40 protein-coding genes (1 of these 40 cut by a window edge) are annotated in these 42263 nt (G+C 64.3%); 18 read left to right on the forward strand and 22 right to left on the reverse strand.

Features of this window, described 5'->3' with window-relative positions; all coding sequences use genetic code 11:
* Both QCE62_RS06530 and QCE62_RS06535 read left to right on the forward strand, forming a co-directional pair.
* Window positions 1-586: the 3' portion of a CysB family HTH-type transcriptional regulator gene (locus QCE62_RS06530; RefSeq protein WP_309808175.1), read on the forward strand. 341 nt of this gene lie to the left of the window's left edge; only the last 586 of its 927 coding nucleotides appear in the window; the start codon falls outside the window, past its left edge; the stop codon is at window positions 584-586.
* A gap of 42 nt (window positions 587-628) precedes the next feature.
* On the forward strand, window positions 629-1621 hold the full coding sequence (locus QCE62_RS06535; RefSeq protein WP_309915692.1) for an asparaginase: 993 nt from the start codon (window positions 629-631) through the stop codon (window positions 1619-1621).
* 48 nt (window positions 1622-1669) lie between these two features.
* Here QCE62_RS06535 and lysM read toward each other — a convergent pair whose 3' ends face one another.
* The 4 genes from lysM to gcl all read right to left on the reverse strand — a co-directional run bounded on the left by lysM (window position 1670) and on the right by gcl (window position 6085).
* The gene (gene lysM, locus QCE62_RS06540; RefSeq protein WP_309915695.1) at window positions 1670-2164 is read right to left on the reverse strand and encodes a peptidoglycan-binding protein LysM; all 495 of its coding nucleotides are present in this window, start codon (window positions 2162-2164) and stop codon (window positions 1670-1672) included.
* Window positions 2165-2479: 315 nt separating this feature from the next.
* On the reverse strand, window positions 2480-3388 hold the full coding sequence (locus tag QCE62_RS06545; protein WP_309915698.1) for a 2-hydroxy-3-oxopropionate reductase: 909 nt from the start codon (window positions 3386-3388) through the stop codon (window positions 2480-2482).
* A 44-nt stretch (window positions 3389-3432) separates the two neighbouring features.
* Entirely contained in the window at window positions 3433-4233 is an 801-nt protein-coding gene (gene hyi, locus QCE62_RS06550) for a hydroxypyruvate isomerase (RefSeq protein WP_309915701.1), read from the reverse strand.
* Window positions 4234-4309: 76 nt separating this feature from the next.
* The gene (gene gcl, locus QCE62_RS06555; RefSeq protein ID WP_309915704.1) at window positions 4310-6085 is read right to left on the reverse strand and encodes a glyoxylate carboligase; all 1776 of its coding nucleotides are present in this window, start codon (window positions 6083-6085) and stop codon (window positions 4310-4312) included.
* Window positions 6086-6275: 190 nt separating this feature from the next.
* Here gcl and QCE62_RS06560 point away from each other — a divergent pair, with 190 nt between their 5' ends.
* From QCE62_RS06560 to QCE62_RS06595, 8 genes are all read left to right on the forward strand, one after another.
* Window positions 6276-7259, forward strand: coding sequence for a LysR substrate-binding domain-containing protein (locus QCE62_RS06560; RefSeq protein ID WP_309915706.1), 984 nt, complete (start codon window positions 6276-6278; stop codon window positions 7257-7259).
* A gap of 139 nt (window positions 7260-7398) precedes the next feature.
* On the forward strand, window positions 7399-7770 hold the full coding sequence (gene rpsF, locus QCE62_RS06565; protein WP_309808182.1) for a 30S ribosomal protein S6: 372 nt from the start codon (window positions 7399-7401) through the stop codon (window positions 7768-7770).
* Window positions 7771-7804: 34 nt separating this feature from the next.
* Window positions 7805-8104, forward strand: coding sequence for a primosomal replication protein N (gene priB / locus QCE62_RS06570; protein ID WP_309915708.1), 300 nt, complete (start codon window positions 7805-7807; stop codon window positions 8102-8104).
* A gap of 2 nt (window positions 8105-8106) precedes the next feature.
* A complete protein-coding gene (rpsR, locus tag QCE62_RS06575) occupies window positions 8107-8382 on the forward strand; it encodes a 30S ribosomal protein S18 (RefSeq protein WP_309808183.1) in 276 nt (91 codons plus the stop codon).
* A 28-nt stretch (window positions 8383-8410) separates the two neighbouring features.
* Entirely contained in the window at window positions 8411-8866 is a 456-nt protein-coding gene (rplI, locus tag QCE62_RS06580) for a 50S ribosomal protein L9 (RefSeq protein ID WP_309808184.1), read from the forward strand.
* 111 nt (window positions 8867-8977) lie between these two features.
* Window positions 8978-10366 (forward strand): replicative DNA helicase, encoded by a 1389-nt coding sequence (locus QCE62_RS06585; RefSeq protein WP_309915711.1) that lies wholly within the window; start codon window positions 8978-8980, stop codon window positions 10364-10366.
* 223 nt (window positions 10367-10589) lie between these two features.
* The gene (locus tag QCE62_RS06590; protein WP_309808186.1) at window positions 10590-11216 is read left to right on the forward strand and encodes a DUF47 domain-containing protein; all 627 of its coding nucleotides are present in this window, start codon (window positions 10590-10592) and stop codon (window positions 11214-11216) included.
* Between the two features lie 40 nt (window positions 11217-11256).
* Window positions 11257-12267, forward strand: a complete 1011-nt coding sequence (locus QCE62_RS06595) for an anion permease (protein ID WP_309915714.1) — start codon at window positions 11257-11259, stop codon at window positions 12265-12267.
* Between the two features lie 46 nt (window positions 12268-12313).
* On the opposite strand, the gene QCE62_RS06600 is transcribed toward QCE62_RS06595, so the two are convergent.
* The 12 genes from QCE62_RS06600 to QCE62_RS06655 form a co-directional block, all read right to left on the reverse strand.
* A complete protein-coding gene (locus QCE62_RS06600) occupies window positions 12314-13120 on the reverse strand; it encodes an SDR family oxidoreductase (protein ID WP_309808189.1) in 807 nt (268 codons plus the stop codon).
* 59 nt (window positions 13121-13179) lie between these two features.
* Window positions 13180-14169 (reverse strand): NlpC/P60 family protein, encoded by a 990-nt coding sequence (locus QCE62_RS06605; protein WP_309915717.1) that lies wholly within the window; start codon window positions 14167-14169, stop codon window positions 13180-13182.
* Between the two features lie 206 nt (window positions 14170-14375).
* On the reverse strand, window positions 14376-16229 hold the full coding sequence (locus QCE62_RS06610; protein ID WP_309915719.1) for a PhoH family protein: 1854 nt from the start codon (window positions 16227-16229) through the stop codon (window positions 14376-14378).
* 397 nt (window positions 16230-16626) lie between these two features.
* The gene (locus QCE62_RS06615; protein ID WP_309915722.1) at window positions 16627-17088 is read right to left on the reverse strand and encodes a peroxiredoxin; all 462 of its coding nucleotides are present in this window, start codon (window positions 17086-17088) and stop codon (window positions 16627-16629) included.
* A gap of 81 nt (window positions 17089-17169) precedes the next feature.
* On the reverse strand, window positions 17170-18066 hold the full coding sequence (locus QCE62_RS06620) for a polysaccharide deacetylase family protein (protein WP_309915724.1): 897 nt from the start codon (window positions 18064-18066) through the stop codon (window positions 17170-17172).
* Window positions 18067-18081: 15 nt separating this feature from the next.
* A complete protein-coding gene (locus tag QCE62_RS06625) occupies window positions 18082-19128 on the reverse strand; it encodes a bifunctional UDP-4-keto-pentose/UDP-xylose synthase (protein WP_309915726.1) in 1047 nt (348 codons plus the stop codon).
* Complete coding sequence (locus tag QCE62_RS06630; protein ID WP_309915729.1) at window positions 19125-20123, reverse strand: formyltransferase; 999 nt, start codon at window positions 20121-20123, stop codon at window positions 19125-19127. Before QCE62_RS06630 ends, QCE62_RS06625 begins: the two co-directional genes overlap by 4 nt.
* Window positions 20120-21157 (reverse strand): glycosyltransferase, encoded by a 1038-nt coding sequence (locus tag QCE62_RS06635; protein WP_309808196.1) that lies wholly within the window; start codon window positions 21155-21157, stop codon window positions 20120-20122. The genes QCE62_RS06630 and QCE62_RS06635 overlap by 4 nt, the downstream gene beginning before the upstream one ends.
* 67 nt (window positions 21158-21224) lie before the next feature.
* Entirely contained in the window at window positions 21225-22376 is a 1152-nt protein-coding gene (locus QCE62_RS06640; protein ID WP_309915732.1) for a DegT/DnrJ/EryC1/StrS aminotransferase family protein, read from the reverse strand.
* A 72-nt stretch (window positions 22377-22448) separates the two neighbouring features.
* Complete coding sequence (locus QCE62_RS06645; protein WP_309915735.1) at window positions 22449-22820, reverse strand: SMR family transporter; 372 nt, start codon at window positions 22818-22820, stop codon at window positions 22449-22451.
* Between the two features lie 96 nt (window positions 22821-22916).
* Window positions 22917-24590, reverse strand: a complete 1674-nt coding sequence (locus QCE62_RS06650) for a glycosyltransferase family 39 protein (protein WP_309915736.1) — start codon at window positions 24588-24590, stop codon at window positions 22917-22919.
* 300 nt (window positions 24591-24890) lie between these two features.
* A complete protein-coding gene (locus tag QCE62_RS06655) occupies window positions 24891-25265 on the reverse strand; it encodes an Mth938-like domain-containing protein (RefSeq protein ID WP_309915738.1) in 375 nt (124 codons plus the stop codon).
* A 562-nt stretch (window positions 25266-25827) separates the two neighbouring features.
* Between QCE62_RS06655 and QCE62_RS06660 the strand changes: the two genes are divergently transcribed.
* From QCE62_RS06660 to QCE62_RS06675, 4 genes are all read left to right on the forward strand, one after another.
* The gene (locus QCE62_RS06660) at window positions 25828-27066 is read left to right on the forward strand and encodes a pyridoxal phosphate-dependent aminotransferase (protein ID WP_309808201.1); all 1239 of its coding nucleotides are present in this window, start codon (window positions 25828-25830) and stop codon (window positions 27064-27066) included.
* Window positions 27067-27091: 25 nt separating this feature from the next.
* Entirely contained in the window at window positions 27092-28414 is a 1323-nt protein-coding gene (locus QCE62_RS06665) for a homoserine dehydrogenase (RefSeq protein ID WP_309915740.1), read from the forward strand.
* Window positions 28415-28427: 13 nt separating this feature from the next.
* Entirely contained in the window at window positions 28428-29873 is a 1446-nt protein-coding gene (gene thrC / locus QCE62_RS06670; protein ID WP_309915743.1) for a threonine synthase, read from the forward strand.
* Window positions 29874-30071: 198 nt separating this feature from the next.
* On the forward strand, window positions 30072-31664 hold the full coding sequence (locus tag QCE62_RS06675; protein WP_309915744.1) for an ABC-F family ATPase: 1593 nt from the start codon (window positions 30072-30074) through the stop codon (window positions 31662-31664).
* A gap of 72 nt (window positions 31665-31736) precedes the next feature.
* Here the strand turns inward: QCE62_RS06675 and QCE62_RS06680 are convergent, their stop codons facing one another.
* The 3 genes from QCE62_RS06680 to QCE62_RS06690 form a co-directional block, all read right to left on the reverse strand.
* Window positions 31737-31940: a DUF1289 domain-containing protein gene (locus QCE62_RS06680; protein WP_309808206.1), complete on the reverse strand. Its 204-nt coding sequence runs from the start codon at window positions 31938-31940 to the stop codon at window positions 31737-31739.
* Window positions 31941-32011: 71 nt separating this feature from the next.
* A complete protein-coding gene (locus QCE62_RS06685) occupies window positions 32012-33259 on the reverse strand; it encodes a phospholipase A (protein WP_309915747.1) in 1248 nt (415 codons plus the stop codon).
* Between the two features lie 157 nt (window positions 33260-33416).
* Window positions 33417-34766, reverse strand: coding sequence for an Nramp family divalent metal transporter (locus tag QCE62_RS06690; RefSeq protein ID WP_309915750.1), 1350 nt, complete (start codon window positions 34764-34766; stop codon window positions 33417-33419).
* Between the two features lie 607 nt (window positions 34767-35373).
* Between QCE62_RS06690 and QCE62_RS06695 the strand changes: the two genes are divergently transcribed.
* The 4 genes from QCE62_RS06695 to QCE62_RS06710 all read left to right on the forward strand — a co-directional run bounded on the left by QCE62_RS06695 (window position 35374) and on the right by QCE62_RS06710 (window position 39578).
* A complete protein-coding gene (locus QCE62_RS06695; RefSeq protein WP_309915752.1) occupies window positions 35374-36489 on the forward strand; it encodes a polyamine ABC transporter substrate-binding protein in 1116 nt (371 codons plus the stop codon).
* A 160-nt stretch (window positions 36490-36649) separates the two neighbouring features.
* A complete protein-coding gene (locus tag QCE62_RS06700) occupies window positions 36650-37855 on the forward strand; it encodes a polyamine ABC transporter ATP-binding protein (protein WP_309915755.1) in 1206 nt (401 codons plus the stop codon).
* Window positions 37852-38760: an ABC transporter permease subunit gene (locus tag QCE62_RS06705; RefSeq protein ID WP_309808212.1), complete on the forward strand. Its 909-nt coding sequence runs from the start codon at window positions 37852-37854 to the stop codon at window positions 38758-38760. Before QCE62_RS06700 ends, QCE62_RS06705 begins: the two co-directional genes overlap by 4 nt.
* A complete protein-coding gene (locus QCE62_RS06710) occupies window positions 38760-39578 on the forward strand; it encodes an ABC transporter permease subunit (RefSeq protein ID WP_309919672.1) in 819 nt (272 codons plus the stop codon). The genes QCE62_RS06705 and QCE62_RS06710 overlap by 1 nt, the downstream gene beginning before the upstream one ends.
* A gap of 71 nt (window positions 39579-39649) precedes the next feature.
* Here QCE62_RS06710 and QCE62_RS06715 read toward each other — a convergent pair whose 3' ends face one another.
* The 3 genes from QCE62_RS06715 to QCE62_RS06725 all read right to left on the reverse strand — a co-directional run.
* Window positions 39650-40654 carry a threonine/serine dehydratase gene (locus tag QCE62_RS06715; protein WP_309915758.1) on the reverse strand — a complete coding sequence of 335 codons (1005 nt, stop codon included), beginning with the start codon at window positions 40652-40654 and terminating at the stop codon, window positions 39650-39652.
* A gap of 23 nt (window positions 40655-40677) precedes the next feature.
* On the reverse strand, window positions 40678-41913 hold the full coding sequence (argE, locus tag QCE62_RS06720) for an acetylornithine deacetylase (RefSeq protein WP_309915761.1): 1236 nt from the start codon (window positions 41911-41913) through the stop codon (window positions 40678-40680).
* Window positions 41914-42104: 191 nt separating this feature from the next.
* The coding region (locus QCE62_RS06725; protein WP_404987352.1) for an IS3 family transposase at window positions 42105-42263 on the reverse strand (159 nt) is incomplete at its 5' end.

Here is a 42263-nt window from a genome sequence, read left to right on the forward strand (position 1 = left end):
GTTCACGGAAGTGTTTCCGAAGGTCCATCTCGCGCTGCGCCAGGGCAGCCCGCAGCAGATCGCGCAGATGATCATCAACGGCGAGGCCGACATCGGCATCTCAACCGAAGCGCTGGACCGCTATCCGGACATCGTCACGTTCCCGTGCTATTCGTGGCATCACACGGTGGTGGTGCCGAAGGATCATCCGCTGGTCGGGCGCGAGAACCTCTCGCTGGAGCACATCGCCGAATATCCGATTGTCACCTATGACACGGACTTCACCGGCCGCTCGCACGTCGACCAGGCGTTCGCGAGCGTCGGCGCGATTCCCGACATCGTGCTCACCGCCATCGACGCCGACGTCATCAAGACCTATGTGGAACTCGGCATGGGCATCGGCATCGTCGCGGCGATGGCCTACGACGCGAAGCGCGATTCGGAACTTGTCGCGCTGGATACGCAGCATCTGTTCGAGGCGAGCACGACGCGCGTCGGCCTGCGCAAGGGCGCGTTCCTGCGCGCCTATGCGTATCGGCTGATCGAGATGTTCGCCCCGCAACTCGACGAAGCGCAGATCGCCGCGCAGCTGCGCGAAGCGGCGTGAGCCACGCGTGATGTCCTTGCCGGCTGATTTACAATCGCCGGCATGAAACCATCCTCTCTCCCTCGCATCGCCGTGCTGGCAACCGGCGGCACCATCGCCGGATCGGCCGGCGATGCCTCGAAAACAGCGGGCTACAAGGCGGGCGTCGTGGGTGTCGACAAGCTGCTCGACGCCGTGCCCGTACTCGGTTCGGTTGCGACCATCCACGCGGAACAGGTTGCGAGCATCGACAGCAAGGACATGAGCGCCGCGCTCTGGACGACGCTGTCGCGCCGCATCGACGCGCTGCTGGCGCAGGACGACATCGACGGCATCGTGGTCACGCACGGCACCGATACGCTCGAAGAAACCGCTTACCTGCTGCATCTGACGGTGAAGCACGCGAAGCCCGTCGTGCTGACGGCGGCGATGCGGCCGTCTACCGCGCTGTCCGCCGATGGTCCGCTCAATCTGCTCAATGCGGTGACGGTGGCGGCATCGCCGGACGCGGCGGGGAAGGGCGTACTGGTGGCGTTCAACAACCAGATCCACTGCGCCCGCGATGTCACCAAGACGAGCACCTATGCCGTCGATGCCTTCCGTTCTCCCGAAACCGGCGTGCTGGGCTTCGTGCAGGACGGACGCGTCGAGTTTCAGCGCACGGCCGTGCGGCCGCATACCGTGGCGAGCGAATTCGCCGTGACGGATCAATGGCCGATGGTGGAGATCGTCGCGAGTTATGCGGACGCGTCGCGCGTGAGCGTCGATGCACTCGTGGCGGCCGGCGTGAAGGGGATCGTCGTGGCGGGTACGGGCAACGGCTCGATGCACGCCACGCTGACGCAGGCGCTCGCCGATGCGGTGAAGCGGGGCGTGGCGGTGGTGCGTGCGTCGCGGGTGGGGTCGGGGCATGTGATGCGCAATGGCGCGGCCTCGGATGACGCGTTGGGCACGGTCAGCGCGGGCACGCTGAACCCGTACAAGGCGCGCGTGCTGCTGATGCTGGCGCTGGCCAGAGGCGATAATGACCTGCAACGCGTATTCGATACGTACTAAAAAAACGCGAGCTCACTGCTCGCGTTTTTCATGGTGTGCGCCTGAGGCTCAGGCAGCAGGAGGAATGCGCAGCACCTGTCCCGGATAGATCTTGTCGGGGCTCTTCAGCATCGGCTTGTTCGCTTCGAAGATCAGGTCGTTCTTCGCGCCGCTGCCGTAATACTTCTCGGCGATCTTCCAGAGATTGTCGCCCGACACGACGGTGTAATACTGCGACTCGGGTTCCGAGTTCGGCACGGTCAGCTGGTCGTCCACCTTGTCGACGTGCTGCACGTTGCCCGCGGCGACCAGAATCTTTTCCTTCGTCGCCTGATCCGGCGCCTGGCCCGACACGGTGACCGTGTGCGACGCGCCGTCGTATTTCACATCGAGGTTATCCGCGTTGAGGCCTTGCGAGCGGATATAGGTGGCGATGGCTTCGCCCGCTTTCTGGTTCAGCGCGGCGACATCCTGCGCCGCGGCGGGCGCCGCAGCCTGTGCGGCCGGCGTGGCTGCGCCAAAGAGTTTCTCGCCTGCTTCCTTGATAAAGCTGAGGATTCCCATTGTCTGGCTCCTTGGTTGAAGTGGTGAGACGGCCTGCGACTTTCACGCAGTTTAGTCGCGCGCACCACCAGATAGTTCTGAGTTTCAACCCAGGAGTTTCAACACAGGAGTTGCAGGCCCGCTCATGGACAAGCGGCAGGAATCGATGCATGACAATCCGACGCGGACACCCGACGACACTCCGTCTGACCGACCAAGGCTTACCCGGCGCAACGCCGGGTGCCGCTCTCGGACCCCACTTGCCGCCCTCAGCCCAGGACGGCATTTGTCCCGCGTGCCCATACGCGGGACGCCCCACGGTTCAGGTGCCGCGCGTTACGCGGCGGCTTTGGCTTGCGCCGGCTCGTCGGCCACCTGGAAGTTGGACATGATTTCGAGCGCGCGCACGAGCGCCGAGTGATCCCATGCCTTGCCGCCGTTCGCGGCGCATACGCTGAAGAGTTGCTGCGCGCTGGCCGTGTGGGGCAGGGCGAGGCCCATCTTGCGCGCGCCGTCTAGCGCGAGGTTCAAATCCTTTTGATGCAGTTCGATCCGGAAGCCCGGATTGAAGGTGCGCTTCGTCATGCGCTCGCCGTGCACTTCGAGGATGCGCGACGACGCGAAGCCGCCCATCAGCGCTTTGCGGACGCGCTCCGGATCGGCGCCCGAACGCGCGGCGAACAGCAGCGCTTCGGCGACCGCCTCGATGTTCAGCGCGACGATGATCTGGTTCGCCACCTTGCAGGTCTGGCCCGCGCCGTTGTCGCCGATCAGCGAGATGTTCTTGCCCATCAGCTCGAACAGCGGCTTCGCGATCTCGAAGGACTTTTCCGGGCCGCCGACCATGATGGTGAGCGTGGCTTCGCGGGCGCCGACTTCGCCGCCCGAGACCGGCGCATCGAGATAGTCGCAGCCGAGCGCGTTGATCTTCTTCGCGAATTCCTGCGTGTCGAGCGGCGCGATCGAGCTCATGTCGATCACGAGCTTGCCCTTCGAGAGGCCCTTGGCGACGCCGTCGTCGGCGAACAGCACATTGGCGACATCGGGCGTGTCGGGCACCATCGTGATGACGATCTCGCTGGCCTTCGCGACCGCGGCCGAGTCTTCCACGACCTTGGTCTGCGCGCGGATGTCGTCCGGCACCGGAAACTTGCCGTTCACGACGAGCGCGTGGCCGCCCTTGATGAGATTGCGCGCCATGTGCGCGCCCATGATGCCGAGGCCGATGAAACCGATCGTTGCCATACTGGATGCTCCTCCTTGTGTCCTTGAATGTCCGGATCCGTGGGTTATGCCGCGCTGCCCGCCGTCACGCCGCCGATGCGTTCGAGCCAGCCGAGGCCCGCTTCGGTGCCGTCGAGCGGCTTGTACTCGCAGCCGATCCAGCCTTGATAGCCGATCTCGTCGAGCAGCCGGAACAGGAACGCGTAGTTGATTTCGCCGGTGCCCGGTTCATTGCGGCCGGGGTTGTCGGCGAGCTGGATGTGCGCGATCTGCGGCAGATGCTTCCTGATGGTCGCCGCGAGTTCGCCTTCCATGCGCTGCATGTGATAGATGTCGTACTGCAGGAACAGGTTGTCCGAGCCGACCGCGCGGATCACGTCGAGCCCGTCCTTCGAGCGGTTCAGCGCGAAGCCGGGAATGTCGTACGCATTGCACGGCTCGACCAGCAGGCGGATGTTTTCCTTCTTGAGCGCAGCGGCAGCGAAGCGCAGGTTCTCGATGATGGTCGCGCGCGCCTGTTCCGTCGAAACGCCGGCCGTCGGAATGCCGACGAGGCAGTTCAGTTGCGGCACGTTCAGCGCCTTCGCGTATTCGATGGCGCGCGGCACGCCTTCACGGAATTCCGCCACGCGGTCCGGCAGGCAGGCGATGCCGCGCTCGCCCGCTTCCCAGTTTCCGGCGGGCAGGTTGTGCAGCACGATGCGCAGATCGTGGTCCTTCAGGCGTTGCTGGATATCGCTGATCGAAAACGCGTACGGGAACAGGAACTCGACCGCGCTGAAGCCCGCGTTCGCCGCGGCCGCGAAGCGGTCGAGGAACGGGACTTCGTTGAACAGCATGGTCAGGTTCGCAGCAAATTTCGGCATGGTTCGGTCCTGATGGTCGGTCAGTGATGAAGGCCGCGCGCTCGTTCAACGAACGCGCGGCGGCGAAGCAGGGGAATCAGTCCAGCGGCGTGACGGCAGTCGGCGCATCCGACTTGCTTTCCGCGAGTTGCTCGAACTCGTTGATCGCGTCGATCTCCGTGCCCATCGCGATGTTGGTCACGCGTTCGAGAATCATCTCGACGACGACCGGCACCTGATGTTGCGCGGCCAGCGCCTGCGCCTGCTTCAATGCGGGCGCGATCTCCTCCGGCTTGTGCACGCGCAGCGCCTTGCAGCCGAGCCCTTCGGCCACCGCCACGTGATCGACGCCATAGCCTTCGAGTTCGGGCGCATTGATGTTGTCGAACGCGAGCTGCACGCAGTAGTCCATGTCGAAGCCGCGCTGTGCCTGACGGATCAGCCCGAGATACGAGTTGTTCACGACCACGTGCACGTACGGCAGCTTGAATTGCGCGCCAACGGCGAGCTCTTCGATCATGAACTGGAAGTCATAGTCGCCCGACAGCGCGACGATCTTGCGTTGCGGATCGGCTGCCCGCACGCCGAGCGCCGCCGGAATGGTCCAGCCGAGCGGGCCGGCCTGGCCGCAGTTGATCCAGTTGCGCGCCTTGAACACATGCAGGAACTGGGCGCCGGCGATCTGCGACAGACCGATCGTCGTGACGAAGCAGGTATCGCGGTCGAAGGCGAGGTTCATTTCCTCGTAGACGCGCTGCGGCTTCATCGGCACATTGTCGAAGTGCGTCTTGCGCTGCATCGTGCGCTTGCGCTGCTGGCAGTCCGCCACCCACGCGCCGCGATCCTTCAGCTTGCCGGCGGCCTTCCACTCCTGCGCGATTTCGACGAACAGTTCCAGCGCCGCCTTCGCGTCCGACACGATGCCGAGATCCGGCCCGAACACGCGGCCGATCTGCGTCGGCTCGATATCGACGTGCACGAACTTGCGGCCCTTCGTGTACACCTCGACGCTGCCCGTATGGCGGTTCGCCCAGCGATTGCCGATGCCGAGCACGAAGTCGGAGGCGAGCATCGTCGCGTTGCCGTAGCGGTGCGAGGTTTGCAGGCCGACCATGCCGGCCATCAGCGGATGGTCGTCGGGGATCGCGCCCCAGGACATCAGCGTGGGGATCACCGGCACGCCGATGGTTTCCGCGAACTTCACGAGCAGGTCCTCAGCCGCCGCGTTGAGCACGCCGCCGCCGGAGACGATCAACGGCTTGTCGGCGTCGTTGAGCATCGTCAGCGCCTTCTCGATCTGCGCGCGGGTTGCCTTCGGCTTGTAGACCGGCAGCGGCTCATACGTATCGATGTCGAATTCGATCTCGGCCATCTGCACGTCGATCGGCAGATCGACCAGCACCGGACCCGGACGGCCCGAGCGCATCAGGTGGAACGCCTGCTGGAACACGCGCGGCACGAGCGCCGGCTCGCGCACGGTGACGGCCCATTTCGTCACGGGCTTGGCGATCGATTCGATATCGACGGCCTGGAAATCTTCCTTGTAGAGCCGCGCGCGCGGCGCCTGGCCGGTGATCGCGAGGATCGGAATGGAGTCGGCCTGGGCGGAATACAGGCCGGTGATCATGTCGGTGCCCGCAGGACCCGACGTGCCGATGCACACACCGATGTTGCCCGGCGCCGCACGGGTATAACCTTCGGCCATGTGCGAGGCGCCCTCGACGTGGCGCGCCAGCACGTGGCTGATGCCGCCCGACTTCTTCATCGCCGAGTAGAACGGGTTGATGGCCGCGCCCGGCACGCCGAACGCGGTATCGATTCCTTCTTTTTCCAGCACGAGGACGGCTGCATCGACGGCTCTCATCTTGGGCATGGTTGTCTCCTTCCTGGGGGCTCTAACTGAATTCGGGGAAATGGCTGTCTGCTTTCATGCAGGGTTCGATGCACTTTAAGTCTGTGAAAAAGGTTTGATAAGATCAGCGCGAGTCGCTTTTTACCAAACAAAAAGTATCGAATGACGACGTGGCGCGACTGAGCGGCGAGTGCCCGTCCGGAGACGACCGATGGACCGTTTCAAGCAGATCGAAACCTTCGTGCGCGTGGCCGAGGCCGGCAGCCTCGCGGCAGCGGCACTGGAGGAGGGCGTGTCGCCGGTGATTCTCGGGCGGCGCATCGACGCCCTGGAGAAGCGACTCGGCGTGAAGCTGATGTATCGCTCGACCCGTCGACTCGTGGTCAGCGAGGAAGGCGCCGCGTTTCTCGACCGCTGCCGGAATCTGCTGGCGGAATGGGATCAGGCGGAGAACGAACTTGCGGCCGGGCGGCGCGCGGTGGGCGGGCATCTGATCGTGTCCGCGCCGGCGGCGTTCGGGCGCATGCATGTCGCGCCGCACGCGCCGCGCTTCCTCGCCGACAAGCCCGAATTGCAGATGTCGTTCAATCTGACCGACCGCGTCGTGGATCTCGTGCGCGAGGGCTATGACCTGTCGATACGCATCGGCGGGGCCGTCGATCCGAACTTCGTCGCGGTGAAGCTGGCGGGCAACCGGCGCGTCGTGTGCGGGACGCCCGCGTACTTCAGGAAGCACGGCCGGCCGAAAACGCTTGAAGACCTGCCGAACCACAACTGCCTGGCGTTCAATCTGCAGGGCGGCCAGAACCGTGGCTGGTATTTCCGCCGCAACGGCAAGATCGTGACGGTGCGCGTGGCCGGCAATCTCGATTGCAACGACGGAGAACTGCTGCACCGCTGGGCATCGGAAGGGCTCGGGCTGGGCTGGCGATCGACGTGGGAAATCCAGCGGCAACTGGAATCCGGCGAGCTCGAGACCGTGCTGGACGATTTCGAACTGCCTGACTACGACATCCTTGCGGTCTACCCGCAGCAGCGCTACGTGCCGGCGCGTGTACGCTACTTCATTGATTATCTTAAGGAAATCTTCGCCCAACCGGGTTACTGGAGCCGTCCGCCCAGCTTGCCGGGCGAGCCGGTCCGCTTGCCGGGCGAGCCGGTCCATGCGGCGGCTGCGACGGTCAAGGACCGCTAACTGCCTGAAATCACTGCCGATTTCGGCCTGAAAAAGGCTATGCAGCTTGCGAAAAGCGCCATTCCACGCTATAGTCTCGGGCTTCTCACTTGCCGCACCGGTCCGACGCCCGGGTGGCTTATATCCACAAGGAGTGAATATGCGTCATTACGAAATCGTCTTCATCGTGCATCCCGATCAAAGCGAGCAAGTGCCCGCCATGATCGAGCGCTACAAGAGCACGATCACGTCGCACGGTGGCCAGATCCACCGCATCGAGGACTGGGGCCGCCGTCAACTGGCCTACATGATCGAGAAACTCGCCAAGGCTCACTACGTCTGCATGAACATCGAGTGCGACCAGCCCACGCTGGAAGAGCTGGAACACGCATTCAAGTTCAACGACGCCGTTCTGCGTCACCTCATCGTCAAGATGAAGAAGGCCGAAACCGGCCCGTCGCCGATGATGAAGGAAGTGCAGCGCGAAGAAGCCAAGAAGGCGGCCAGCCAGCCGTCCGAAGCGCAGGCTTAAGGCGAATCAGTTCGTCACAGCCACCAAGGTTCAAGTGAATCGGCTGCAACTGACAGCAAGCGTCGTGGAACGCGAACCGGTGCGGTACACGCCCGCCGGCATCCCGATCGCCAGCTGCACGTTGCAACACGCCGCAGAAGTCGTCGAAGCGGGCATCGCCCGGAAAATCGAACTGACACTGCAGGCGGTCGCCGCCGGAGAGGCGAGCGGCAGGCTGGAAAGCTGTCCGATGGGCGTCGAAACACGCTTCATCGGCTTCCTGGCCAAGAAGAGCCGTAACGCACGAACCCTGGTGTTTCACATCACAGAATTGCAGGACATTGGAAAGGACTAATCATGCCCCGCCCGACTGGTAAGAAATTCGACAAGCGTCGTCAGCAACAAAATCCGCTCTTCAAGCGCAAGAAGTTCTGCCGTTTCACGGCAGCCGGTGTCGAACAGATCGACTACAAGGACACGGAAACGCTGAAGGACTTCATCGGCGAAAACGGCAAGATCACGCCGGCTCGTCTGACCGGTACGAAGTCGCACTATCAGCGTCAGCTCGACACGGCCATCAAGCGCGCACGTTTCCTCGCGCTGCTGCCGTACACCGACCTGCACAAGGCCTAATCAGACGACGCAATAGGGAAAGCCAAAAATGCAAATCATTCTTTTGGAAAAGGTCGTCAATCTGGGCAACCTGGGCGACATCGTCAAGGTCAAGGACGGCTACGCACGTAACTTCCTGATCCCCGGCAAGAAGGCACGCCGCGCGACCAAGGACGCCATCGCTGAATTCGAAGTTCGCCGCGCCGAACTCGAAAAGAACGCCGCTGAAAAGCTGGCAGCAGCTCAGGCCCAAGGCGAAAAGCTCAGCGGTTTCACCGTTCAGATCTCGCAAAAGGCCGGCGTCGACGGCCGTCTGTTCGGTTCGGTCACGAACGCGGACATCGCCGAAGCGCTGAAGTCGCAAGGCTTCGCCGAAGTCGAAAAGGCGCAAGTGCGCCTGCCGCAAGGCCCGATCAAGCTGGTCGGCGACCATCCGGTTCAAGTGGCGCTGCACACGGACGTGCTGGTCGACGTCACGGTGTCGGTGCTCGGCGAGCACGCCTAAGTCTGACGCGAGGCGCCACGCCTCGCGAATCGGATCAGAAATGGCAGGAGCTGAATGGCTCCTGCCATTTTTTATTGTCCATGCCCGGCCATTGTCCGATAATTCCACCCCATGAACGCTCCGTCCAAAGACCCGCAACTCGACGCGCTGAAGGTCCCGCCGCATTCGATCGAAGCTGAACAATCGGTCATCGGCGGCCTGCTGCTGGACAATGCCGCGTGGGACCGCATCGCCGACGTGATGACGCAAAGCGATTTCTATCGCTATGACCATCGCATCATCTACGAACACATCGGCAAGCTGATCGCAGCGACGCGTCCCGCGGACGTCATCACCGTCCACGAAGCGCTGACGATGGCCGGCAAGGCCGACGAAGTGGGCGGGCTCGCGTACCTGAATGCGCTGGCGCAGAACACGCCGAGCGCGGCGAATATCCGGCGTTATGCCGAGATCGTGCGGGATCGCGCGGTGTTGCGCCGTCTGGTGTCGGTCGCTGACGAAATCTCCGCCGACGCCTTCAATCCGCAGGGCAAGGAAGTCCGCCAGATTCTCGACGAAGCCGAATCGCGCGTGTTCTCGATCGCCGAAGACGGCGCGCGCGGCACGCAGGGCTTTCTCGAGATCGGACCGCTGCTGACGCAAGTGGTGGAGCGCATCGACACGCTGTACCACACCGCCAATCCCAGCGACGTGACCGGCACGCCCACCGGCTTCGTCGATCTCGACCGCATGACCTCGGGCATGCACGGCGGCGAACTGATCATCGTGGCGGGACGTCCGTCAATGGGCAAGACGGCGTTCTCGATGAACATCGGCGAATACGTGGCGGTGGAATATGGCCTGCCGGTCGCCGTGTTTTCGATGGAAATGCCCGGCACGCAGCTCACCATGCGTATGCTCGGCTCGGTGGGCCGGCTCGATCAACACCGCATGCGCACGGGCCGCCTCACCGACGAAGACTGGCCGAAGCTCACGCACGCCGTGCAGAAGATGAGCGAGGCGCAATTGTTCATCGACGAAACCGGCGGCCTCAACCCGATGGAACTGCGCTCGCGTGCGCGGCGTCTGTCGCGCCAGTGTGGCAAGCTGGGGCTCATCATCGTCGACTATTTGCAGCTGATGTCGGGCTCGGGCAGCGGCGAAAACCGCGCCACTGAAATCTCGGAAATATCGCGCTCGCTGAAGAGTCTCGCCAAGGAACTCGACGTGCCCGTGATCGCGTTGTCGCAGCTGAACCGCGGTCTGGAACAGCGTCCGAACAAGCGCCCGATCATGTCGGACCTGCGCGAATCGGGCGCAATCGAACAGGATGCGGACGTGATCCTGTTCATCTATCGCGACGAAGTCTATAACCCCGACAGTCCCGACAAGGGCACGGCGGAAATCATCATCGGCAAGCAGCGTAACGGTCCGATCGGACCGGTGCGTCTGACCTTCCACGGCCAGTTCACGAAATTTGACAATTTCGCGGGCTCGCAGACCTTCTACGGCAGCGAGTAAGACCACTGCCTCTCGGCATCGAATTAAAGCGGTCAAGTGCCGTGGCGCAAGCATTCTGCAAGGTGGGGAGCGTACACCAAGACATGACGACTGCTTTGCCGTGCCGGATGCGAGTCACGATTCGCGGCGCATGAGCGCGGGACGTCAGGGTGCGCGCACGGGTACAATATGTCAGTTTGATGTCTGTCTTTAAATTGACCCATTAATCGGGATCGGGATTTTCATGTTCGGTCGTTTCATGCCCACTGAGGGCAAATTCTTCGAAATCTTCAACGCGCATGCCAAGTGCATCGTCGAGGCCAGCCGCGAACTCGAGCTGCTGATCGACAACCTCGACGAAGCCGAGATGCACAAGCAGAAAGTGCAGGCGAACGAGAAGCGCGCCGACAAACTCACGCATGAAACCATCGACCTGCTGCACAAGACCTTCATCACGCCGCTCGACCGCGACGAGATCCACAAGCTGATCACCACGATGGACGACATCCTCGACCTGATGGAGGACGTCGCCACGGCCATTTCGCTGTATGACGTGCGTGCGGTGACCTCGGAGGCGAGCCAGCTCGCGCACATCAGCACGGCAACGTGCGAGCGCGTGCAGCAAGCGGTTGGGCTGCTGTCCGACATGAAGCGCGCGAGCGAAATCCTGAAGATCTGCGAGGAAATCGACCGGCTCGAGTCGGATGCGGACCGCGTGCTGCGCTCGGCGATGTCGAAACTGTTCCGCGAGGAAGACGACGTGAAGACGCTCATCAAGCTGAAGGCGATCTACGAGCTGCTCGAGACGATCACCGACAAGTGCGAAGACGTCGCGAACATCATCGAAGGCATCGTGCTGGAAAACGCCTGACCGGCGGCGCTTTGAACTCCAGTCACAACACCATTCACTGATGCATTCGATTCAACTCGCCATCTGGGCCGTCGCCTTGCTCGTCGTGGTCGCACTCGCGTTCGACTTCATGAACGGCTTCCACGACGCCGCCAATTCCATCGCCACGGTCGTCTCGACCGGCGTGCTCAAGCCGCAGCAAGCGGTCGCCTTCGCGGCGGCGTTCAACGTCATCGCGTATTTCATCTTTCATCTGAAGGTCGCCGCCACGGTCGGGAAGGGCACCATCGACCCCGAGATCGTCGATCACTACGTGATCTTCGGCGCGCTGGTCGGGGCGATCGGCTGGAACATCGTCACCTGGATCTACGGCATTCCGTCGAGTTCGTCGCATGCGCTGATCGGCGGGCTGGTCGGCGCGGCGCTCGCCAAGTCAGGCTGGGGCTCGCTCAACTGGGACGGCCTGCTGAAGACGGTCGCGTTCATCTTCATCTCGCCGCTGCTGGGCTTCGTGCTCGGCTCGTTCTTCATGCTGCTGGTGTCGTGGCTGTATTTCCGCACGCCGCCCTCGAAGGTCGACCGGCGCTTCCGCCGCATGCAGCTGGTTTCGGCGGGCTTGTACTCGCTGGGACACGGCGGCAATGATGCGCAGAAGACCATCGGCATCATCTGGATGCTGCTGATCGCCACCGGCTACGCGTCCGCCACCGCCGATGCGCCGCCGATCTGGGTCATCGGCCTGTGCTATCTCTCGATGGGCTTGGGCACGCTGTTCGGCGGCTGGCGCATCGTGCGGACGATGGGTCAGAAGATCACCAAGCTCAAGCCGGTCGGCGGTTTCTGCGCGGAGACGGGCGGGGCGATCACGCTGTTTCTCGCGTCGTTCCTCGGCATTCCGGTGTCCACCACGCACACGATCACCGGCGCCATTGTCGGCGTGGGCGCGACGCAGAAGTTCAGCGCGGTGCGCTGGGGCGTCGCGGGCAACATCGTGTGGGCGTGGATTCTCACCATTCCGGCCTCCGCTCTGCTTGCCGCAGCGGGCTGGTGGCTCGGACATCGCTTCCTGTAAGTGTCATGAGCGCGTCCACCCCGCGTGACGGCGGGGCAGAGCCGCTTCAGATGATCGGCGACGACACCCCGTCCATCGGAATCAGCGCGCCCGATACGTAACTCGCCCGGCGGCTCGCCAGGAAGAGCGCGACGTCGGCGATTTCCTCCGGCTTCGCATAGCGGCCGAACGGCACCTTGGCCTGACTGTCGGCGAGCACCTGATCGCGCGTCACACCTTGACGCTTCGCTTCGAGATCGAGCGCTTCCTCGACGCGTTCGGTGAGCGTCGAGCCCGGATTGATCGCATTGATGCGGATGCCGAGCTTCGCATAGTGATGCGCCAGCCCCACGGTATTGAGCATCAGCGCGGCATTGGCGGCGCCGCCCGCGATGTGGATGTCGCTGGCCATCTTCCCGCCCATCCCGATGATGTTGACGATGGCGCCCGGTTCCGCCTGCGGATCGGCGCGCAGGCGTTCGGCCATGCGCTTGAGCACCACTTGCTGCGGATACACGTAGGAGAAGTACTTGGCGTCCATCGCGGCCTTATACGCGGCGGCGTCGAGCGTGTCGGGATCGTAGCGTTTTGCGGCGCCCGCGCTGTTGATCAGGATGTCGATCGGGCCGAGCGCCGCACTCGCTTCCTCGACGACGTCGTCAGCGCTGTGCGCCTCGTGCAGGTCGGCACGCGCCAGATGCACGTGATAGCCGCTGCTCGCGAGCTGCTCGCGGGCGCGGGCGAGATTGGCGGCATCGCGCGAGACGATGGCCACTTTCGCGCCTTCCGCGGCGAACGCCTTGGCGCAGGCGAAACCGATACCCTTGCTGCCGCCCGTGATCAGCACGACCTTGCCCGCCAGTCCCAAGTCCATGGTGTTGCGCTCCGTGGTGAAGTCGATCGGAACACGATAGCAGACGCGCGCGGCGGGCGTCAGTTCGTTCCGGTGGCGAAGCGGGCGATGGGGTCGTCGTTCGGTGCGGGACGTGGCGCGGCAAGCGAGCCAGTCGAAGCGCGCATCACGCGCACGGGTGGATCGGCGGGCGAGGCGTTGTCGTAGGCCTGTTGCCGCGCGGCGCGCGAGCTGGGCGGCGGCGGCTCGAAGGCGTCGGCGGCGGCCTGGATCGGATCCGGCGCGGCGTTGATCGCGGCCGTGGCGGCAGCGGGCGCGATCGCGCCGGCCGCTTGCGATTGCCGCTGCGCCGCCCTCAGCGACGAAGGCGGCGGTTCGAAGGCGTCGGCGCTCGCGGTTATCGGGGCCACTGGAGTTGCCTGAGCCGCCTGAGCCGCTGGAGCCGGCGCGGCGGCTTGAACCGCAGGCGACGCAGCGGGTGCAGCAGGTGCAGGCGATGCCAGGTAAGTCGGGCCATCGAACGGCGTCGGTGCGGCCTTGGGCGCCGCGACGCGGCGTATGCCGTCGAAACGCTTGGCCCAGTACGGGTTGGTGAGGTAATCGAGACGCACCGTGCCGCCCGTCGATGGCGCGTTCACGAAGCGCAGCTTGCCGACATAGATGCCGACGTGCGAATGAGCCCGCCCGGTCGTGTTGAAGAAGATGAGGTCGCCGGCGGCGATTTCATCCGGTTCGACCGATTCGCCGCGCGAACTCATCTCGCCAGTGGTGCGCGGCAGATCGACGGACGCCGCGCGCCCAACCACATAGCGCACGAGGCCGCTGCAATCGAAGCCCGCATCGGGCGTGTTGCCGCCCCAGCGATACGGCACGCCAACGAGCGACATCGCCTGAATGGAGATTTCCTCGCGTCCGATGCTGTGATCGACGAACGTCGGGAAGCCGGGCGGCGGCTTGAAGGTGCGGGTGGCGGCGGTGCTGGACGCGGGCTTGCGCGTGGCCTGCTGCGGCGCGGAACCACACGCGGCGAGCAGCACGGACACGAGAAGCGGCAACCAGATTCGACGCATTGCAGAAGGCGAGCGCAGGCTCGCCAGTAAGGGCAGTGTGCCGATACTAGCCCGTCGCACGGGCGTGCGGCAAGCGCTGTTGAAGTTTTACATGAAGATTCGGCTGTAAGTGTTGCCCGTGCGGAACGGCGGAATGAGCGGAAACACCATGAAAAACGGCCCGGCGGATCGCTCCGCCGGGCCGTGCATGGCAGCCGTAAAGCCGCTTACAGAATGTCCGACGCGTAATCCGCGAGTCGCGAGCGTTCGCCGCGCGCCAGCGTCACGTGCCCGCTGTGCGTCCAGCCCTTGAAGCGGTCGACGACATACGTGAGCCCCGAACTGCCTTCCGTCAGATAAGGCGTGTCGATCTGCGCGATATTGCCGAGGCACACGATCTTCGTGCCCGGGCCCGCACGCGTGACGAGCGTCTTCATCTGCTTGGGCGTCAGGTTCTGCGCTTCGTCGATGATCACGTACTTGTCGACGAACGTCCGGCCGCGCATGAAGTTCATGCTCTTCACCTTCAGACGCGAGCGGATCAGCTCCTGCGTCGCGGCGCGGCCCCATTCACCGGCGGCGTCGTCGGTCTTCTGGAGCACTTCGAGGTTGTCGTCGAAGGCGCCCATCCACGGCTGCATCTTCTCTTCCTCGGTGCCCGGCAGGAAGCCGATGTCCTCGCCCACCGGCACGGTCGCGCGCGTCACGATGATCTCGTTGTAGCGCTTGTCGTCGAGCACCTGTGCCAAGCCGGCGGCGAGCGCCATCAGCGTCTTGCCGGTACCGGCCTGACCGAGCAGCGTGACGAAGTCGACTTCGGGGTTCATCAGCAGGTTGAGGGCGAAGTTCTGCTCGCGATTGCGCGCGGTGATGCCCCACACATTGTTCTTGTGATGGCCGTAGTCACGCAGCGTCTGCAGCAGCGCCGTCTTGCCGTTGAGTTCGCGCACCACGGCGTGGAACGACGGCTCGCCGTTCTGCGGTTCGAGATAGACGAACTCGTTGACGAGCATCGACGGACACAGCGGACCGGTCACGCGGTAATACGTGGTGCCGGTCTTGGTGTCCTGCCAGCTTTCCATGCCCTTGGCATGCCGCGTCCAGAAGTCCTGCGGCAGCGCGCGCACGCCGGAGTAGAGCAGGTCCTTGTCTTCCAGGACCTGATCGTTGAAGTAGTCTTCGGCGGGCAGCCCGAGCGCGTGCGCCTTGATGCGCATGTTGATGTCTTTCGACACCAGCACGACCTGGCTTTCCGGGCGCTCCTTCTGCAATGCGCGCACGACGCCGAGGATCTGGTTGTCGGCCTTGCCGACCGGCAGGCCCTCAACCGGCTCGATGTCGGTGAGCGTCGTCTGGAAGTAGAGGCGGCCGAGCGCGTCGCGGTTGCCCTGCGCGGCGAGCGGAATGCCTTCCGTCATCTTGCCTGCATGAGCGACGAGCGCGTCCAGCGTGCGGCTCACCTGACGCGCATTGCGCGCCACTTCGGACATGCCCTTCTTGTGGTTGTCGAGTTCTTCGAGCGTCATCATCGGCAGATAGACGTCGTGTTCCTCGAAGCGGAACAGCGAGCTCGGATCGTGCATCAGCACGTTGGTGTCGAGCACGAACAGCTTGCGCAATTCGGCTTCGGCGGCGGCGCCCTTGCGGCGTTTGCCGGACGCGCGCGTGTCCTTCGCGTTCGACGGGGCAACCGCGACAGGCGCATCGGCCTGCTCGACGCGTTCGGAGCGTACTTCGGTTTCGTCCTGCTTCGAGCGGACGGCGGGCGCCGGCTGCAACAGCGCCGCGGTCTGCCGCGATTTGCGGCCGCGTGTGGGAATGGTGCCGGGCGCGGGCGGCGGCACGGCCGCATCCACCTGCGCTTCGGCGGGAACCTGGGTCAGCACTTCGCTGGCGATGGCGCGCAGCGTGTGCGCCGCGTTCGCGGGACGTTCGGCGGTGGCCGTGGCGGCGCCGCCATGGACTTCGTCGTCGCTCGCCGCAGCGGGCTTCTTCGACGATTTCGAAGGCCGGGCTTTGGCCTTGTACTCGTCGGACGGAAGGAGATGGCCGAGCTTGGCCGGGGCGGTAGGCAAAGGCATGGTGTTCCCTCGAAAGGAATCGGGTCGTGTATCGTGCGCCGCCTGTCGCATCCTGCTCGTCCGCCCTCGCAGCGAGACGCGTGCCGCAGTTTGCGCCCGGCGGCGCGCTTCAATGTCGAAAACGCCGGTTCGCCTAGGTGTCGATCTGCTCCTCGGGATTGCGTCAGTGGATCATTGCGCGGTGCGTGGCTCCGCGCGATGCCCAATAAAAAAGCCGCCGTTCCGACTACCGGAACCAGCGGCTGACTTCTCTTTCAGAGCGCCTGCGCCGACCCGCTGCCTCACCGCCCGGATAACCCGGATCCATGCCGACCGCGCCGCAGGGCGCACGACGGCTCGTGCCGGGAAGGAGGAAAGTGAAGGGACAGGCGCTCATTGCGAACCAATATATCGTGCCTCAAATGGCTTGTACAGCCTCCACGATGGCCTCGACGTGCCCAGGCACGCGCACGCCGCGGAACTCCTGCCGCAACACGCCCTGGGCGTCGATCAGGAAGGTCGAGCGCTCGATGCCGCGCACTTCCTTGCCGTACATCTTCTTCATCTTGACGACATCGAACTGTGCGCAGATGGCTTCGTCGCTGTCCGACACCAGCGTGTAGGGCAGTTCCAGCTTGGCCTTGAAGTTGTCGTGCGACTTCACGCTGTCGCGCGAGATGCCGACCACTTCCGCGCCGGCCTTCCGGAACAGCTCGTAGTGGTCGCGGAACTGCAGGCTTTCGGTCGTGCAACCCGGCGTGTTGTCCTTCGGATAGAAAAACAGCACGACCTTCTTGCCGCGCAGGGAGGAGAGGGTGAACTCGCCACCAGTTGCGGGTGCGGTGAAATCGGGAACGGGCTGGTCGACAGCGACTGACACGAAGGCTTCTCCGTTGTTGTGGGTTGTTGGTGAGGGAGACGATCCGCACGCGCGCTGCCCGAACGAGACTCAGGCCCGGATTCAGCCCGGCTGGACGATCAGTTCGCCCGCGCGGCCCGGAATCTCGCCCCACGTGACAGGGTACGTGGGCAGCGTCGCGCGGTCCAGCGCCGCATGATAATCGCCCATCGTGGCGAAGACGTGTCCCTGCGCGCGCCAGCCGGCCAGCAGTTGCCCGAACACGGGCGCGAGCTTCTGGCCTTCGAGCTCCGCGTGCAGCGTGAACACCTGGTCGTGCGGGTTGTTCTCGGTGTGCTTCAGCAGATGCGCGGCGACGTTGCTTTCGTCGACACCCGCCACGCCGAGCACTTCGTCGAGCGTCGGCAGGGTGGTGGGCATCTGCACGTGGTTCAGCGTGCGGCCGTCGAGCACGGGAATGTAGGGCGTGTGGCCGCGGCCGTCGGAGGCGTAGCGCATGCCCCACGCGTCGATCTGCTCGAACGCGTGGCCGTTCATCTGCCAGCCGGCCGCGCCGTGCGTGACGGGCGGCGCGCCGAAGATCTCGATGAAGCGCGCATGGCTCTGCTGCATCTGCGCCACGGTCCAGTCGCGGTCACGCGCGCGCACGTTGTCCTGCCAGTACACGTGGTCCCACGTATGGATGCCGCATTCGAAGCCGGCTTCGTGGATGGCGCGCATCTCCGACACGGCTTCGCGGCCGATGTCCGGTCCCGGCAGCAGCACGCCGTACATCAGCGTCTTGAGCCCGTAGTGTTCCACCACCGAAGTCCGCGACACCTTCTTCAGGAAGCCCGGCCGGAACACGCGGCGCAAGGCCCAGCCGGTATGGTCCGGACCGAGGCTGAACAGGAAAGTGGCGCGCGCGGCGTACTGGTCGAGCAGACGCCCGAGATTGGGCACGCCTTCGCGCGTGCCGCGCAGGGTATCGACGTCGATCTTGAGGACAATGCGTGCCACGCGGCGTCCTCGCGCTTACGCCTGCTCGACGAGCTTGCGGGCTTCGCCCACGTGCCCGCGATACGCTTCGAAGATCTTGCGCAGCGCGTCGTCCATGCTGGCCTGCGGGGCCCAGCCGAGTTCCTGCATCGTGTTGTCGATCTTCGGCACGCGGTTCTGCACGTCCTGGTAGCCCTCGCCGTAGTACGCGCCCGACGAGGTCTCGACGAGCTGTACTTTCTTCGCCGTGTCCGCGTACTCGGCATATTCGTTGGCGAGCGCCAGCATCTTGCCCGCCAGCTCGCGCACCGAGAAGTTGTTCTTCGGGTTGCCGATGTTATAGATCTTGCCGCTGGCCACGCCGCCCTTGTTCTCGATGATCTTCATCAGCGCGCCGATGCCGTCGTCGATGTCGGTGAACGCGCGCTTCTGCGCGCCGCCGTCGACGAGGCTGATGTTCTCGCCGCGCACGATATGGCCGAGGAACTGCGTCACCACGCGCGACGACCCTTCCTTCGGCGTGTAGATGGAGTCGAGGCCCGGGCCGATCCAGTTGAACGGACGGAACAGCGTGAAGTTCAGGCCTTCCATGCCGTAGCCCCAGATCACGCGGTCCATCAGCTGCTTGGAGCACGCGTAGATCCAGCGCGGCTTGTTGATCGGGCCGTAGGAGAGCTGCGAGTTCTCCGGGTCGAACTGCTCGTCGGTGCACATGCCGTACACCTCGGACGTCGACGGAAACACCAGGTGCTTGCCGTACTTCACGGCCGATCGCACGATGGGCAGGTTCGCCTCGAAGTCGAGTTCGAACACGCGCAGCGGCTGCTTCACGTAGGTGGCGGGCGTGGCGATGGCGACCAGCGGCAGGATCACGTCGCACTTCTTGACGTGATACTCGACCCATTCCTTGTTGATCGTGATGTCGCCTTCGAAGAAGTGCATCCGCTCGTGATTCGCGAGGTCGCCCAGACGATCGGTTTGCATGTCCATCCCGAAGACTTCCCAGTCGGTGGTCTCGAGGATGCGCTTGGACAGGTGGTGGCCGATGAAGCCGTTGACACCCAGGATCAGAACTTTTTTCATGAATGACGAGAGGATTGAGTGAAGCGGCCGAACGCGGTGGCGAATTCGGCAGGGCTGATGGCGCGCTCGTCGCCCACGGGTTGACCGTCGGCGGACAGCGGCCGATGGCGCAATTCGTGGATGGCGATGACGCGGCCATCGCCGCACACGCCGAACAGCGCATTATCCGTCACGGCAAGGCCCGGGGGCAAACCGCGCAGCTCACCGAGCCTTTCCGGCGTGACGCCCGGTGCGCCGCTTTCCGGCACGAGCCGCGCCCGCGCGACGATGAAGCGGTCAGCGCCGAGATCCGTGAACGCGCCCGGATAAGGCGGCGCCACGGCGCGAACCAGGTTGTAGACGCGCGTGGCCGGCTGGGTCCAGTCGATGCGTCCGTCTTCCGGCTTGCGCCCGCCGTAGTAGCTGCCGGCGGCGAGATCGTTCGGCAGGCGTGGGGCGTCTCCGGCCAGCAGCGCGGGCAGCACGCGCCAGAGCGTCTGCTCGGCGGCGACCACGGTCTTGTCGAAGACCTGCGCGGCGGTATCGTCGGGCAGGATGGGCACCGGCGTCTGCGCGAGGATCGCGCCGGCGTCGGGCTTTGCGGCCATTTCATGCAGTGTCGCGCCGGACTCGGTTTCGCCGTTGAGCACGGCCCAGTTGGTCGGCACGCGGCCGCGGTACTTCGGCAGCAGCGAGCCGTGCATGTTGTACGCGCCGCGCCGCGCGAGCGACAGCAGCGCCACCGGCAGCATGTGGCGGTAGTAGAACGAGAAGATGAAGTCGGGCGCAAGCCGTTCGACGGCCTCGTGAAGCTCGGGCGACTTCGGATCGGCCGGGGTGAGGGTGGCGATGCCATGCTCCGCCGCGACCCGCGCGACGCTCTCGAACCAGATGTTCTCGCTCCCGCTGTCCTCGTGCGTGACCACCAGCGCGACCTCCACGCCGCGCGCGAGCAGCACCTGCAGGCAACGCACGCCGACGTCGTGATAGGCGAAGACGACTGCGCGCGGCTTCATGCGCCGTCTTCCTCGCGCGTGACCACGGCGACCTGCTGCACGGCGTCCTGCAGCGGCCGGGTGGCGGTGGGCAGGCCGTCGCGCTCTTCGAGGATGGTCTGCACCAGATAGCGGGGCCGCGCGCGCACTTGCTGGTAGATCCGGCCGATGTATTCGCCCAGCAGCCCGAGCGCGAAGATGATCACGCCGAGCATGAAGAAGGTGATGGCGAACAGGGTGAACACACCCTGGACTTCCGCGCCGAACATGAAGCGGCGGATCAGGAGCAGCAGGAACAGGCCCGCGGAACCCACCGAAAGAATCACGCCGATGAACGACAGCCATTGCAGCGGCACCACCGAGAAGCCGGTGACCAGGTCGAAGTTCAGGCGGATGAGGCTGTAGAGCGAATACTTGGATTCGCCCGCGAAGCGCTCCTCGTGGGCCACGTCCACTTCGATGGGGTTCTGCGCGAAGGTGTAGGCGAGGGCCGGAATGAAGGTATTGATTTCGCCGCAGCGGTTGATCGTGTCGATGATATGGCGGCTGTAGGCGCGCAGCATGCAGCCCTGGTCCGTCATGCGGATCTTGGTGATGCGCTCGCGCAGCCGGTTCATCGCGCGCGACGCCTTCTTGCGCCACAGGCTGTCCTGGCGCTGCTGGCGGATCGTGCCGACGTAGTCATAACCCTCGTGCATCTTCGCGACCAGCTTGCCGATTTCCTCGGGCGGGTTCTGCAGGTCGGCGTCGAGCGTGACGACGATCTCGCCGCGCGACTGCTCGAAGCCCGCGAGGATCGCCATGTGCTGGCCGTAGTTGCCGTTCAGCAGAATGACGCGCGTGGTGTCGGGGCGCGCGTGGAACTGCTTCGCCAGCAGCGCCGCCGACTTGTCGCGGCTGCCGTCGTTGATGAAGATCACCTCGTACGACGTGCCGAGCGCGTCGAGCGCCGGATACAGGCGCTGGAACAGGGCGGCGAGGCCGGCTTCCTCGTTGTAGACGGGGATGATCACCGAAAGCTCGGGGGAAGTCGCCGGAAAATCGAAATGACTCATGTTGCGCTGGTTGTCCCTGGGTTGCCCGTTATTCGGGTGCATGTCTTGAGCGTTTCTCTAGGCGTGTTCATCGTCCGAACTGCTCGCAGATCGCATCGATGGACTTCACGACATGATCCACGTCGGCGGTCTCCATCAGCGTGAAGAGCGGCAGCGTGAGCGTGGCCGCGCCGAGCTTCTCGGCATGCGGGAACATGCCTTCGTGGAAACCGCGCGCGCGATACAGCGTGAACAGATGCAGCGCCGGATAGTGCACGCCCGTGCCGACGCCGCGTTCCTTCATCTCCTGCATGAACTCGGCGCGCGTGAGCGTGAGCCGCTCCAGAGGCAGCGCGATCTGGAACATGTGCCAGTTGGCGTCGCTGAAGTTGCGCGGCGGCAGGCCCGTGCCGAGGCGCACGGCTGCGCCGCCTTCGAACGCGTCGAAGTACGCGCGCGCCAGCTGGCGGCGTTTTTCCGTGAAGCGGTCGATCTGGCGCAACTGGCCCAGCCCGACGCGCGCCGCGACGTCGGTCAGGTTGTACTTGCCGCCGAGCACGTCGCAGTCCATGCCGTCGAAACCGGTGCGCGTGATGCCTTGCAGGCGGTACTTGCGCGCGAGTTCCGCCTCGTCCTCGTTGTTGAGCACGAGCGCGCCGCCTTCGATCGACGTCAGGTTCTTGTTCGCGTGGAAGCTGAACGAAACCAGGTCGCCGATGGCGCCGATGCGCTTGCCGTTCCAGCTCGACCCGAAGGCCTGCGCCGCGTCCTCGATCACGCGCAGCCCGTGCGCCCGTGCAATCTCATAGAGCCGGTCCATGTCCACCGGCAGCCCCGCCAGATACACCGGCATGATGGCTTTCGTGCGCGGCGTGATGGCGGCTTCGAGCAGGTTCAGGTCGAGATTGCGCGTGACCGGATCGATGTCGACGAACACCGGCGTCGCGCCCACTTCGAGGATCACGTTCGCCGTGGACACCCAGGTCATCGGCGTGGTGATGACTTCGTCGCCCGCGCCGACGCCCGCGATGCGCAGGCCGATTTCCATCGTGCAGGTGCCGGAGTTGAACACCCGCACCGGCCGGCCGCCGCAATACGCCGACAGCTCCGCTTCGAACTGCTGGTTCTGCGGGCCGGTGGTGATCCAGCCCGAACGCAGCACGTCGACCACGCCCTGGATGGTTTCTTCGTCGATGTCGGGCTTCACGAAAGGCAGGAACGGCCGCGAGGTTTGAGTCATGGGCTATGCGTTGTAATTGATGATTGATCCGGACAGGGCCGCCGCGGGTCGGGACGCGAGGCGGGCTGCGCTTCAGCCGCGCGCGAGCACCACCACGCCGACCAGGATGATGCCGATGCCGATGAGCCGCTGCATCGACAGCACTTCGCCGAACAGGTACCACGCCGCGAATGCGTTGACGACGTAGCCGAGCGAGAGCATCGGATAGGCGATCGACACGTCCACGCGCGACAGCCCGACGATCCACACGACCACGCTCAGCACATAACAGCTCAGCCCGCCGATGATGGGCAGTTGCGTGGCGATCTTCATCCCGACCGGCACGATATTGGCAGGCGTGAAGTCGAAATGGCCCACCGCGTTCACGCCGGCTTTGAGCAGCAACTGGGCGCATGCGTTCAACGATACGCCGATGATGATGCAAATGAAGGAAATCAGGTTCATCGTGAAAGGTCGGGTGCGGGTCAAGGATACCCGGTTCGCCGCCAAATGCCGCACGGCCGTGCGCTTCAAATGCGCGGCCGAAAGGCATTCGAAGGCTCAGGGCTGCGGTTTCTCGACGATCACGCGACGCTCGTCGCGCGCGATCACCTGCATGGGCACGTGACGTTTTTCAAGCTCGTCGTAACGGTAGGGCGGCATCAGCGCGAGCGCCGCGTGCTCCGAATCCCAGATTCGGACCCACTCGTCGATGCTCGGCACCCATTTCTGCGGCTCGGCATGCACGCCGAAGGTCAACTCGTCCGCTTCGCCGACCATGATCATCGTGTGGCCGAGGTAGAAGGGCATCGTGTGATCGAGCTTGGCGATCGAATAGAAGGGCGTGTCGGCGGGCAGTTTCGCCATCGCGGCCTTGACGGCCGGCACGAGCTGCACGCCCGAACTCTGCGTGCCGAAGACATCGTGGCCGCAGCCGGCGATCGTGCCCAGCAGCAGCCACGCGGCCCCCAGTCCGGTGGCGCCCGCCAGGACGCTGCGGCGGTTCAGCCACAGCGCGACCAGCGTCGCGACGAACGCCACGGCAAGCCCGGCCCACACCCACAGCTGGAAGACGCGATAGAGCGCGTTCGGCGTGTTGGCGCTGCCGGCCCGGCCGATGAAGATCGCCCCGAGCGCCGCCGCGACCAGAAACACCGCATAGCCGATCAGATGCATGCGATAGCGCTGCGGCGTCAGCGACGGCAGATAGAGCCCGATCACGAGCGCCAGCGCCGGCGCGACGGGCAGTACGTAGGAAATGAGCTTCGAGTGCGACGCGCTGAAGAACAGGAAAATGAACGCCGACCAGATCAGCAGCATGGTGACGGGCGCGAAGCCGTTCGGCTGGCGCGGCGTGCGGATGCCGTGCCACACGCTCTGCGCGGCCACCGACAGCCACGGCAGGAAGCCGACCAGCAGCACGGGCACGAAGTAGTAGAACGCGCCCGGGCGATTCTGCTCGGGCGTCAGATATCTCTGAAATTGCTGGACGATGAAGAAGAAGTTGAAGAATTCGGGATTCTTCATCTGCACGAGCACGAACCACGGCGCGGTGATGACCAGGAACACGATCAGTCCGCTGCCGATATAGAGCCGCTTCCACAGCGCCCAGTCGCGTGCGACGAGCGAATAGAGGATCAGCACGGCGCCCGGCAGGATCAGCCCGACCAGGCCTTTCGACAGCACCGCCGCGGCCATGCCGGCCCAGCACAGCCACATCCAGCCGCGCACGGCGCGCGCCGGCAGCCCAGGACGCTGCGCCAGCAGCAGCGCGCACAGCGTGACCTGCATCCAGAACGACAGGGCCATGTCGAGCGTGTTGAAGTGGCCCATCAGGTTCCAGTAGGGGCAGGTCGCGAGCACGACGGCGGCGGCGAAGCCCGTCATCGCGTTGAACACGCGCGTGCCGGTATAGCCGACCAGCAGCACGCCGGCGAAGCCCGTGAGCGCCGTGTAAAGCCGAGCTTGCCATTCGCCGATGCCGAACCACGCGAAGCTCAGCGCGTTTGCCCAGGTTTGCAGGGGCGGTTTCTCGAAATACTTGTAGCCGTTGTAGCGCGGCGTGATCCAGTCGCCGGTCACGAACATCTCGCGGGCCATTTCGGCGTAGCGGCCTTCGTCGCTCGGCACCAGGTGGCGATAGCCCAGCGGCCCGAACCAGACGAGCGCGAGCGCCAGGACCAGGAGGATGAGCGCGAGACGGGTGAGCGGTAGCCGCGAAGGCGTATCGTTCATGAAGTCGACCTGTCCGATGCCGCGATGCGCGGCGCTAGTGGAACGAAAGGGGCGGCAACGCCCGGCGGTTCGGGGTATTCGCGGCGCCGGGCGCGTCTGCGTTGCCGCCGCGACGGTCCGGCGTCCTGCGGTCCGTTGCCATGAATGCCGGGCGGGAGTTTAGCAGTACGCCACGGCGCACCCTGCTGGAGCGTGCTCGCCTGCACCGCAGCCTGCACCGAATTCAGGCGCGCGGCCGGAGTCTGCCAGCCGTTCCTTAACGGTTCCTTAGCGCACTTCTGGCGTTTGCCTCCGGATCGATCAGCGCTCGATCAGCAAGGCCGCCGCCACGCGCCGGCCTTCGGACATGAGGATGTTGTAGGTCCGGCAGGCTGCCCCGAAGTCCATCGTTTCGACGCCGATGCGATGCTGCGCCAGGCTCGCCGTGAGGCGCGGATGCGGAAAGCGCAGGCGCGTGCCGCTGCCGAAGATGACCACCTCGGGCGCGGCGTCGATCAGCGCCTGGAAGTGCTCGGGGGCCAGCGCGTCGAACGACGCAACCGGCCATGCGGTCACCGGCGTTTCGGGCATCACGATCACGCTGCCTTCGTGCCGTTCGAGGTTGATCGCGACGAAACCGTCTCCGTAGCTCGTGATGGTATTGAGTGCGCTGGTGGAATCCTGGTGAAGTTTCAAAACAGTGATCCGGCAGGGAAGGGATGAAGGGCCCGGCAGGTGTTACGCGACGTGCAGGCGTGCGGACGCGCCGGCCAGGTCACTCGCGCCCGCCCGCAGGGCGCGGCGGCGCGACTTTGGTGCATTGCGCAACGGAGCCATAATCAGTAAATTATAACTTTCCGGCTGCCGGGCCCGCTCGCGCCGCCCGTTGCGCTCGCTGCCGCCACAAGCCGCCATCGCGCGCAATCGCCGCCTCCGGCTTAGTCTCCGGTCCGCAACGCTCAAGCCTACCCGGCGCTGCGTCTAGAATATGTCGTCCGGCGCCCGGGCGGCTTGCCCGAAACTCATCAGCCCAGGTTGAAGTCGCTTTCGAAGCCCAGGCTCCCCATCCCGGTCTGCCACGCTCGTCCGCACGCTGTCCGCGCGCGAGGCTGGACGCACGGATGACCGGGCCGGAATCGCGCAACCTTTGGCGTGCAACACCGCGTGTAACACCCGTGTGCAAAACCGGCGAGTACGACGCCCAAGCCGCACCGAACCAGACAACGTCCGTCCACACATCCAGACCAGAGCGCCCGCCGTGAAACCGATTCTGAAATCCAACAAGCTGCAAAACGTCTGCTACGACATTCGCGGACCCGTGCTCGAGCACGCGAAGCGCCTCGAGGAAGAAGGCCACCGCATCATCAAGCTCAATATCGGCAATCTGGCCCCGTTCGGTTTCGAGGCGCCCGATGAAATCATCCAGGACATGATCCGCAACCTGCCGGGTTCGTCGGGTTACTCGGATTCGAAAGGCGTGTTCGCCGCGCGCAAGGCGATCATGCATTACACGCAGCAGAAGGGCGTGGAAGGGGTGGGACTGGACGACATCTACATCGGCAACGGCGCGTCCGAGCTGATCGTCATGGCCATGCAGGCGCTCCTCAACGACGGCGACGAAGTCCTGCTGCCCGCCCCCGACTATCCGCTGTGGACGGCGGCCGTGAGTCTCTCGGCCGGCACGCCGCGCCACTACCTGTGCGACGAAGGCAACGGCTGGATGCCCGACCTCGACGACATCCGCGCGAAGATCACGCCGAACACCAAGGCGCTCGTCGTCATCAACCCGAACAACCCCACCGGCGCGCTGTACTCGGACCAGCTGCTGCTGGACCTGATTGCGATCGCGCGCGAGCACGGCCTCATCATTTTCGCCGACGAGGTCTACGACAAGATCATCTACGACGGCCTCACGCACACGTCGATGGCCGCGCTCTCCGAAGACGTCATCACGGTGACCTTCAACAGCCTGTCGAAGAGCTATCGCTCGTGCGGCTACCGCGCGGGCTGGATGGCCATTTCCGGGCTGATCGAAGAGAACCGCCGCCGCGCGAAGGACTATCTCGAAGGGCTGGGCATCCTGGCGTCAATGCGCCTGTGCCCGAACGTCCCGGGCCAGTACGCGATCCAGACGGCGCTCGGCGGCTACCAGAGCATCAACGACCTGATCCTGCCGGGCGGACGCCTCTACAAGCAGCGCGAGCTCGCCTACGACATGCTCACCGCCATTCCGGGCGTGACCTGCGTGAAACCGCAGGCGGCGCTCTACATGTTTCCGCGCCTCGATCCGAAGATGTACCCGATCCAGGACGACCAGCAGTTCATCACGGATCTCCTGCTGGAGGAGCGCGTGCTGCTGGTGCAGGGCACGGGCTTCAACTGGCCGACGCCGGATCACTTCCGCGTGGTTTTCCTGCCGAATGTCGACGACCTCGCCGACTCCGTGAATCGCATCGCACGATTCCTCGACGGTTATCGCAAACGCCACTCCGCTTAATTTCCCTTTTAAAGAAACACGCTGCATGGAACCGATCAAAGTAGGACTTTTGGGCTTCGGCACGGTCGGCAGCGGCACCTTCACGGTGCTGCGCCGCAACCAGGAAGAAATCAAACGCCGGGCGGGCCGCGGCATCGAAATCTCGCGCATCGCCGTGCGCACGCCGTCCAAGGCCGAAGCGGCCACGGCGCAAGGCATCGCAGTGACGGACGACTTCAACGCGGTGGTGGACGACCCGTCCATCGCGATCGTCTGCGAAATGATCGGCGGCACGGGCTTCGCGCGCGAACTCGTGCTGCGCGCCATCGCCAACGGCAAGCACGTGGTCACCGCCAACAAGGCGCTGCTCGCGGTGCACGGCACGGAAATCTTCGAAGCCGCGCGCGCCAAGGGCGTCATGGTCGCGTTCGAAGCCGCGGTGGCCGGCGGCATTCCGATCATCAAGGCGCTGCGCGAAGGCCTGACGGCGAACCGGATCGCGTACATCGCCGGCATCATCAACGGCACCACGAACTACATCCTCTCCGAAATGCGCGATCGCGGGCTCGACTTCGCCACCGCGCTCAAGGCCGCGCAGGAACTCGGCTACGCGGAAGCGGACCCGACCTTCGACATCGAAGGCGTCGACGCCGCGCACAAGGTCACGATCATGAGCGCCATCGCGTTCGGCGTGCCGGTGCAGTTCGAGCGCGCCTACGTGGAAGGCATTAGCAAGCTTGCCGCCATCGACATCCGCTATGCCGAAGACCTCGGCTACCGCATCAAGCTGCTGGGCATCGCGCGGCGCACGGAGCAGGGCATCGAGCTGCGCACGCATCCCACGCTGATCCCGGCGAAGCGCCTGCTGGCGAACGTCGAGGGCGCGATGAACGCGGTCGTCGTGCATGGCGACGCGGTCGGCACCACGCTGTACTACGGCAAGGGCGCGGGCGCGGAGCCGACGGCGTCGGCGGTGGTCGCGGATCTCGTCGACGTGACGCGCCTGCATACGGCGGATCCGGAGCATCGCGTGCCGCACCTGGCGTTCCAGCCGGACAGCCTGTCGAACACGCCCATCCTGCCGATCGACGACGTGACGAGCGGCTACTACCTGCGCCTGCGCGTCGCCGACGTGACCGGCGTGCTCGCCAACATCACGCGCATCCTCGCGGACAAGGGCATTTCCATCGACGCGCTGTTGCAGAAGGAATCGGAGGAAGTGGACGGCGCCGGCAAGGGCGAGACCGACATCATCCTCATCACGCACGAGACGGTGGAAAAGAACGTGAACGCGGCGATCGCGGAGATCGAGGCGCTGTCCACGGTGGTCTCGAAGGTGACGAAGCTGCGCATGGAAGCGCTCAACTGATCAGGTACGTGACATGAACTACATTTCGACGCGCGGCGCGGGCAGCAACGAGCGCCACACGTTCTCCGACATCCTGCTGGGCGGACTCGCGAAAGACGGCGGGCTGTATCTGCCGGCGGAGTATCCGAAGGTCAGCGCCGACGAACTCGCGCGCTGGCGCACGCTGTCGTACGCGGATCTCGCGTTCGAGGTGCTCTCTAAGTTCAGCGACGACATTCCTGCCGCCGATCTCCGCTCGCTCACGCGCAAGACCTACACCGCCCAGGTGTACAGCAACGTGCGCCACGAGGAAAGCGCGGTGCAGATCACGCCGCTCAGGACGCTCGGCGTCGAGAACGGCACGGCGCTGTCGCTGCTGGAGCTGTCGAACGGTCCGACGCTCGCGTTCAAGGACATGGCCATGCAGTTGCTTGGCAACCTGTTCGAGTACGCGCTGGCGAAACACGGCGAGACGCTGAACATCCTGGGCGCCACCTCCGGCGACACCGGCAGCGCCGCCGAATACGCGATGCGCGGCAAGGCCGGCGTGCGCGTGTTCATGCTTTCTCCGCACAAGAAGATGAGCGCGTTCCAGACGGCGCAGATGTTCTCGCTGCAGGATCCCAACATCTTCAACCTCGCGGTGGAAGGCAACTTCGACCATTGCCAGGACATCGTGAAGGCCGTCTCGAACGATCACGCCTACAAGGCGCGCCACAAGATCGGCACGGTCAATTCGATCAACTGGGCGCGCGTCGTCGCGCAGGTCGTGTACTACTTCCGCGGCTATTTCGCGGCGACCACGGACAACAGCCAGCAGGCGTCGTTCACGGTGCCGTCGGGCAATTTCGGCAACGTGTGCGCGGGACACATCGCGCGCATGATGGGTTTGCCGATCGACCAGCTGGTCGTTGCCACGAATGAGAACGACGTGCTCGACGAGTTCTTCCGCACCGGTGTGTATCGCGTGCGCGGCGCGGCGGAGACGTATCACACCACGAGCCCGAGCATGGATATCTCGAAGGCGTCGAACTTCGAGCGTTTCGTGTACGACCTGCTCGGACGCGATCCGGCGCGCGTGCTGCAACTGTTCCACGACGTCGAGGAAAAGGGCGGCTTCGACCTCGCCGCGAGCGGCGACTTCGCGCGCGTGAAGGAATTCGGCTTCGTGTCGGGCAAGAGCGGGCACGACGACCGCGTGAACACCATTCGCGACGTGTTCGAGCGTTATCACACGATGATCGACACCCACACGGCGGATGGCGTGAAGGTCGCGCGCGAAAACCTGAAACCCGGCGTGCCGATGATCGTTCTCGAAACCGCGCAGCCGATCAAGTTCGGCGAAACGATCCGCGAAGCGCTGAATCGCGAGCCGGAGCGCCCGGCGGCGTTCGCGGGACTTGAAAAACTGCCACAAAGGTTCGATATCGTTCCTGCGGATGCAGACGTCGTGAAAGCGTTCATCGCCGAGCGCACCTGACCACAGGAGCGCATCCGCCACGGGCGGAGCGTCGCGGGAACGCACGGGGCGCAGCGGGCATCGCTGCGCCCCGAATCGTTTTGACGCACGCTTTTGCGGCACGCGCGAAGGCCTTCCGGGCCTGAACAAGGCTCAAAGCCCGCCAAAAGCTGCTAAAATCTCAGGTTTTTCGTCGTACTCCATTCGAAAGGACGCGCCGTGCTGTCTACCGCCAACATCACCATGCAATTCGGGCCCAAGCCCCTCTTCGAGAATATCTCGGTCAAGTTCGGCGGAGGGAATCGCTATGGGCTGATCGGGGCGAACGGCTGCGGCAAATCCACCTTCATGAAGATTCTGGGCGGCGATCTCGAGCCCAGTTCCGGCAACGTGATGCTGGAGCCGAACGTCCGCCTGGGCAAGCTGCGCCAGGACCAGTTCGCTTACGAAGACATGCGCGTGCTCGACGTCGTCATGATGGGCCACACCGAGATGTGGGCCGCGATGACCGAGCGCGACGCGATCTATGCCAACCCCGACGCCACCGACGACGACTACATGCGCGCGGCGGACCTGGAAGCCAAGTTCGCGGAATACGACGGCTACACGGCCGAGGCGCGCGCGGGCGAGCTGCTGCTGGGCATCGGCATCAACATCAGCGATCACAACGGCCCGATGAGCAATGTGGCGCCGGGCTGGAAACTGCGTGTGCTGCTGGCGCAGGCGCTGTTCTCGAAGCCCGACGTGTTGCTGCTCGACGAGCCGACCAACAACCTGGACATCAACTCGATCCGTTGGCTGGAAGACGTGCTCAACCAGTACAACTCGACGATGATCATCATCTCCCATGATCGCCACTTCCTGAACCAGGTGTGCACGCACATGGCGGACATGGACTACGGCACGCTGAAGGTCTGGCCGGGCAACTATGACGACTACATGCTGGCCTCCACGCAGGCGCGCGAGCGTCAGCAGGCCGCCAACCAGAAGGCGAAGGAACGCGTGGCGGACTTGCAGGACTTCGTGCGGCGCTTCTCGGCCAACAAGTCGAAGGCGCGTCAGGCCACCAGCCGTCTGAAGATGATCGACAAGATCAAGATCGAGGAATTCAAGCCGTCGTCGCGTCAGAACCCGTTCATCCGCTTCGAGTTCGAAAAGAAGCTGCACAACATCGCGGTAGTGGCGGAAGACCTGACCAAGAAGTACGACCGCACCATCTTCCAGAACTTTTCGTTGTCGGTGCAGCCGGGCGAACGCATCGCGATCATCGGCGAGAACGGCGCGGGCAAGACCACGCTGCTCAAGTCGCTGAAGGGCGTGCTGGATCTCGATCACGGCACGGTGAAATGGGCCGAGAACGCGAATGTCGGCTACATGCCGCAGGACACGTACGAGGAGTTTCCGAAGGACGAGACGCTGACCGAGTGGATCGACCAGTACCGCAAGGAAGGCGACGACGAGCAGATGATGCGCGGCACGCTCGGCCGTCTGCTGTTCAATGCGGACGACATCAAGAAGAACGTGAAGGTGCTGTCGGGCGGCGAGAAGGGCCGCATGATCTGGGGCAAGCTGATGCTCGGCCGCCACAACGTGCTGCTGATGGACGAGCCGACCAATCACATGGACATGGAATCGATCGAGTCGCTGCAGATCGCGCTCGAGAAGTTCGAAGGCACGCTGATCTTCGTGTCGCATGACCGCGAGTTCGTGAGCGGCCTGGCGGACCGGATCATCGAAGTGAAGACCGACGGCACGTTGCGGGACTTCGGCGGGAATTACGAGGACTTCCTGGCGAGCCAGGGGATTCAGTAAGTCCGGCAACTGCGCGTCAAATGCAACGGCCCGTCTCGCAAGAGCGGGCCGTTTTTGCGTCTGCTTCCAGATTTACAGATGGTCGTTGCGGAACCGCATCGCGGTGCCTTCGCGCCGTATGCGTTCCCAGACCACGCGCTTCTCCTCATCGGAGAGAAACACCCAGTTGGACACCTCGACGGCCGTCCGGCCGCAGCCTTTGCAGACATCGTCGAAGAGGGTGGAACACACGCCGATGCACGGGCTGTCGGGCTGATCGTGAAGGATGGAAGACATAAGAACGGGTCATGGCCCGCCGCCGTCCGCAATGCGGCCCGGCGACCAGGCGATCGGAAACAAAAGAAAACTCAGCGCGCGATACTGTAGCCTATCCGCGCGATCCAGTGATGTCGCTGGTTGTAATCGAGGATATCCTCGCCGTAGCCGTTGAAGTAGCTCACGAACAGATACCCGCCCCATGCGCTCCCGATCAGCTTGGCCAGCGGATACGTGAGCTGCGAATCGACGCTGCCGTACCAGTGCTTCGTGCCCTTGCGCAGCGTGGTCGCGAGTTGCAGCCCCTCCGGGCTGCCGTACTTCACGAGAAAGTCCACATACCCGCGATAATCCGCGATGTCCTGATTTCCCGACTTCGACAGGTAATAGTAGAACTTCGGCGAGAGCGTCAGGTGATTGCTGTCGAGGTCGCCGAATTCCCAGGTGGGCCGCACGAAGGCGATGTTGATCGCCCGCGAATCCGCGCCGCTCTTGCCGTTCGATTCATGCCCGATACCCGCCGCCATGCCCATGCGCGTATAGAGCGGACTGTTCCAGCCCGTGTCCTGCACGTAGTAGAACAGCTGCGGCTGGAAGCTGATGTCGCGGAACGGCACCGACTCCGCGGAGAGATTCCAGATGGCCGTCTGCGTATAACCGAAGTAGAGGTTGTCCAGGAAGCCGCGCGAACGCGGATCGTCCGGCAAATGCAGCCGGTACTTGAAGCTGAACTGGAATTTCGCGAGGTTGTCGCCGTTCTTGCCATCGGCGAAATAGATCGGCTCGAAGCTCGAGAAGCGGCCCGACAGCAGGGTATCCGCCGTCGAGGTCGGCGCCGCCTGCGTGTTGGCCGCGGCCGTGGCGGTCGCGAGTTGCGAGGGCGTGGTCGCCTGTGTTTCGCGATGCTCGGCGGCCGCCACCTGCGTCTGCGACTCGCCGCGGTTGATCGTGACCAGCATCGGCGAGGCGTCGAAGCCCACCGGATCGATCTTCACGGTGCCGCGCGCCGCATCCGGCCAGGGCGCTGAAAACCGCACCCGTCGATACTGCCCCGGCGCGAGCCGCAGACGGTCGGGCACCTTGGGATCGCGCGTGAGCGTCAACGGCGCGGGCGGCAGGTCGCCGTTGGTCAGATTCACGGTCAGTTGTTTCGGCACATCGACGGCGAGTGCTTTTGCGTCGTCATCGGTATAAAGCAGCGTCAGTTCGAGCGGCTGGGAAGCCGCCGCTTCGCGCGCGGGTTGCAGCACGGCGACGGTAGCGTGAGCGGCTCCGCTCGCGCACAACGTGGCGAGCAGCAGGGCGTGAGCGGGAGAAAGCCGTCGTGGGCGGTAAGGCATGTCTGGTTAGTGTCCTGTTGCAGGCGAAATCCAGCACGCTGCGGCGTGCTGTGGCGTGGTCCGGCGGGGTCTGACGAAGCGGCAAGAAATGCCGCGCGTCGGGATGAGGTAGCGAAAATCATGCCTCGACGCCCCACTTGCACGGAAACAGCCAGATTTAACCCGAAAACACCGCCTGCCAGAGCATCGCGCCGTTCAACGCGACGATCACACCCGCGCAGCCCCACGCCAGCGCGAGCGGCAGGCGTGCGACCCGCCAGCGGCCCATCAGCCGCGCATCGGACGCGAAGCTGACAAGCGGAATCACCGCCAGCGGCAATTGCAGGCTCAGCACGACCTGCGTCGCGACCAGCAGCGTGTTCGAGCCGTGCTGGCCGAAGCACGCCACCGCCACCAGCGCCGGACCGATCGCGAGCGCCCGCGTCGTCAGCGCACGCGCCCAGCGCGCCATCTTGAGCCGCAGAAAGCCTTCCATCACGGCTTGTCCGGCCAGCGTGCCGGTGACGGTCGCATTGAGGCCGCAGGCGAGCAGCGCGGCCGCGAACACGACGCCCGCCCATTGACTGCCGACGAGGGGCGCAATCAGCCGGTGGGCATCGGCGAGATCTTCGACGTCGGTGTGGCCGCTCGCATGAAACACGGCCGCGGCCACGATCAGCAGCGACGCATTGACGACGAACGCCAGACCGAGCGACGCGAAGGTATCGATGTTCACGCCACGCAGTGCCTGCCCGATCGACACGTCGTCGCGGCCGCGCGCATGGTCCCTGACGAGCGTGGAATGGAGATACAGGTTGTGCGGCATCACGGTAGCGCCGAGCACGCCGGCGGCGAGCCACAGCATGCCCGCATCGCGCACGAGCTGGGGCGAGGGTGCCACGCCGCGCAGCGCGTCGCTCCATGACGGATGCGCCAGCGCCAGTTCGACCACGAAGCAGACGCTCACGAACAGGATCAGCGCGGTCACGACGCGCTGCAAGGGCCGTCGCCCGCGGCTTTGCAGTGCGAGCATCGCGAACGTGCCGACCCCCGAGAACAGCACGCCCGCCGTGAGCGAGATGCCGAACAGCAGCTGCAACGCCACCGCGCTGCCGACTACTTCGGCAACGTCGCACGCGATGATCGCGATCTCGCACGCCACCCATAGCGCGAAGTTCGTGCGAGGGCCGAAACGTTCACGGCACAGCTGCGCGAGATCGCGGCCCGTGACGACGCCCACGCGCGAGGCCACCCATTGCAGCAGCATGCCCATCAGGCTTGCAACCAGCACGACGAAGAGCAGCGAATAACCGTAGCGCGCGCCGCTGGCGAGGGCTGTCGCCCAGTTGCCCGGATCCATGTAGCCCACGGCGACGAGCGCACCCGCGCCGGCGAACGAATACCAGCGCCCGCCCGAGCGCGGCCCGCGCCGGCGTGGGGCGTCCCGCTCGTCCAGATTCGCCGGGTGCGACTGCGCGTCGGATTGCGCGGCGGACAGTGCGCCAAGCGTGGACGGGTTGGTGTTCATGCGAAGGCGGCCTCGAATAGCGGGCAACGGCGCAGCGATGACGTGCGGTCGTTGCGGGTTCTGGACGCGCCGCATGCACGGCGCTCGTCGCGAGCCGCCTGTACGGCGCTCGTCGCGCGCCGCATAGGCGGCGCTCGTCGAATTGGCTCGCAACAACTGTTCCGCTGGCTATTCGTGGTCGGATGCCGCAGCCCATTGTTCCGCTTGCCGCCTGAAAGAAACTGAAAGGCGGGCAAGGGAAGGGCATGCCGGCAGCCGACCACAGATAATGACACCCCATCGGCACAAGGCGCCCGCGGTCCCTGTGGCGAGTGTGGTTTTATCAGGTGCCGCAGGGGGCGATTAGGGCTAAAATGCGCGCTCCCCGCGGGTGCGGTTTGCATCGTCGAAGCTTGCTGCGCAAGACTTCCGGACCGACGTGCCGCGTGGTTGTAGATTTTGTGCGACAGGCGGCCCGTTAATTTTTGTCGCGCTTGCGTTTAATGGTAGTTTTCGGGGTTTTGAGGGGCGTCGCGCGCCAGGGTCGGGCCTGAAGCGACCGGAACTTCAACCGGTGGCGGAAGCGCGCGGCACGACGTCTTGACAGTCGCAACAACGGAGAATCGAGATGAACGAGAAACTGGCGGGCCGCATGGCCAAGCTGGCGGGCGCGCTGACCTGCGCCGCGATGTTGACTCCGCTCGCTGCAATGGCGAAGGACACGCAGCTGAACGTGTACAACTGGTCGGATTACATCGCCAAGGACACGATTCCCAACTTCACCAAGCAAACCGGCGTCAAGGTGAAGTACGACAACTACGACAGCGACGACACCCTCCAGGCCAAGCTGCTCACCGGCAATTCAGGCTACGACATCGTCGTGCCGACCAGCAACTATGCCGGCAAGCAGATTGCCGCCAACATCTTCTCGCCGCTCGACAAATCGAAGCTGCCCAACCTGAAGTATCTCGATCCCGACCTGATGAGGCTGGTCGCGGGCGCGGACCCGGGCAACCAGTACACGGTGCCCTGGGCGTACGGCACGACCGGCCTGGGCTACAACGTCGACAAGGCGAAGAAGCTGCTCGGCGACAACGTCGAACTCAATAACTGGGACATTCTCTTCAAGCCCGAGAACATCTCGAAGCTGAAGGCCTGTGGCGTGTCCGTGCTCGACGCGCCCGACCAGATGTTCGCGGCCGCGCTGCACTACATGGGCAAGGATCCGATGAGCACGAACCCGGCCGACTATCGCGCGGCCCTGGCGATGCTGAAGAAGATCCGCCCGTACATCACGCAGTTCAACTCGTCGGGCTACATCAACGACATGGTGGGCGGCGACATCTGCTTCACCTACGGCTGGTCGGGCGACGTCGTGATCGCCAAGCATCGCGCGGTGGATGCGAAGAAGCCGTTCAAGATCGAGTACTACATTCCGAAGGGCGGCGCGCCGGTGTGGTTCGACGTGATGGCCATTCCGAAGGACGCGAAGAACAAGGAAGCGGCGCACGAGTGGATCAACTACATCGAGACGCCGCAGGTGCACGCCGCGATCACCAACGCGGTCTACTACCCGAGCGCGAACCTCGAAGCGCGCAAGTACGTGGACAAGGACGTCGCCAACGATCCGGCCGTGTACCCGCCGCAGGACGTCATCAAGACGCTGTTCCTGCTGAAGCCGCTGCCGCCGGAAATCCAGCGTCTGCAGACGCGGCTCTGGACCGAGTTCAAGTCCGGCCGATGATTAAGACACGCCGGCCGCGTTCCTGAATCGACGAAGCCCCTGGTCCTCCGGGGGCTTTGTTCGTGCGGAATGCAACTGCGGCAGCGACGGGCAACGATGGCAATGATGGGCAATGGCGCGCGCAACGCGGCGCAACTACGCAGGAGTCGGACAGGCAATCATGAGTGAGCAGTCGAGCGCGTCGCAGGCGGCGCCGAATGGATCGGGTGGATCGGGTGGACCGGGCGGAGTCAATGGCCGGCAGGAGCCGCGCGGCACCTTGTCCGGCACGAGTCTCACCGACAACTTCGTGCAGGTCGTCGATGTCGTCAAGAAGTTCGGCGAGACTACGGCCGTGCGGGGGGTCAATCTGTCGGTGAAGAAGGGCGAACTGTTCGCGCTGCTCGGCAGTTCCGGATGCGGCAAGTCCACGCTGTTGCGGATGTTGGCCGGCCTCGAGTCCGTGACCGAAGGCCAGATCCTGATCGACGGCGAAGATCTCGCGCAGATGCCGCCGTATCGGCGGCCGGTCAACATGATGTTCCAGTCGTATGCGCTGTTTCCGCACATGAGCGTGGAGTCGAACGTTGCGTACGGGCTCAAGCAGGAAGGCGTGCGCGGCGCGGAGCTGAAGGACCGCGTCGACACCGCGCTCAGGCTCGTGCAGATGGCGCCGTATGCGAAGCGCAAGCCGCATCAGCTCTCGGGCGGCCAGCAGCAGCGCGTGGCGCTAGCGCGCAGCCTCGTCAAGCGCCCGAAGCTCCTGCTGCTCGACGAGCCGATGTCCGCGCTCGACAAGCAGATTCGCCAGCGCACGCAGATCGAGCTGGTGAACATTCTCGATCAGGTCGGCGTGACCTGCATCATGGTGACGCACGATCAGGAAGAGGCCATGACCATGGCCAACCGCCTGGCCGTGATGAGCGAAGGGCAGATCGTGCAGCTCGGCACGCCGCACGAAGTCTATGAATTCCCGAACAGCCGCTTCTCCGCACAGTTCATCGGTTCGACCAACCTGTTCGACGGCAATGTCGTGGAAGACGAACCGGATCACGTGTTCGTCGAATCGACGGACCTGCCGGTGCGCCTCTATGTGAACCACGGCATCACCGGGCCGCTCGGCATGCCCGTGACGATTTCCGTGCGGCCCGAGCGCATTGCGCTGACGCGCAAGCCGCCTGAAGGCGCCTATAACTGGGGCCGCGGCAAGGTGAGCAACATCGCGTACATGGGCGGCTACACGCTGTATCACGTGACGCTGGATTCAGGCAAGGTCGTGGTCGCGAACCTGTCGAGCCTGGCGATCGGCGAAATCGATTCCCCGACCTTCGACGACGAAGTCTACGTGCGCTGGAGCGCGTCGGCCGGCGTGGTGCTGACGTCATGATGGCCAACCTGTTCCGGCGCATGGGCCTGTCGGGGCGCACGCTGGTGATCGGCGGGCCGTATCTGTGGCTGCTGCTGCTGTTCTTCGTGCCGTTCCTGCTGGTCGTGAAGATCAGTTTCGCCGACAGCCAGCTCGGCATTCCGCCGTACACGGAACTGGTCGCGCTGAAAGACGGCGTGATGAATATCGCGCTCGATTTCTCGCACTACGCGTTCCTGGTGCAGGACAGCCTGTACTTCGCGACCTACATGAATTCGCTGCTGGTCGCGGCGGTCTCGACGCTGCTGTGCCTGCTGATCGGCTATCCGATGGCGTATTACATCGCGCGCTCGAATCCGGCTTCGCGCAACCTGTTGCTGATGGCGGTGATGCTGCCGTTCTGGACGTCGTTCCTGATCCGCGTGTATGCGTGGATCGGCATTCTCAAGAACAACGGCCTGCTCAACAACTTCCTGATGTCGATCGGGCTGATCCATTCGCCGATCGAGCTGTATCACACCAACATCGCGGTCTATATCGGCATGGTGTATTCGTATCTGCCGTTTCTCGTGATGCCGCTGTACGCGCATCTCGTGAAGATGGACCTGACGCTGCTCGAAGCGGCCTACGACCTCGGCGCCAAGCCGTGGAAAGCGTTCGTGCAGATCACGCTGCCGCTGTCGAAGAACGGCATCATCGCGGGCTGCCTGCTCGTGTTCATTCCGGCGGTGGGCGAGTACGTGATTCCCGAACTGCTCGGCGGCGCGGATACCCTGATGATCGGACGGGTCATGTGGAACGAGTTCTTCGATAACGCCGACTGGCCGATGGCCTCCGCCGTCACTTGCGCGATGGTCCTGCTGCTGCTCGTGCCGATGGCGCTGTTCCAGCACTTTCAGGCGAAGCAGCTGGAGGGCAAGCGATGATCAAGACCAGTCGTCCGTTGCAGATCACGTCGCTCGGCATCGGCTTTGCGTTCCTGTATATCCCGATCCTCAGCCTGATCGTCTATTCGTTCAACGAGTCGCAGCTGGTGACCGTATGGACTTCGTTCTCGCTCAAGTGGTACCGCGCGCTCTGGTCCGACGACGAGCTCATCAACGCCGCGTGGCTCTCGTTGCGCATTGCGTTCCTGACCGCGTGCGCGTCGGTGGTGATCGGCACGTGGGCGGGCTTCGTGCTCGCGCGCATGGGCCGCTTCAGGGGCTTCACGCTCTATACCGGCATGATCAACGCGCCGCTCGTGATCCCCGAGGTGATCCAGGGCATTTCGTTGCTGCTGCTGTTCGTCGAGATGGCGAAGCTGATCGGCTGGCCCGCGGGGCGCGGGCTGTTCACGATCTGGGTCGGGCACGTGATGCTGTGCATCTCGTATGTGGCGATCATCGTGGAGTCGCGCGTGCGCGAGCTGAATCCGTCGCTGGAGGAGGCCGCGCTCGATCTGGGCGCGACGCCCTTGCGCGTGTTCTTCACGATCACGCTCCCGCTCATCTCGCAGGCGCTGGTGGCGGGATGGCTGCTGTCGTTCACGCTGTCGATCGACGATCTCGTGCTGTCCGCGTTCCTGTCCGGGCCGGGCTCCACGACGCTGCCGCTGGTCGTGTTCTCGCGCGTGCGGCTGGGCCTCAATCCGGAGATGAACGCGCTGGCGACGTTGTTCATCGCGGTGGTGACGGTCGGGGTGATCGCGGCGAATTACTTCATGCAGCGCAGCGAGCGCAGAAGGCTCGCGGGGGTGATGTAGGTATTATTGCGAAGGTTTGATGATGCGCGGCCCCACGTCGAAAGACGCGGGGCCGCGTGCGTTTCCGACCTTCAGACGGCGGCGAGATGGCGTGCGAAGGTGGCTGGATCGGTATTGGTGCCGCACAGCAGTACGCCGACGCGCTTGCCTTGCAGGCGTTCTCGCAGCGGCCCGAGCAGGGCGGCGGTGGCGGCGGCGCAAGCCGGCTCGACGGCCAGCTTGAGTTCGCCGAACAGTTGCAGCATGCCGTGCCGCAACGCGTTGTCCGACACGGTGACGATCTCGTCGATATGCCGCCGGCACAGCTCGTAGCTGTACTGCTCGGTGTGCGGCGCCATCAATGAATCGGCGATTCCGTGCATCGCGCCCATCTTGATCGTGTGTTTGGCTTCGAAGCTGCGCTTCATCACGTCCGAGCCTTCCGGTTCGACGCCGTACACATGCAGTGACGGATTCGCGAGGCGCATCGCGGTGGAGACGCCCGCCGCGAGTCCGCCGCCGCCGATCGGCAGGATGACCGCATCGAGATCCGGCGCCTGCGAGGCCCATTCGTAGCCGAGCGTGGCCGTGCCGAGCACGGTGCGATAGCCGTTGAACGGATGGATGAACACGCGTCCTTCTTCCGCCTCGACGCGGCGCACGACATCAAACGCTTCCGCGACGTTCTCCGCGAACACGACTTCCGCGCCGTAGCGCCGGCACAGCGCGACGCGCGCGGGGCTTGCGCTGCGGATGATCACGACCTTGGCGCCCACGTCCATGCGTTGCGCGGCGTAGGCGACCGCCACCGCATGATTTCCCGCCGACACGCAGGTGACGCCTGCCGAGCGTTCACTGTCGGTGAGCGCCAGCAGATTGGAGAACGCACCGCGGGCCTTGAAGGTGCCGCTCGCCTGCAACAGCTCCATCTTGAAGGTGACGGGCGTGCCTTCGAGCGTCGGGAAATCGTGACGCTCGAAGGTGGGCGTGCGGGCGACCCAGGGCGTGAGGGCCATGTGCTGCCCGGCGATGTCGTCGAGCGTGGGGATCGGCGTGCCGTCGATCGTGTTGTCGGAATGGTGCGTGTCGGTGGACATGACGCGTAGTGGCTTGGGTTGGATCAGCGTGCTTGCGCTTCGACGGACATGCTGTGGATGAACTTGCCGAGGAACGCTTCGCACTGCGCGAGCTGTTCGAGCGACACATATTCGTTCGCCTTGTGCGCCTGTTCGATGTTGCCGGGCCCGCAGACGATGCTCGGCACACCCGCGTTGGCGAACAGGCCGGCTTCGGTGCCGTAGGCGACCTTGTGTTTTTCCTGGTCCGCGGTGAGGGCGCGCACGAGTTGCGTGATGGCGGCTTGCTCGGTGGCGTCGAGGCCGGGCGCGGAGGCGAGCTTCGTGAATTCGATGGCGGCGTTGCCGTGTTCCTTCAGCATGCGCGGCAGCAGCGTCTCGCGTGCATAGGACTCGATGCGCCCGAAGATCTGATCGGGATCGATGGTCGGCAGGTTACGGAATTCGAACTCGAAGTTGCATTCGGCCGGCACGGTGTTGATGGCGTTGCCGCCCTTGATGGTGCTGGTCTGGCCGGTGGTGAAGGGAACGTCGTAGAGTTCGTCGAACGGGCCTTTGGCGCGGAACTCGTCGACGAGGTCGCGGATATGGCAGATGAGGCGCGCGGCGTACTCGATGGCGTTGAGGCCTTTCGGCGTCAGCGACGAATGCGCGGCGAAACCGCGCACGCAGCAGTGATAGGTGTTGATGCCCTTGTGGGCGATGATCGGCCGCATGGAGGTCGGTTCGCCGACGATGCAGCCGTCCGGTTGCAGGCCGCGCTTCTTGAGGTCGGCGATCATCAGCGGCGCGCCGGCGCAGCCGACTTCTTCGTCATACGAAAGCGCGAAGTGAATGGGTTTGGCGAGCTTCGTGGCCTGCATTTTTGGCAGCATCGCGAGTGCGGCGCCGATGAAGCCTTTCATGTCGCACGAGCCGCGGCCGTAGAGGAGGCCGTCGCGGACCTCGGGCTTGAAGGGGTCGCTGTGCCAGTTCTGGCCGTCGACGGGTACGACGTCGGTATGGCCCGACAGCACGATGCCGCCGTTGGTCTGGCCGTCGTGGGCCGGGACCGTGGCGAAGAGATTGGCCCACTGGCCGCGTGGATCGTTGGTGATCGTGGCCTCGATGCCCGCGCGGCGCAGTTCGTCGCGGACAGTTTCGATCAGGCCAAGGTTGGGGTTGCGGCTGACGGTATCGAAAGAAATCAGTTTTTCGATCCAGGGGAGGGAGAGCGGTGAGGCGTTTCCGGATGAGGACGATGAGGCTTCGAGATGCGCCTGGTCAGCGATCTGTGACATTTTTTGGCTCCTGCGGGTAGGGTTTGATCATAGCCCAAAAACGCTCGTTCCCTCGCTTGGGGTTTGGGTTGGCGTTTCGCTCGCGCTTCGATGGATTTGACGGTTTTGCGTCGGGTGACAGGGCTCTGACGTTCGCCTGTGCTTCTATGGACTGAGGTTCCCTCGGTTTTTCGCCTTCCAGAGGCCCCGGGTTATGCAGCCGCATCCCTTGTCCGCTGAGCCACAACCCAGTCTTGCATGAACTGGGTTGCCGACACGAAGCCAAGCGATGAATGACGACGACTGCGGTTATAAAACACTTCGATGTATTCGAACAAGTCCGCGACGGCTTCGCGTTGCGTGCGGTACCT

It is taken from the genome of Caballeronia sp. LZ033 (genome assembly GCF_031451265.1).
GTDB lineage: Bacteria > Pseudomonadota > Gammaproteobacteria > Burkholderiales > Burkholderiaceae > Caballeronia.

What these genes read in the sequence shown, in the direction of transcription:
- QCE62_RS06630 (WP_309915729.1), bottom strand. Translation starts at nt 20,123, where the DNA reads ATGAAGCCGCGCGCAGTCGTCTTCGCCTATCACGACGTCGGCGTGCGT.
- hyi (WP_309915701.1), bottom strand. Translation starts at nt 4,233, where the DNA reads ATGCCGAAATTTGCTGCGAACCTGACCATGCTGTTCAACGAAGTCCCG.
- QCE62_RS06535 (WP_309915692.1), top strand. Translation starts at nt 629, where the DNA reads ATGAAACCATCCTCTCTCCCTCGCATCGCCGTGCTGGCAACCGGCGGC.
- QCE62_RS06610 (WP_309915719.1), bottom strand. Translation starts at nt 16,229, where the DNA reads ATGCCTTTGCCTACCGCCCCGGCCAAGCTCGGCCATCTCCTTCCGTCC.
- rpsR (WP_309808183.1), top strand. Translation starts at nt 8,107, where the DNA reads ATGCCCCGCCCGACTGGTAAGAAATTCGACAAGCGTCGTCAGCAACAA.
- rpsF (WP_309808182.1), top strand. Translation starts at nt 7,399, where the DNA reads ATGCGTCATTACGAAATCGTCTTCATCGTGCATCCCGATCAAAGCGAG.
- QCE62_RS06560 (WP_309915706.1), top strand. Translation starts at nt 6,276, where the DNA reads ATGGACCGTTTCAAGCAGATCGAAACCTTCGTGCGCGTGGCCGAGGCC.
- QCE62_RS06595 (WP_309915714.1), top strand. Translation starts at nt 11,257, where the DNA reads ATGCATTCGATTCAACTCGCCATCTGGGCCGTCGCCTTGCTCGTCGTG.
- QCE62_RS06715 (WP_309915758.1), bottom strand. Translation starts at nt 40,654, where the DNA reads ATGTCCACCGACACGCACCATTCCGACAACACGATCGACGGCACGCCG.
- QCE62_RS06700 (WP_309915755.1), top strand. Translation starts at nt 36,650, where the DNA reads ATGAGTGAGCAGTCGAGCGCGTCGCAGGCGGCGCCGAATGGATCGGGT.
- lysM (WP_309915695.1), bottom strand. Translation starts at nt 2,164, where the DNA reads ATGGGAATCCTCAGCTTTATCAAGGAAGCAGGCGAGAAACTCTTTGGC.
- QCE62_RS06665 (WP_309915740.1), top strand. Translation starts at nt 27,092, where the DNA reads ATGGAACCGATCAAAGTAGGACTTTTGGGCTTCGGCACGGTCGGCAGC.
- argE (WP_309915761.1), bottom strand. Translation starts at nt 41,913, where the DNA reads ATGTCACAGATCGCTGACCAGGCGCATCTCGAAGCCTCATCGTCCTCA.
- QCE62_RS06545 (WP_309915698.1), bottom strand. Translation starts at nt 3,388, where the DNA reads ATGGCAACGATCGGTTTCATCGGCCTCGGCATCATGGGCGCGCACATG.
- QCE62_RS06685 (WP_309915747.1), bottom strand. Translation starts at nt 33,259, where the DNA reads ATGCCTTACCGCCCACGACGGCTTTCTCCCGCTCACGCCCTGCTGCTC.
- thrC (WP_309915743.1), top strand. Translation starts at nt 28,428, where the DNA reads ATGAACTACATTTCGACGCGCGGCGCGGGCAGCAACGAGCGCCACACG.
- QCE62_RS06635 (WP_309808196.1), bottom strand. Translation starts at nt 21,157, where the DNA reads ATGAGTCATTTCGATTTTCCGGCGACTTCCCCCGAGCTTTCGGTGATC.
- QCE62_RS06680 (WP_309808206.1), bottom strand. Translation starts at nt 31,940, where the DNA reads ATGTCTTCCATCCTTCACGATCAGCCCGACAGCCCGTGCATCGGCGTG.
- QCE62_RS06590 (WP_309808186.1), top strand. Translation starts at nt 10,590, where the DNA reads ATGTTCGGTCGTTTCATGCCCACTGAGGGCAAATTCTTCGAAATCTTC.
- rplI (WP_309808184.1), top strand. Translation starts at nt 8,411, where the DNA reads ATGCAAATCATTCTTTTGGAAAAGGTCGTCAATCTGGGCAACCTGGGC.
- QCE62_RS06690 (WP_309915750.1), bottom strand. Translation starts at nt 34,766, where the DNA reads ATGAACACCAACCCGTCCACGCTTGGCGCACTGTCCGCCGCGCAATCC.
- gcl (WP_309915704.1), bottom strand. Translation starts at nt 6,085, where the DNA reads ATGCCCAAGATGAGAGCCGTCGATGCAGCCGTCCTCGTGCTGGAAAAA.
- QCE62_RS06625 (WP_309915726.1), bottom strand. Translation starts at nt 19,128, where the DNA reads ATGAAAAAAGTTCTGATCCTGGGTGTCAACGGCTTCATCGGCCACCAC.
- QCE62_RS06705 (WP_309808212.1), top strand. Translation starts at nt 37,852, where the DNA reads ATGATGGCCAACCTGTTCCGGCGCATGGGCCTGTCGGGGCGCACGCTG.
- QCE62_RS06640 (WP_309915732.1), bottom strand. Translation starts at nt 22,376, where the DNA reads ATGACTCAAACCTCGCGGCCGTTCCTGCCTTTCGTGAAGCCCGACATC.
- QCE62_RS06585 (WP_309915711.1), top strand. Translation starts at nt 8,978, where the DNA reads ATGAACGCTCCGTCCAAAGACCCGCAACTCGACGCGCTGAAGGTCCCG.
- QCE62_RS06605 (WP_309915717.1), bottom strand. Translation starts at nt 14,169, where the DNA reads ATGCGTCGAATCTGGTTGCCGCTTCTCGTGTCCGTGCTGCTCGCCGCG.
- QCE62_RS06645 (WP_309915735.1), bottom strand. Translation starts at nt 22,820, where the DNA reads ATGAACCTGATTTCCTTCATTTGCATCATCATCGGCGTATCGTTGAAC.
- QCE62_RS06695 (WP_309915752.1), top strand. Translation starts at nt 35,374, where the DNA reads ATGAACGAGAAACTGGCGGGCCGCATGGCCAAGCTGGCGGGCGCGCTG.
- QCE62_RS06600 (WP_309808189.1), bottom strand. Translation starts at nt 13,120, where the DNA reads ATGGACTTGGGACTGGCGGGCAAGGTCGTGCTGATCACGGGCGGCAGC.
- QCE62_RS06650 (WP_309915736.1), bottom strand. Translation starts at nt 24,590, where the DNA reads ATGAACGATACGCCTTCGCGGCTACCGCTCACCCGTCTCGCGCTCATC.